A 57481-nucleotide genomic window follows, 5' to 3' on the forward strand; every position below is an offset into this window, starting at 1 on the left:
AACCGCTTTTCCTCGGCGAGCCCGCAAACTATGCCGCCAAACGTTCCGGCGGCGGCAAATCGACCGGCATCTACCTCACCAACACCGCGCGCAAGGCCATCGGCCTTGCTGACGCGAGAAATGTCGACACGACAGCCCTGACGACGTCAGAAATCGAAACGAGCCAGAAAGAAGCCAAGCTCGACGTGACTGCTGACGAAATCGTAAAGGAGTGGAAAGAGGACCTGAAGAATAACCCGATCGCGGCATTCGAGTTCTCGGGTCACACCCCGCCGTATGCGTCGCTGGATATCGAAGCCTTGTCGGCGAAGAATTCACGCCGCCAGGATGCCTGCACCGTTTACGGCGACATCGACGGCTTCACCAAATACGTCGGCTCGAACATCGGCACGGATACCGGCGCCAAGAATGTCTTCCGCGCGCTGCATGTCCTCAGGTCGGAACTGGATGCGGTCCTGCATGAAGACTTCAAGGGCCGCAAGGTACGCTTCATCGGGGACTGCATTCACGGATTGCTTGTCGAGGGAACAGCGCAGACCACGGACATCGAGGAAACCATCAGCAACATGACGCTCTGCGCGGCGGGCATGCGCAGCAGCTTTGATCTAGCGATCAGCCGCCTCAAGGCCAAGGGAACGGACGCAACGAGCCTTGGCCTCGCAATCGGTTTCGAGTTCGGCCCGATGAACGTCACGCGTCTCGGCATGAAGGGCGACCTGATCCGGTGCTCCGTGAGCCGCGGCGTGGTGGCAGCGGAAAAAGAACAGGCAGGCTGTAAGGGCACGGAAACGGCGATTGGCGAAGTCGCCTATTCCAAGGCGTCCAAACCGGTGCAGGATATCTTCGGCTCCGGACGTAAGCGTTCGGGATTGGATTACGACACGGCCGTCGATGAGATGTCGTCAAAGGGCGACAACGCCGCGCGCGCCGCTAAGGCGATGTCTGCCGGTTCGTTGCTGCAGCCGGCCTCGGCGGCAGCCCAGTCCTTGAACTTCCCGGACCGCAAGACAGGCCCTGCAGGCCCCGGCGGGTTCGCATAGTGATGTGGTGGTACCTTTCCGATCTCTCCCGCTTCAAGCAGGAGCGATTGGCGGTGGAGGCTCTGGCCGCCAACAGTGCATGGATGACGCCGCTTGAAACGCGGCTGGACGATGAAAAACGGCTGATCCTTGACGTGGATATCAAGGTCGGAACGCGTACCTTCCCGGTTTTTCTGCGTTACCCTGCAAACTTTCCGCACACGCCGCCCTCGGTGTATCCGCGCGGCGATGAATCGCTGTGGTCCAATCATCAGTTTGGTCCGGGCGGTGAACTCTGTCTCGAACACGGACCGGACACGTGGACGAGCGATACGGCCGGCGCGCGGGTTCTGGAGAGCGCGCACCGGTTGCTATCCAAGGAAAATCCGCCAAGCGGAAAGCCGCAGGCGGTACCCTCGCGGCACGAAGTGTCGGTGGGACAGCGATTCCGGACCACACATTCACGTCTTTTTCTAACCCGCGATCAGAGCGGCTTCCTTGCGGGGGTGCCTGTCCGCACCAAACTGAGCGCAAAAGTGTTGTTAGAATTTCGATCAGAATGCACCGTCTATTTCATCGATAAGGTGGATATGCCGGACGGCGAGCCTTGGCACAGCGCCGAAATACCGCGAACGCTTTCGGGGGAAAGCTTCGATAGATCGGCGAGTATTCTGAGAATTCACGAGCAATCCGCCCTGCCGCCATCTGCCGATATTACGGAATTCAAAGCCGCCGCGATAGCGCTTGGTTTCGAGGGGACCGAACCGACGGTCATCATCCTGAAAGGCACCAGCGTCCACACGTACGTTGTTCTTGATACCGCGGTGCTGGCGGTAACGACAATGCCGCTCGAACCGGAGGCACAGCGCCTAGACGAGGCACATGCGGCGCTGAAATCGAAGAGCGTCGCCATCGTCGGCTGCGGATCGGTCGGGAGTAAAATCGCGACGATGCTCGCGAGATCTGGCGTGTCTGATTTTTATCTGATCGATGACGATCTGCTTTTGCCAGGCAATCTTGTGCGCCATGACCTCGACTGGCGTGACATCGGAATGCACAAGGCCGACGCAGTCGCGCAGAAAATAAAGAACGTCAATCCGGCTGCACAGGTTCTCGTGCGCAGGATCCGCATGGCGGGCCAGGAATCGAGCGGCAGTGCGGATGCTGCCATGTCATCCCTTACAATCCGCGATCTGATCGTCGATGCAACTGCGAACGCCAACGTTTTCAATCTGGCCTCGGCTCTGGCGGTTTCTGCGCGCAAACCGATGGTGTGGGCCTTGGTATATGGCGGCGGGTTCGGCGGACTGGTCGCCCGGTATCGGCCGGAGATCGAGCCGCCACCTCCCATAATGCGGCGGGCGATCGAAAATTGGTTCGCGGAAAAAAACTACAAACCGAAGGTGGTCACGCGTGACTACGCCACCGGCGGCGACGGTCCTCCGCTTATCGCGGACGATGCCGATGTTACGAGTATCGCCGCGCCAGCGGCGCGAATGGTTATCGATACGCTGATCGGCCGCGATCCAAGTCATTTTCCCTTTTCGGCCTATGTTGTCGGATTGGCACAAGAGGCTGGCTTGTTCACGCAGTGACCTGACCGGGCTTTTTTGGACCAAGCTTTGTGAGAAACTGAGCTTGGAAAGGAGCTTTGGTCATGCCGAAGAAGAGGTTTAATGCGGAGCAGATCGTGGTGCTGCTGCGCCAGATTGAAGTATTGATGTCGCAGGGCAAGGCAGCGCCGGTGGCCTGTCGGGAAGCCGGAATTTCGCAGCAGAGTTATTATCGCTGGCGGAAGGAATACGGTGGCCTTGAGCTCGATCAGGCGAAGCGGATGAAGGATCTGGAGCGGGAGAATGTCCGCCTCAAGCGTCTCGTCGCCGATGTGTCGCTTGAGAAGCAGGTGCTCAAGGACGTTGCCTCGGGAAACTTATAAGCCCTGAGCGGCGACGGCAGGCGGTGGAGGGCATTCGAGGGAAGTATGGTCTCTCGGAACGCCAAGCCTGCCGGATCGTCGGCCAGCACCGCGGAACACAGCGATACACCACCATCGTTCGATCTGATGAGGATGCGTTGACGAGAGCGATTATCTCTCTTGCGTCCCAATATGGGCGATATGGCTATCGTCGGATCACGTCGCTGCTGGTCGATGCCGGCTGGCAGGTCGGGTGTGATCGGGTCCAGCGGATCTGGCGCCGTGAGGGGCTAAAAGTACCCAGCAAACAGCGACCGCGCGGCCGGCTGTGGCTCAACGACGGATCCTGCATCCGTTTGCGGCCGCAGCATCGTAACCATGTCTGGAGCTACGACTTCGTCGAGGCGCAGACCCATGATGGCCGTAAGCTCCGGCTCATGACGCTGATCGACGAGTTTACCAGGGAATGCCTGGCGATCAGGGTTGCACGTCGCATCAACAGCTTCGGCGTCATCGACACCATGGCCGATGTGATGCTTGCTAAAGGCGTCCCTGAGCACATCCGGTCGGACAACGGCGCGGAGATGACGGCCAAGATCGTGCGCAGCTGGTTCGGAAAGCTCGGAGCAAAGACGCTCTACATTGCGCCCGGCAGCCCATGGGAAAACGGCTACTGCGAGTCCTTCAACGGCAAACTGCGCGACGAATGCCTGAACGGTGAAATCTTTTACAGCCTAAAGGAGGCTACCGTCGTCATCGAGCAATGGCGCAAGCACTTCAACACGATCCGACCGCACTCATCTCTGAGCTACCGGCCGCCGGCACCGCAAACATCGGCGCCGACACTGCAGCATCTGGATCGGAGCGCAGCGATGCAGTAGTCTCTATCCAGCTGGTCCAAAATATCCGTCAGGTCATTGTGTCGCACGCAGGCGCGATCCGTGCGGGAATCGACGCTTCATCACCGTCGTCATACGGCACGAGGGTCAGACCCTGAAGATCGGAAGGGAGCTTGAGGCCCGCGACGCGCGGATGGACAAGAATGGTGCGGTAGCGCGACAGTTTTCCCATGAAGAGCCCGAGCTCGAACAGCACGTTGTCCCGCAATGTGGGCGCGCGCTGGCCACGGGATTCCGAAATATCGTCCGGCTCGGCGATAGCGACGGCAAAATCCGACTCGCTCACCTGCTTTTCCAGGGCTTCCAGCGGATAGCCACCGGCAAAGAACACGCCGTCATCCCAGACCGTACTGAACACATCCTTTTCAAGTCCGGCACGCAGGCTATGCGCCACCAGCCTCGCCTCGGATGACGAGATGATAAAGAGCTTCGGCGCTTCGTTGGGCGGGTAGATGGTCTTGTTGCGTTGATGGAGCCTGCGGGAAAGTTCTTGCGTAATGGGTAGCCATAGATCGGGAAATGCAGCGCCAATTTTCAGGAACGCCGCGCTCGACAGCTTGAGAACGACCATTTTTTCAAGCGCGGTCACTGTCGCAGAGCGCGGCAGCGAAGGCTCGATTGCTGCCATCTCGCCGACGTGCTCGCCAGCCGTGCGCGTGGCGATCTGGGCGCCATTGATGACAATGGCCACGGCGCCTGACAGCAAAAAGTAGATATCGGTGTCGGAGGCATGCTGGATGATGAGATTCATGCCCGAGTCGAATTCGAGAAGTTCACCGCCGTCTGCAATGGCCTCTGCGAGCTCGGAATCATTTCCCACCAGGGTCTGACGCCGCAGGACCGTGACAAGTCGCTGCCGATTCTCGGGTCCTTCGAACCTCTGCTTCACCGTAATTCCCAAGTTTAATTTTGAAATAGTTCGAACTGATAATGAAAGCAGATTTTCTTTATCGGCCATTCACTTCAATTTGCAAACTTTCAATATTAGTCGTCGACTCGATAATTCAGCCACCGAAGCGCAGTTGAGACGGAAATTTGTCGCCCTTCTGGCCAGCACTCAGTGCGATCGAACCGGTCTCTGGCCCAACTCCTCTGAAAACGGGAATATTTTGTGAGAGGCTCGGAGAATACCGGCCGATTTCAGTCGGGTTGGCAGAAAATCGGTCCCTGCAGAGAATGCCCTAGCGCGAAAAGCCCGCCATTGGCGGCCCTTTCTCTTAACTAACAGAGAAATTCTCTCAATCGCGCACTGGATGGCTGGGGCGGGAGGATTCGAACCTCCGCATGGGGGAATCAAAATCCCCTGCCTTACCACTTGGCGACGCCCCAATAGCGCCGAACGGACTGCGGCAGGATCGGACCTGAGCCGCTTCGCGCCGTTCATTGTCGGAAGGTGGCGGGCGGATTTCCTTTGCGGAAGTCATGAGCCGCACCGATTCACCGTGGCAGCGCAGGTCTTAGAGCATTTTCCGGCAAAGTGGAAACCCCGGTTTTAGGTTACAAAATGCGGCCAAACGCAGCCATTTTCCACCAAATCCCACCGTAGCACCGCTGGTAGCCGCACTCCGGGAGCTCAAGCAGCAAGCCGCCGGGCGCACCCCGGCAGAAACGACATTTCCTTAAAGGGAAGAGCCGCCATGCGCCTGCGAAAATCGGCCTGTGCCGCAGTTGAGAGCCGGCCGTTTTCATGGGAAGACAAGGGGTGTCAGGCGGACCGCACAAGACCTGCCGACGCGAGGAAAACAGACCACCGAACAATGAGTTGCGCGCGCTCCTCCCGCTCCCGGCCAATGGCCATACTGCGGAACGAGCGCCGCCCGAAGGCCCTGCCCGAACAGCGAGATCATGCCATGACCTACCGCGCGCCGATCAACGACATGCTCCTCTCCCTCAATCACGGCGCCGGCCTTTTGGCAGCCGTCGAGGCAGGACATTATAATGGCTACGATCCGGAGTTCTCCGCCGCGGTGATCGAGGAAGCCGGCAAGTTCGCGACCGACGTGCTTGAGCCGCTGAATCAGACCGGCGATCGCGAAGGCATCAAGCTCACCGACAAGGGCGTCGTCACCGCCACCGGCTGGCCCGATGCCTACAAGCGCTGGTGCGACGGCGGCTGGAATGCGGTGTCCGGCTCCGAGGAATTCGGCGGACAGGGTCTTCCACTCGCCGTGCATTCCGCCGTCAACGAAATCTGGAGCGCGTCGAACCTCGCGTTCGGCCTCTGCCCGCTGCTGACCTTGAGCGCGATCGACGCGCTCGATGCCCACGGCAGCGAGGAACTGAAAAAGATCTATCTCGAAAAACTTATCTCAGGCGAATGGCCCGGCACCATGCAGCTCACCGAGCCGCAGGCCGGCACCGACGTCGGCGCGCTGCGCACGCGGGCAGAAAAGCATGCCGACGGCAGCTATCGCCTGTTCGGCACCAAGATCTTCATCACCTACGGCGACCACGACATGAGCGATAACATCGTTCATTTCATTCTGGCGCGCCTGCCCGGCTCGCCTCCCGGCAGCAAGGGCATCACGCTGTTCCTGGCGCCGAAATATCTGGTCAATGCCGACGGCTCGCTCGGAGCGCGCAACGACATCTACGCCAGTGGCATCGAGCACAAGCTCGGCATCCATGCTTCGCCGACCTGCACCATGACCATGGGCGACAAGGGCGGCACCATCGCCTGGCTCGTCGGCAAGGAAAACGGCGGCATGGCCGCAATGTTCACCATGATGAATCAGGCCCGCCTCGGCGTCGGCCTGCAGGGCGTCGGTCTCGCCGACCGCGCCTATCAGCGCGCGCTGGCATATGCGCAGGAACGCAAGCAGGGCAAGGCGCTGGGCAGCAAGGGCGACGGCTCCGATCCGATCATCATGTATCCGGACGTGAAGCGTAACCTGATGCTGATGCGCGGCATGACGGCGGCTGCACGCACCATCTGCTACGCGACGGCCGTGGCTATCGACGTGTCGCATCGCGCCGCCGATCCAAAGGTGAAGGCGAAGGCGGCCGCGCGCGGCGCACTGCTGACGCCGATGGCGAAGGCCTTTTCCACCGACATCGGCAACGAGGTTGCGGCCATCGGCGTGCAGGTGCACGGCGGCATGGGCTTCATGGAAGAAACCGGCGCCGCGCAATACGTGCGCGACGCGCGCATTCTCACCATTTATGAAGGCACCAACGGCGTTCAGGCCAACGACCTCCTGATGCGCAAGCTCGGCATGGCCGGCGGCGAAGCGGTGTGGGATCTGCTCGGAGAATTGTCAGCGATCGTCAAGAAGGTCGAAGCATCCAACGATCCCGCCTTCGGCACCACCGGCGAAAAGTTGCGTGATGCGATTGCGTCGGTGGAGCGCACCAGCAAGTGGCTGCTGGAAAAGATCGCAAGCTCGCCGGCAGAAGCGCTGGCGGGCGCGACTCCTTATCTGCGGATGTTCTCGACCACGCTCGGCGGCTGCATGCTGGCGAACGAAGCGCTGGCGGCTCGCACCGACGAGGCGCTGCAGAACGATGCACAGCGTTACGTCACGCTGGCGCGGTTTTTCGCGGAGAACGTCACCGTGCAGTCCGGCGCGCTGGAACGCACAGTCATGGACAGCGCCAGTGCGGTCACCGGCGCGGACGCTGTTCTGGTAGCGTAGCCGAAGCTACCTGCCTGACGTCAACAACGCTGGTCCGCGCAGCAGCGGGTCTTCTGCCTGCGCGACCATCGCGTTGAGGATATCCGCGGCCGGTTGCTGCGCATGAACGAGATCGACAGCTTCCCCGGCGATGACGGCCGCCACGCGCACATCGCCTGCGTCACGTGCGGCGGCGTAGCTTGCTTTCTGCTGTTCGGCCACGGCGGCGGCGAGTTTACCGCCGCTCACCATACCCATCGGGGCCAGCAGGACGGGCGCGGAAATTCCGAGCTTTTCGGTTAGAACTGTCTGAATAGCCATGTCTCGCCCCCTCGCGCACGGTCTTGATACGACCAGATCGCTTTGCCCCTCATCACTTTCGAAGATCGAAGTGAAACACCTTCGAGATAATCTGCCAGCGCCCGTCGAGATGGACGAAGGTCAGAAAATCCGTGAAGTGCTTCGGCCCGATGGCGCATTCGGCGTGAACGAACGCCGTGACCGGTCCTGCAAATTCGATCGACACAATCCTGTCCGCGCGCGGCGCGTTGCTGCTCGCAGGCGCCGGCCGTTTGTCCACAATCGGGAAATACTGCGCCATGTTCAGGTAGGTCAGCGTGCCTTCCGTCGCACAGGCATAGAGCGCGTCAGGATGAAACACTTGTCCCAGCAGGGACGTATCGCTTCGATAAAGTCCGTCGAAATAATTCGACATCGCGGCCGTCACTTCGGCAAAACGCTGGTCCATCGATCCCCCTGAATTCGACACATCGCTCCAAACCGCACGCGTCACGCCAGCGGCTTCAACCCCGCCTCGATTTCCTTGCGGCGATGTTCGAGGAACGGCGGCAGCGCCAGCTTCTCGCCGAGCATCTCCATCGCCTCGTCGGTGGAGAAACCCGGCCCGTCAGTCGCGATTTCGAACAGGATCCCGTTGGGCTCGCGGAAATACAGACTGCGGAAATAAAAGCGGTCGATCTCGCCGCTGGAATGAACGCCGAACTCGGACAGCCGCGCCGTCCAGGCGTGATACTGCTCTTCATTGGGCGTGCGGAAAGCGACGTGATGCACGCCGCCCGCGCCCTGACGCGACGCCGGCAGATCCCTTTGTTCAAGCACGTGCAATTCTGCCGCAGGCCCGCCCTCGCCCATCGAAAACACCTCGATGCGATGCTCGCCGTCGGGTGAGGCGTAATCGCGTACGCGCTTCATGTTCATGACATCGGTCAGCACGCGCGCGGTGCGCGCGAGATCCGGCACATTCAGCACGATCGGCCCGAGCCCGCGGATCTGGTGCTCCGCCGGGACCGGACTTTTCTCCCAGGGATGCGCCTCGCCGTGACCGCCGTCATCGACCAGCACCAGCCGCTGGCCCTCCGGGTCCTCGAACGGCAGCGTGAGGCGGCCATCGACCTCGGTCACCTTGCCGACATGGGCGCCGAGCTTGATGAGGCGGTCCTGCCAGAATCCCAGCGTCTTTTCGCCGTTGACCCGCAAACCGGTGCGCGACACGCTGCGGGTGCCCCGATGTTCCCGCGCCGCAGGCCAGTCGAAGAAGGTCAGATCCGTGCCCGGGTTGGCTTTGCCGTCCGCATAAAACAGGTGGTAGGCGCTGACATCGTCCTGATTGACGGTCTTTTTGACCAGCCGCATGCCCAGCACGCCGGTATAAAATGCCAGATTGCCCTTGGCATGCGCCGAAATCGCCGTCAGATGATGGATGCCGGTCAGTTGCATGGCTGTGTCCCTTCACGACGTTGGGGCGGAAATCGATTGGCCATTATTCCTGTTCTGGCCAATGATGTAGGATGAACAAACAGGCGGCGCCAGCCATGCTGCAGCGCATTGCCCATTCAGGGAACGACCATGACCGACCACGTAATTGTCACCGACGAGGACAGCGCGCGCATCATCACCATGCGGCGGCCGGACAAAAAGAACGCGCTGACGCAGGGCATGTACACGACGATGGCCGACGCGATCAAATCCGCGCAATCCGATCCGGACATCCGCAGCATCGTGATCTCCGGCGGCTCCGGCGTATTCACCGCTGGCAACGACCTTGAAGATTTCGCCAGGGCCAACACGTCGAACAGTGACGCCGACCGCCCGATGGCGGCGACGCAGTTTCTCAAGGCGCTCGCCTACAACGAGAAGCCGCTGATCGGCGCGGTCGACGGCATCGCCGTCGGCGTCGGCACCACGATGCTGTTTCACTGCGACTACGTTCTCGCCAGCACCACCGCGACATTCTCGACGCCGTTCATTCATCTCGGTCTGGTGCCGGAGGCTGCTTCCAGCCTGCTGGCGCCGCACGTGATGGGACATCAGCGCGCCTTCTCGATGCTGGTGATGGGCCGGACCGTCACGGCGGACGAAGCCCGCGAGGCCGGTTTCGTCAATGTCATTGTCGCGCCCGGACATACCGAAGTCGAGGCGCGCAAGATCGCGCGCGAAATCGGCTCACTGCCGAAGGATGCGGTGGCGCTGACCCGCAAGCTGCTCAAGCCCGCACGGGAAGACGTGCTGCGCAGGATGGACGAGGAATCGCATCATTTCGGCGAACGGCTGAAATCGGATGAGGCGCGCAACGCATTCAGCGCGTTTTTCGCCCGGAAGAAGAAGGCCTGAGCGCTCATTATCGCGTATAATCGACGCTCGAAATCCGGATGGAACGTCATGCCCGGCACCCGGGTCTGGCCTACGGCCAGCCCTGGGTACAGGCCTTGTGCCGGGCATCCACGTCTTTTATCCATGGATGTCCGATGGCTAACCGGGAGCGGAACTGCTTCGATCGAAGCCGCCAGACGCTTTCACAGCGAAAGAACAGCGTTCCATGCCAACACTCTATTATCACACCTCCACTGGCCTGAACCATGTGACCGCCCCCGGCCATCCCGAACGGCCGGATCGCCTGCGCGCCATCGAGGAAGGATTGTCAGCCGAACCCTTCAAGACGCTGGTGCGGGTTGACGCGCCGGTGGCCGATCTCGACGTGGTCGCGCTGTGCCACAGCAACGAATACATCGACGAGTTGCGGCACATTTCCCCGAAAGAAGGAATGATCTATCTCGACGGCGACACCTCAATGTCGCCGGGCACGCTGGAAGCGGCATTGCGCGCCACCGGCGGCGCCGTCGCGGCTGTCGATGCGGTGATGAAGAACAAGCGGACCAATGCTTTTGTCGGGACTCGCCCGCCGGGGCATCACGCCGAAACCTCGCGGCCGATGGGCTTCTGCTTCTTCGACAGCGCCGCGATCGCCGCGCGTTACGCGCAACGCAAGTACGGCATCACGCGCGCATGCGTGGTCGATTTCGATGTTCATCACGGCAACGGCAGCCAGGAAATCTTCTGGTCCGATCCGAGCGTGATGTATGCCTCCACCCATCAGATGCCGCTATTTCCCGGCACCGGCAGCATGCAGGAGCGCGGCGATCAGGACACCGTTGTCAACGCGCCGCTCCGCGCCGGCAACGGCAGCCGCGAATTCCGCGAAGCCTTCGACCTTGCTATTCTCCCACGGCTGGAAGCCTTCGAGCCCGAACTGATCGTGATTTCGGCGGGCTTCGATGCGCACTGGCGCGATCCGCTCGGCAGCCTCGAACTGCGCGAAGAAGACTTCGCATGGGTTACGCGCAAGCTGATGGAGATCGCCGACAGGTCCGCCGAGGGGCGGATCGTCTCCGTGCTGGAAGGCGGTTACGATCTGCAGGGTCTGCGGGATTCGGTCGCCGTTCACGTCGCCGCGCTGATGAACAACTAGCATTGATTTCGTCATTGCGAGGAGCACTTGCGACGAAGCAATCCGGTCTTGCTGTTGCTCTGGATTGCTTCGCTTCGCTCGCAATGACGAGGCGGCCCTCTTCCCCCACCGCCGCAAATCGCGCTAGATTACCGCCACATTGCGCCCGCAAATCCTTTCTAGATTCCGCAGCGCTATCACCGATTCAGGAATCGCAACTCGGAAAACGACCATGGCCGACACTCCCCATGCGGACGTCAAGAAACTCAGCTTCGAGCGCGCAATCGAGGAGTTGGAGACGATCGTGAAGCGCCTCGAGGACGGCAAGGTGCCGCTCGAGGAATCGGTTGCGATCTACGAGCGCGGCGAAAGCCTCAAGCGCCGTTGCGAAGAACTGCTGCGCCAAGCCGAGGCGCGCGTCGACAAGATCACCACCGACGCGTCAGGTCAGGCCGCCGGCACCGAGCCGCTCGACGTTCAGTAAGCTCGCATAGCAACGAGCTGTCGCTCGTTCGCACAATCTCGCTCCGGTCGTCCCCGCCAACGGGTCCGGCGGGGACCCACACTTCCTGTAGTTGGTTTTTATCGACCATATAGAGCATCTGTTTTTGACAGGTGGCACGGCGGTTAAGGGTCCCCGCCTTCGCAGGGACGACATCGCGGATATGGGGAACCATCGGCGGCACAATTTCGAGCCTTAACGGCTATTTGCCGCCCCCCAATGCCCAAAAAGTGAGACTTTTCGCGTCCGCCTAACGGATTGGCATTGTTTTGGAATTGGTATAAGTCACGGGTCCGTTTCGGACCTTTCTGGGCTTTTTGCATGCCAGGCCGGGCGCCCCAAAATCATTGCGGATAAATTGAAGTGTCAAATTCGAGCAAGACTCCTCTCCTCGACGCTGCGCCGACGCCCGACCTGCTGCGCAAGCTCAAGCCCGAGCAACTGCGCCAGTTCGCCGACGAATTGCGAACCGAGACCATCGACGCGGTCTCGGTGACCGGCGGACATTTCGGCGCAGGCCTCGGTGTCGTCGAACTGACCACCGCGCTTCACTACGTCTTCAACACGCCGGCCGACCGCATCATCTGGGACGTCGGCCATCAGGCCTATCCGCACAAGATTCTCACCGGCCGCCGCGATCGCATCCGCACGCTGCGCACCGGCGGCGGCCTCTCCGGCTTCACCAAGCGCGCCGAGAGCGAATACGATCCGTTCGGCGCTGCCCACTCCTCGACGTCCATTTCCGCCGGCCTCGGCATGGCGGTGGCGCGCGATCTCACCGGCGGCAAGAACAACGTGATTGCCGTGATCGGCGACGGATCGATGTCCGCCGGCATGGCCTATGAAGCGATGAACAATGCCGGCGCGATGCATTCGCGCCTGATCGTCATCCTCAACGACAACGACATGTCGATCGCGCCGCCGGTCGGCGCGATGTCGGCTTATCTGGCGCGGCTGCTGTCGAGCCAGACCTATGCGTCGGCGCGTGAGGTGCTGAAGAATCTTGCGCACAAATTGCCGAAGTTCTTCGAAGACCGTGCATTGCGCGCCGAAGAATACGCGCGCGGCATGGTGACCGGCGGCACGCTGTTCGAAGAACTCGGTTTCTTCTATGTCGGCCCGATCGACGGCCACAACCTCGATCATCTTCTTCCGGTGCTACAGAATGTGCGCGATGCCGAAACGGGGCCGATCCTCGTTCACGTCGTGACCCAGAAGGGCAAGGGCTACGGTCCGGCCGAGGCCGCCGCCGACAAGTATCATGCCGTTGCGAAGTTCGATGTCGCCACCGGCACGCAGGCCAAGGCGAAATCCAACGCACCAGCCTACACCAACGTGTTCGGGCAGAGCCTGATCAAGGAAGCGCAGAAAGACGACAAAATCGTCGCCATCACCGCGGCGATGCCGGGCGGCACCGGCGTCGACATGTTCGCCAAGGTTTTCCCCGAGCGCACTTTCGATGTCGGCATCGCCGAGCAGCATGCGGTGACGTTCGCGGCAGGCCTTGCCACCGAGGGCTTCAAGCCGTTCTGCGCGATTTATTCGACATTCCTGCAGCGTGGTTACGATCAGGTCGTGCATGACGTGGCGATCCAGCACCTCCCGGTGCGTTTCGCCATCGACCGCGCCGGCCTCGTCGGTGCCGACGGCCCGACCCATGCCGGTTCGTTCGACAATGCCTATCTCGGCTGCCTCCCCGGCTTTGTCATCATGGCGGCAGCGGACGAAGCCGATCTCGTTCACATGGTCGCAACGCAAGTTGCGATCGATGACGCGCCGAGCGCCCTGCGTTATCCGCGCGGCGAAGGCCGCGGCGTCGATATGCCGGAAGTTGGCGTGCCGCTGCCGATCGGCAAGGGCCGCATCATGCGTCAGGGCTCCAAGGTCGCGCTGCTGTCCTTCGGTGCGCGGCTCGGCGAATGTCTCAAGGCCGCCGATGAACTCGACACGCATGGCCTTTCGACCACCGTCGCCGATGCGCGTTTCATGAAGCCGCTCGATCTCGACATGATCCTCAAGCTGGCGCGCGAGCACGACGTGCTGATTACGATCGAAGAAGGCTCGATCGGTGGCTTCGGCACCCATGTGCTGCAGGCGCTGGCCGATCATGGCGCGCTCGATGGCCGCGTGCGCGTGCGCAATCTCGTGCTGCCGGATACCTACATCGATCACGACTCGCCGGCGGCGATGTATGCGCAGGCGGGGCTTGATGCCAAGGGCATCGTCGCCAAGGTGTTCGAGGCGCTTGGCAAGGACAAGGCATCCGAGACGGTGAAGCTGGCCTGATCTCAAGTAAGCCGTCATCCTGAGGCGCCGCAGCGAAGCGGGGGCTTCGAAGGGCGACGGCGAATCCAGAGTAAATCCATCATCCCTCGCGGCTCGCAAGAGCTCGCACCTCAGGATGACGGCACAAAGGCGGTTGGGATATGACCTCACGCAAGCGCGCGGACCTTCTGCTGGTTGAGCGCGGCTTGTTTGAAAGCCGCGCCCGCGCGCAGGCGGCCATCGAGGCGGGTCTTGTCATCGCCAATGGCAAGCCGGTTCTGAAACCGTCGGAAACCATCGCGACGGACGCCGAGATTGTTGCCGAGCCCGCCCATCCATGGGTGTCGCGCGGCGGCGTCAAGCTTAGCGGCGCGCTGGAGCAATACCCGATCGACCTTGAGGATCACGTCTGCGTCGATGTCGGCGCATCGACCGGCGGCTTCACGGAGGTGCTGCTCGCCAATGGCGCCAGCCTCGTCTACGCCATCGATGTCGGGCGCGGGCAACTGCATCCGAGCCTGCAGGGGAATCCAAAAATTGTTTCAATGGAAGAAACCGATATCCGATCACTTGCCGGCAGACGCCTCGAGATCCGGCCCGATGTCTTGGTGATCGATGTCAGCTTCATTTCGCTGAAGCTTGTCCTGCCTGCGGTATTGCCGATCGCGGCCGCGCCGACGCATCTTCTGGCGCTGATCAAGCCGCAGTTCGAGGCCGAGCGAAAGCACTCCAAGAAGGGCATCATTCGCGACGAAGCGGTGCATCGCGCGGTGTGCGACGATATCGCAACTTTTGCGGAATCGCTGGGCTGCACCGACATCAAGATCTTTCCGTCCTCGATTACGGGCGGCGACGGCAACGCCGAGTTCTTCCTCGGCGCGCGGCGCGGCTAGACATCATGACTGAACGCTTCACCATCGATCATGTCGGTCACTTCGGCGACGGCGTTGCGCTTGCTGACGGCGCAAGCATCTACGTGCCCTATGCGCTCGGCGGCGAAACCGTCGATGTGCTGCCCTCCCCCGGACATCCGGACCGCCGTGCGCTCGCGCATGTCGTTACGCCAAGCCCCCAGCGCATCGATCCGTTCTGCCCGCATTTCGGCACCTGCGGCGGCTGCGCGATCCAGCACTGGCGGCCCGAAGCCTACCGGACATGGAAGCGGCAGCTTGTGATCGACACGCTGCAGCACGCCGGAATCGACTGCGAGGTCGGCGAACTGATCGACGCGCACGGCACCGGACGCCGCCGCATGACGCTGCATGCACGGCAAAGCCAGCAGGGCATCCTGCGCGTCGGATTCGCAGCCGCAGGACGCCACGAGATCATCGCCATCGATCATTGCCCGATCCTCGATCCGGCGATGCACGGTGCAATCGAAGCCGCGAACGAGATCGCGGAACTGCTGAGACCGGTGAGCAAGCCGCTGGATATCCAGGTCACCGCAGCCGATAACGGCCTCGATGTCGATGTGCGCGGGTCCGGTCCGCTCGGCACGGCGCTGCTGACGTCCCTGTCGAAGCTCGCCGAGAAACATAATCTCGCGCGGCTGACACGTCACGGCGAGCTGGTCATCATGCGCAAGCCCCCGGTGGTGCGCGTCGGCAAGGCGCAGGTCACGCTGCCGCCGGGCTCGTTCATGCAGCCGACGGCTTTGGGTGAAACAACGTTGGCCGAACTCGCTTTCGCGCGGGCCAAGGGCGCAAAACATATCGCCGACCTGTTTTGTGGGTTCGGTCCGTTCGCATTTCGCCTCGCGGAAAAATTCAAGGTGTCGGCGTTCGACAGCGATGCGGTCGCGGTGACTGCGTTGCAGAACGCTGTCAAGCTGACGCAGGGCCTCAAGCCGATCAAGGCGGAGGCGCGCGACCTGTTTCGCCGCCCGCTGATGCCGCAGGAATTGCGCGATTATGATGGCGTGGTGTTCGATCCGCCGCGTCAGGGCGCACAGGCGCAGTCGCAGCAATTGGCCGCCAGCAGGATTGCGCTGGTGGTTGCAGTGTCCTGCAATCCGGCGACCTTCGCGCGCGACGCCCGCATTCTGATCGACGGCGGGTTCAAGATCGACAGCATCACGCCGGTCGATCAGTTCCGCCACACGCCGCATGTGGAACTGGTGGCGCGGTTCAGAAGGTGACTTGACGCCGGATATCTCCATAGGTCGTCCCGGCGAAGGCCGGGACCTATCATCCCTGTCAGTGCATTTTGAAAAAAGACCCGCAGCGACATCGCCTCAACGGGAGATTTGTGGTTATGGGTCCCGGCCTTCGCCGGGACGACGCGGTGTCTTTCACTCACTCTCTGCTTTGATCAAGGCGTCTATCTTCCCCAGCGCTCCTGCCAGATCTTCTCGCCGATCAGGCATGAGACGCGCGGCTCGCGGGTCGCGGCCGGCACGACGCGCGGCTCGGGCACCCGATGCGCGACTTCGAGCACCAGTTTGGTCCGGATCGCTTCCTTGAACTTCTCCCTGGTCTTGATCGGCACCACGAACGAACCCGCACCGCCGATCACACAGTCCTCGTAATAGATGTCGAGATTCTCGATATCCATCGTCGCGTAGTTGGTTTCCTTGGACATGATCGGCAGGCCGTTGATGGTGATGCCCTTGGCCAGCGCGGCATCACGCGCCACCGTCACCGGCTCGCCGTTGTTGTTCGGTCCGTCGCCCGAAATGTCGATCACCCGGCGCAGCCCCTGATATTCGTTGGCTTCGAACAGCGGCATGGCGAAATTGATCGCGCCCGAGATCGAGGTGCGCGAGGCGCGGCGTAGCGGCGCTTTGAGGATTTCCTCGGCCAGCGCGCCGGCCGATTCCGGGCCGTCGATCACGCGCCATGGCACGACGATCTTCTGGTCGTTCGCCGCCGCCCATTCGAAATACGTCACCGCGACCTTGCCGGTCGGTCCGGTCTTCAGCGCCTGCAAAAATTCCTTGGAGGTGACCGCAAGCGCATAGCCTTCGCGTTGAAGCGCCAGTTCGTCCATGTCCATGGAATAGGAGACGTCGACCGCGAGGATCAGTTCGACATCGACCTTGGCCTCAGTTGCGGCCGGCACGGGCGAAGGCGTTGTGGCCGGTGCCGCCACGCCGGGGACATCCCCGCCGGCGATCACCCCCGCCACAAGCACTGCTCCGATCGAGACACACCAGCGCATGGCGGACCTCCCGTCGTTCAGGTCGTCATGGTGGCACGGCCGACCCGAACCGGAAAGCTGGAACCCGGAACCGCGCCCTGCTGTACACAGCAACCCCATTCACGGCCTTTTTCGGGGCCGGCTGCCTGATCCGGAGGCATTTACCAACATTTCACGGAATTTATTTACGTTTGCCGAGCGGACGGCCCGTCTGGAAGACAGGCCGCCGACTGGAAATTGCCAACACCGCCACGCCTTCTCAGGCGTCGAAATCATTTCGACGGCCAAGCGCCAGCGTTTGGATTTGTCCCGAGTTTTCTTGAACGGGTCAGAAGGACCTTAAAAGGACCGTTTCATGCTTTCCCGGCTCTCCATTAGAACCAAGCTTATCGCCCTCGTCTCCATCCTGCTCGTTGCTCTCACCGCCATGGGCCTTTTCGCCATCGTGGAAATGCGGTCCATCAATGCTTCCGCGCAGGTCATCAAAAATAGCTGGCTGCCGAGCGTTCGCCTGGTCGGCGAATTGCGCACCCAGTCGGCGCGCTACCGGGCGGTGCTGCGGGACTACCTGACCGAGCCGGACGAGAAATTCATGGCCGACATCCAGCGCAATCTCGATGCCCGCGCCAAGGATTACGACACCGCGAACAAGGCCTATGAGCCGCTGATTTCCTCGCCGCAGGAAGCCGCCCTTTACAAGGAATTGTCGGCGACCTGGAAGACCTTCCGCGAAGCCGCCGACGAAGTCATCGCCCATGCCCGCAAGCGCGAAACCGCGCAGGCCCGGGCCGTCAATGCCCAGCGCGCGACCATCGCCGGCCGCAGCATGGATGCCGTGCTGACCAAGCTCGTCGAGCTGAACGACAACGGCGCCGCGGCTTCCGGTCAGAAGGCCGAGAACGCCTATGACGCGGCGTTCCGCATCGTCCTCGTGGCTCTGGTCGCAATGGTGCTGGCCGGGCTTTGCGCCGCCGTGCTGATCGTGCGCGATGTCGCCCGCGGGATCGGCTCGGTCCTGACCCCGATGCGCGCCCTGGCCACCGGCGATCTCACCACAGAGGTTCCCCATCAGGGCGAGAGCACCGAGATCGGCCAGATCGCCGATACCGTGCAGGTGTTCAAGGACGCCATGATCGCCAAGAAGGCTGCCGACGAAGCCGCCGCCGCCGAAGCCGGCGTCAAGATGCGCCGCGCCGAAATGCTGGACAAGGCCACCGGCAACTTCGAAGGCATGATCGGCGAACTGATCAGTTCGCTCTCGTCGGCCTCCACCGAAATGGAAGCCACCGCCAGCACCCTGACCAACGCCGCCGATAATACCCGACAGCTCTCCAGCGCCGCGGCCGACGCCTCGCATGATGTATCGGAAAGCATCCAGTCCACCGCCACCGCTACCGAGGAAATCACCTCCTCGGTCAAGGAAATCGGCCGCCAGGTGCTCGAATCCAGCCGCGTCGCCCAGGTCGCCGTCCAGCAGGCCGAGAAGACCGACTCCAGCATCGCCGAGCTGTCGCAGGCCGCCAACCGCATCGGCGACGTTGTGAAACTCATCACCGCCATCGCCGATCAGACCAACCTGCTTGCGCTCAACGCCACCATCGAGGCCGCACGCGCAGGCGAAGCTGGCCGCGGCTTCGCGGTGGTCGCCTCCGAGGTCAAGGCGCTGGCGGCCCAGACCGCCAAGGCTACCGACGAGATCACCGCGCAGATTTCCGACATGCAGATCGCCACCGGCGATTCCGTGGTCACGATCAAGGAGATCAGCGCCACCATCAACCTGATGTCGGAAATCTCATCGACGATCGCGGCGGCAGTGGAAGAACAGGGCGCCGCGACGCAGGAAATCGCACGCAACGTGCAACAGGCCGCCGAGCTCAGCATGCGCGTCGCGACCAACATCACCGACGTGGATCGCAGCAACGGCGAGACCGGTGCGGCTTCGGCGCAGGTGCTCTCCGCAGCACAGTCGCTGTCGAAGGAAAGCAATCACCTGCAGATGGAAGTGCGCAACTTCCTCACGACGATCCGCGCCGCCTGACGCGATTCGCCTAGCGAACATTTTCGAAGCCGGCGGCGCGAAAGCATCGCCGGCTTTTTGCTGCTTCAGGAAGACTCATGCGCATTCCGCAGAGTGGATCGGCAAAAACATAACGAACAAACGCAGCTTCTGCGCATCGACGCCGGTAAAATTTTACGAACATTTCACTCAAAATGTCGAAAGTGCGGCCGTTATGTCGTTGCGAAAATGCTTCGGCGTTTGATCGTTACCACTGACTCGCATCGTCAAGTCCTGCCGCCTTCGCAACGGGTTAGAAGAACCCAAAGGATAACCAGCCAATGCTCTCGAAGCTTTCGATCCGTAACAAAATCATCATCGTACTCGCGGTTCTGCTCGTCGCGATGTCCGGCATGGGCCTCTTCGCCATCCGCCAGATGCAGGCCATTAACGCCAACGCCGTCGACATTCAGACCAACTGGATGCCCAGCGTTCGCGTCCTTGGCGAACTGCGCGCCGGCGTCATCACCTACCGCAACGTGATCCGCGAGCACATGCTGTCGGAACTGATTGAAGAGAAGCTGGCGCAGGAAAAGACCCTGGAAACTGTGGTCGAGAACAACCAGAAGGTCCGGCTGGCCTATGAGAAAATGATCACGTCGCCGGAAGAGCGCGCGCTGTATGCCGAGTGGACGCAGGTATGGGATGAATACAGGAAGGGCACGCTGGAAGTCATGGCCCTGTCGCGCAAGGCGGCCGGCAAAATGCCAACCGAGGCGCATGACCTGAACACGATCACGGTCAACCTGATCGGCATCAAGGCCGACAACATTCTGAAGAAGGACATCGACCTCAACAACAAGGGCGCCGACACCGCCGGTCTGGAAGCGACAAACAACTACAACACAGCGTTTATGACGGTGGCGATCATGCTCGGCGCCGCTATCCTGATCGGTGTTCTTGTCGGCTTCTACCTCGTGCGCGACGTGTCGCGCGGCATCGCCTCGATCGTGACGCCGATGAAGGCGCTCGGCGAAGGCGACCTCTCCGCCAACGTGCCGCATCAGGGCGAGAAGACCGAAATCGGGACCATGGCCGACACGTTGCAGGTCTTCAAGGAAGCCCTGATCGCCAAGAAGGCTGCCGACGAGGCAGCCGCAGCCGATGCCGACGCCAAGATCGCGCGCGGCCAGCGGGTCGACAGCATCACCCGCGACTTCGAAAAGCTGATCGGCGAACTGGTTGGTTCGCTGTCCTCGTCCTCGACCGAACTCGAAGCTGCCGCGAACACGCTGACTTCCACCGCCGAAATCACCGGCAAGACCTCCGGTGAAGCCGCTGCCGCATCGCAGGAAGTCTCCAGCAACGTCCAGTCGGTCGCCGTCGCCACCGAGGAAATCACCTCCTCCGTTGGCGAGATCGGCCGTCAGGTCCAGGAATCCAGCCGCATCGCCTCTGAGGCCGTGCGTCAGGCCCAGAAGACCGACACCAGCATCACCGAACTGTCGCAGGCTGCCGCCCGCATCGGCGACGTGGTCAAGCTGATCACAGCAGTGGCCGAGCAGACCAACCTGCTCGCGCTCAACGCCACCATCGAGGCGGCGCGCGCCGGCGAGGCCGGCCGTGGCTTCGCGGTGGTTGCTTCTGAGGTCAAGGCTCTCGCCGCCCAGACCGCCAAGGCCACCGACGAAATCAGCGCCCAGGTCGCAGGCATGCAGACCGCAACGCAGGAATCGGTTTCGACCATCAAGGAGATCGGCAAGACCATCACCCTGATTTCCGAAATCTCGTCGACCATCGCGGCGGCGGTAGAGGAACAGGGCGCGGCGACGCAGGAAATCGCGCGCAACGTCCAGCAGGCCGCGTCGCTGAGCGGCGAGGTCGCCACCAGCATCACCGACGTCAGCCGGGGTGCGGGCGAAACCGGGGCCGCCTCCGGTCAGGTTCTCTCCGCAGCGCAGATGCTGTCCACCGACAGCAACCGCCTCAAGATCGAGGTCGAGAAATTCCTCACCAACGTGCGCGCTGCCTAAGCGCTCACAAAACGAGCACTCGAAATCGGCGGCCATCACGGCCGCCGATTTTTTTTGGGGGACGATGGCTTGCCGAACCGTCGGCGCTAGTTTGGGCTGGACTCTGGCTGCTGCGATCCGCTCAAAGCAGGCATCTCGTCCGCCAGACCGTACACACGCTCGGCGGCAGAAAATCCTGCCACCGAGAACAGGCCGAGGTCGGTCCATCCCGCATCGACATGGCTGGCGAATTCGGTGGATGCCAGCACGGTGCGGTTGAGGCGTCCGGCGATCTTCTCGATGCGGGCGGCCAGATTCACCGCCGGCCCGATGCAGGTGAAATCGAGACGGTCGCCGCCGCCGATATTGCCGTACAGCACCTTGCCGACATGCAGCGCCAGCCCGAAGCGGAAGTCATTGAGGGTTTCGCGTTCATAGGCGTAGGACATCGCCGCCACACTGGCGCGGCATGCGCGGGCAGCTTCCAGCGCACGCCGGCAAACCGTTTCCGTATCGCCTTCCTTGTCGTTGATCGGAAACACCGCAAGCAGGCCGTCGCCCATGAACTTCAGGACTTCCCCGCCATGGTCCAGGATCGCCGGCACCTGACAGTCGAAGTAGGTGTTGAGCACATCGACCACGGCTTCGGACGACAGCCGGTCCGACAGCGGCGTGAAGCCGCGCAAATCCGAAAGCCAGATCGCGGCCTGCATGGACTCGGTATGGCCGCGGCGGATCTGTCCGGCGAGAATGCGTGCTCCCGCCCGCGCCCCGACATAATTGTCGAGCAGGCCGGCCGCCGTCCGGCGCAGCAGCCAGATCTCGATCATGCGCGTCAGGACCGGCATCAGCGAGCGCATGCCGTCGATCTGGGCATCGCTGAAGCCCTCGGCGTGCTTCGTCATCCAGCTCGACGCATGAGTTTCGCCGTCGGACATGTGAAGCGGGAGCGCGATGTAATCAGTCGCGCCGCCGGCGCGCATCTCTGCGAAAAACGGCGAGTTGCCGACCTTCTCGTCGAGCAACCGGCGCCGCACTTCCAGTCCCTGCTCGAACACTGTGGCAAGCGGACTAGAGAGGTAGTCGTCGGACTCCTCGGATCCGTAGGCCATACTGCCCATGGTCACGCCGGAGCCGCGACGCCAGATGAAATTGCGGCCGACCATGTTGGGATGGAGCGTGGTGACGAACACGCCGACGCGTGACAAGGGTATTCCGCAATCGACCATGCGTTCGCATGTCTCGATCATGAATTCATCGACGCGCCTTGCCGACTGCGCTCCGTTGATCAGCCAGTCCGCGACGCTCTGAAGGTTTACAGCCTGCATAGGGCCCGTTTTGCGACGACAGGCGGTGTCCGGTCAAGATCAGTGAGTCCGCGTTCACCACAGATCGCGATAATTCCGGAACTTCTTCAGTGTTGCGTCATAACGGACCGGCTGTAGCCACCGCAGGGCCACCTTCATGACCGGATTCACCATCGGCGAGACATGACGCACATAGAGATCGATCGGGTCAAGCTGATGTCCGAAGTGGAGCTTCGGATCGTAATTGAGGCTGCTGCTGCGGATCCATTTGAATCGGCGCTCGATTGCCCATGTCGTCACGTCCCGGACCATGTAGTGATAGAGGTGCAGATCGAGCGCGACGGCATAATCGAAGCCCAGATATTCGGAGAACAACTGGTCCCCCTGAATCATGTACATGCCAAAGGCGGCCAGCCTGTTGCCCCTGTGCCAGAGCAGAAAGCGGACCTTGTCCTTCATTCGCACGCTTAACTGGCGGAAGTAGTCCTTGGTGAGCTTTTCGAAGTGGAGCTTCGAGCGTTCGTACACTTGCAGATAGAGCGGGTAAATTTCATCGATCAGACCGGTGACGTCATCCGTGACGCTCATACGAATGCGCTCGCCCGCCGTTGCCCTGAGATTCTTGCGGAGGTGCCGGCGTGCGTTGCCGCTCAAGGCCGTCGAGATGTAGGCATCGAAGCTGTCATAGTCGATGTTGAGCTTCGTCATCGGCATGAACGGGGCGCGGGCAAATCCGGCCCTCACAAAGCATTCGAGGGCTTCACGGTAACAGGCCGGAAACTCTTTCAGAACGATGAGATCCGCGCCGAGCGCCCGCGCATGTTTGACGATATCGCGCGACAGCAATTCCGCAGTGGCTGTGGCTGGCAGGTCGTCGGCACAGGCAAGATGTCCTTCACCTGCGGAACACCCCACCATCAAGGTTCGCAGCTTGAGAAAGCGCGGATACACGCGGCGGACGAGCGACACCCAGCGCACATAGACAGGTGTGACGCCTTCGACGATATCCTGATCGATCAGGAAGAACGGCTGGACCGCCCGGATCCGGCCGCCGCCGTCGCGGATCGCAAAGTAGCGGTACTCGAAATTGTCAGGTAGCGCATCCTCGACGATCTCGTAATAGCGATGATCCTTTCGCTCGCCCGCGAACATGGATCGCCACACCGCGCAGGACTCCAGTCCGGCGCGGGTCACGACCTCGACCGAGAACGAAACTTGCGACGAGCCGATCCTGCTCGCAGTAATGGTGTCGCGTCCGGATTCAGACCCGGCCACTGTCAGCGTCAGCTGCAGACATACACTTGTCGCCAGCGCCATCCATAGCGGGTGGGAACCCGCATGGTCTGGTAGCAATCGTCATACGGATAACCGGCGTAGTAATAGTTGTCGTAATAGTACGGCGCGCCGAAGCCGACCGCGAAGAAATTCCGGAAATGGCGGTGATGGTGGAAATGCCCGCCGTGGAATCTCCCGCCGTGCCATCCACCGTGCCAACCGCCAGCGCCGGACATGGCCGCAACCCGGGCGCCGCTAAATCCGCCGCCCATGCGCATTCCACCGCCCTGCACAGCCGCGAAGCTGCCTCCACGGAAACCCCCGCCGGATATCGCCCCGCCTCGGAATCCGCCGCCACCGCCGTGGAAACCGCCGCCGTGGAATCCCCCGCCGCCACCGCCATGGAACCCGCCGCCGCCGTGACCACCTCCGCCGCCGCCGTGACCACCTCCGCCGCCACGCGCGAACGCATCAACAGGAGACAACGCAGCAAGCGCCGCGAGCGTCGCAACACCGATCATGAATTTTCTGAACATGGCTCACTCCTCCCGGATGAGCCCCCGCATTGTCATAACGCCGCTCACCCGGGTTTATTTCCCCGGAGCTTGGCCCGCACGAAGTTGTGTTCGGAAAGAGCCGGACTACGCACCAACCTGCCCGCGGCGGTCACCTGACGCCAGCCGCATACCACGATGGCAGCTCGACCTGAACGGCACTTTCTCCTCAATTTTAGTCTTCGTCCCTACCGGCTGTTCATCAGCGTCTGGCTTAGCTGGCCGGATGACCATTGCCCTTCGCCGCGAGCATCTGATGCTTAGCTGGCCGGATGACCATTGCCCTTCGCCGCGAGCATCTGACCCGCCCGAACACCTCGTTCGGACCGTTTCGCTTTCTCGAAGCCCTGCCGTGGCTGGTGCTCGCCGCCGCCATGCGTGTCCTCGCCTATGGCGGGGGCCCGGTCGCATTGCCCGCGATCATCGTGGCGAACATCTCCGTTTTGCTCGCATTCGTGCTGGTGGCACAGCGGTCGATTGAGCTCGCAGACGGTCAAACCGGCCTCGGCGCGCTGACCTTCCTTGAACAGTTCAAGTTGTCGCGCGGCGTCCTCGGCCGGATCATTTTGCTGATGCTGGCTGCAGCGACCGCCGTTCTCTTCGCCGGATACAAAACATTCGCACCGAACATGATGCTCGGCGTCGACGGCATGGCATTCGACCAGTTCACGGTGATCGGTAAATTTTGGAGCGCCACGGTAGCCGCCCTGGTGCTGCTGATGATCGTCGGCGCGGACGCGAACAACGGCGCCGTCAGCTTCTTCTCCGCGGTGAAAGAACTGGGACGACGTTTTGTCTGGATCGGCGCCACTATTGTTATACTTGGCGCAATCTATATCGGACTAGGCTTCGTCCAGGGACTGGTGCGCCATGCGATCTGGATTTACGGGCAATCGGCGCCGCACGGCCACTTCGTCAAAAACCTTATCTTCTTCGTGTTTATCTTCAGCTTCGCGATGTTGCGGCTGTGGATTACCCTGCTCGTCCTGACGTACGGACTGAAGCAATCCTATCGAGACAATTAGCTGCCGACCTGTCCGCGATGACGCAGCAGGTGATCGGCGATCACGCAGGCCATCATCGCCTCGCCCACCGGCACCGCGCGGATGCCGACACAGGGATCGTGGCGGCCCTTGGTCATGATGTCGGTGTCCGCACCGGACTTGTCGATGGTGCGGCGAGGCGTCAGGATCGACGATGTCGGCTTCACGGCAAAGCGCGCCACCACCGGCTGCCCGGTCGAGATGCCGCCGAGAATGCCGCCGGCATGGTTGGACAGAAACACCGGACCGTTATTGCCCATGCGCATCTCGTCGGCGTTGTCCTCGCCGTGCAGTTCGGCCGCGCCAAAGCCGGCGCCGATCTCGACGCCCTTCACCGCGTTGATGCTCATCAGCGCCAGCGCGAGATCGCTGTCGAGCTTGCCATAGATTGGAGCGCCCAGTCCGGCCGGCACGCCCTCGGCAACAACCTCGATCACCGCGCCGATGGATGAACCACGCTTGCGGATGTCGTCGAGATACTCAGCGAAGAATTCGGCCTTGGCCTTGTCGGGACAGAAAAATGGATTGCGGCCGACCTCATCCCAATCCCATGCCGCGCGATCGACCTTGTGCGGACCCATCTGCACCAGCGCACCGCGCACCTTCACGTCGGGCATGATCTTGCGCGCAACGGCACCAGCCGCGACACGCGCCGCGGTCTCGCGCGCTGATGAGCGCCCTCCGCCGCGATAGTCGCGCAGGCCGTACTTCGCCTCATAGGTGAAGTCGGCGTGCCCCGGACGAAACTTGTCCTTGATCTCGGAATAGTCCTTCGAGCGCTGGTCGGTGTTCTCGATCATCAGCGCGATCGGCGTGCCGGTGGTGACCTGGCCCTTGTCGGTGTCCATCACGCCGGACAGGATTTTGACCTGATCGGCTTCCTGCCGCTGGGTCGTGAACCGCGACTGGCCGGGCCGGCGGCGATCAAGATCCAGTTGAATCTCTTCAACCGTCAGCGGGATCTGCGGCGGGCAGCCGTCGACCACGCAGCCCAGCGCAGGCCCATGGCTTTCGCCGAAGGTCGTGACGCGAAACATGTGGCCGAAGGTGTTGAAGGACATAGGAAAATACCCGATGGGCCGCTGGGGCCCTATTCGCGACAATTGACGTAAAGTCGTAACGCGCGGCCCCGTTAGGGTCAAATGCGAGGCGCTTAAAGTGTCACGTTAAGGAAGCATTAACTATGTTTCGTGACCTGCCCGCCCGCAAAAACATAGACCACGCCCTGCTCGACGGTCAGCTCCGCCGCGCCGACCGGCGTCTCGACATCGAGCGCCACCAGCAGCGCCCGCATCGAGCCGCCATGGGACACCGCCACCGTGTCCTGAATCAGCGAGTCGTACCAGTCACGCATGCGGATGGTGACCGAGGCATAGCTCTCGCCGCCCGGCGGCGGCACGCCCCACTTGTCGATCTGGCGCTCCGCGAAGACCTCGGGATGCGACAACTCCATCTGCGGCAAGGTCGAGCCTTCCCAGTGGCCGTAGCCGATCTCGCGCAGCCGATCGTCGAGTTCATAGTCATGCGGCGGCACGCCGAGCGCGGCGCGCAGCAACTCCATCGTGTTGCGCGCGCGGCCGAGCGGTGACGACACGAACGGCATCTTCGCCGGGATATGGGAGTCGCGCGCGAGGATATCGACCAGCAGCTCGCCGGAGCGGATCGCCTGCTCCTTGCCCAGATCGTTCAGCGGAATGTCCTGCGTGCCCTGAAAGCGGCCCGCGGCATTCCATTCGGTCTGGCCGTGACGGACGAAGTAAACGGTGGGAGATGGCATGGAATGAAAGCCCTGAATTCAAGCCGTCATTGCGAGGAGCGTCAGCGACGAAGCAATCCAGTTTTTTGCAGTCTGGGTTGCTTCGCTTCGCTCGCAATGACGACGGTCTTTTAGTCCTTGCCGCCCAGCGAGATGTCCGGCGCCTCGGGGCGCTTCATGCCGGTGACGTGATAGCCGGAATCGACGTGATGCACCTCGCCGGTGACGCCGCGCGACAGGTCGGACAGCAGATACATCGCGCTGTCGCCAACCTCTTCCTGCGTCACGTTGCGGCGCAGCGGCGCGTTGGCCTCGTTCCACTTCAGGATGTAACGAAAATCGCCGATGCCCGATGCCGCGAGCGTTTTGATCGGTCCCGCCGAGATGGCGTTGACGCGGATGTTCTTCTCGCCGAGGTCGGCTGCGAGATAGCGCACGCTGGCTTCCAGCGCGGCCTTGGCGACGCCCATCACGTTGTAATGCGGCATCCACTTTTCCGCGCCGTAATAGGACAGCGTCAGGATCGAGCCGCCGTCGGTCATCAGGTGTTCGGCGCGCTGGGTGATCGCGGTCAGCGAGTAGCACGAGATCAGCATGGAGTTGGTGAAGTTCTCCTGCGTGGTCTCGAGATAGCGGCCGTCGAGCTGATCCTTGTCCGCGAACGCAATGGCGTGGACGACGAAATCGATCTTGCCCCACTGCTTCTTCACTTCCGCGAACACCGCGTCGATGGTCGCCGGATCGGTGACGTCGCAATGGCCGAGCGTGATCGCGCCGAGTTCCTTCGCCAGCGGCTCAACGCGCTTTTTCAGCGCATCGCCCTGCCAGGTGAACGCGAGTTCCGCGCCCTGATCGCGGCACGATTTCGCGATCCCGTAGGCAATCGAGCGGTTGTTCGCCACACCGAGGATAACGCCGCGCTTGCCGCGCATCAGGCCCATATTTTCAGCCATCAAACCAAGTCCAGATTGTCGCGTGAAGGGACGCCCCTCATGACATAGGCTCCAAGGCCGTTCAAGCCGGACAAGCGGCCCAGCCCTAACCATAACGGGCAAAACCGCCGGAATACTCCCCTGTTTGCGGTGTTTTTCAGAGTAGAACGGCAAATGCGCCGCCGCACCGCACGGGCCCTGGATGAGCAACGATTTCCGCCATAGCGTCGAGACCATGATCCCGGCCCTGCGGCGCTACGCTCGCGCGCTGGCGCGGGATTCGGACATTGCCGATGATCTGGTGCAGGACACGCTGGTGCGGGCGCTGCGCTCGGAGAAGCTGTTCCTGGGCGGTGATCTGCGCGCCTGGCTTTACACGATCCTGACCAACCTGAACCGCAACCGCCGCCGCTCGCTGGCGCGGCAGCCGGCGATGATGGAATTGCACGACACCACCGCCGACGCCTCCGGCACCGAGGCCGAAGGCCGCGACATTTCCCGCGCGCTCGCCACGCTGGCAGAAGACCAGCGCGCGGTTCTGCTGCTGGTGGTGCTGGAAGGTCTGAGTTACCGCGACGTTGCCGACATTCAGGGTGTGCCGATCGGCACGGTGATGTCGCGGCTCGCCCGTGCGCGGGCACACGTAAGGGCCGTCATCGAGGGCGAACGCCCGGCGCTACGGCGAGTGAAGTGAGACACGACAGGGGACGAGCGAAATGGACTTGATGCGCGATGAATGGGGAGACCCGCTTTCTTCTCCCTCTCCCGTCTGGAGAGGGTGGCGCGCTGAACGCCATGCGATCGGCGCGCGGGGTGGAGGTAAACTCTGTACCTTGCGTAACCTCCACCCCACTTATGCGCGAACATGATGCCAGTGCTGCCGCAAGATACTGAAGACGAGAGACACCGCCAATGACCGACGACCACAACATTCCCGTCACCGAGGACGAGCTTCACGCCTACGTGGACAACGAACTCCCCGCGGAGCGGCGCGTGGCGGTCGAGGCGTGGCTCGCGGCTCATCCCGACGACGCGGCGCGGGTGACATCATGGCGCACGATGAGCGACGCGCTGCATGCGAAATACGCTGCGGTTGCGGACGAGCCGGTGCCGCCTCGCCTCTCGGTCGATCAGTTGTCGCGGCCGCCGCGCCGCTGGATGATGGGCGCCATCGCCGCGTTCCTGCTGGCGTTCGCCGTTGGCGGCGGCGTCGGCTGGGTTGCCCGCGGCACGAACACAACGACATCGACATTCGCGCACTTCACCGGCGACGCGCTCGATGCGCACAAGCTTTATGTGGTCGAGGTGCGCCATCCGGTGGAAGTGGCGGGCAGCGAGCGTGCGCATCTTCAGCAGTGGCTGTCGAAGCGCTGCGGTTACGAGGTTCGTGCGCCCGAACTCGATGCGACCGGACTGAAGCTGGTCGGCGGGCGGCTGCTGCCCGGCCCGACCGGTCCTGCCGCGTTCCTGATGTATGAGACCGCGTCAGGCGAACGGTTTACGATCTATGCATCGCGCGCCAAGACCGAAACGACGCAGATGCGCTACGCCAGCAACGGCGGCAACGGCGCGTTGTTCTGGGCCGATCGCGGCGTCGGTTATGTGGTGAGCGGAAGCGCCGACCGCGACCGCCTCACGCAGGTCGCGCAGATGGTCTACGACCAGAACGAGAAGGCCGGACTGTAACCAGCAAGCGACTGTCATAGAAAGCCGTCATTGCGAGGAGCACTTGCGACGAAGCAATCCAGTCTAGCGTATTACTTCTGGATTGCTTCGCGTAGCCTGTCATCGGGCGGCGCTCTGCGCCGACCCGGTGGCTCGCAATGACGCGCTTCTCCTTATTCCTTGCTGGCCAGCACCTTGTCGATGCGGCGAGCGTCGAGATCGACCACCTCGAACCGCCAGCCATCCGCGCTGATGCCCTGGCCCACCGACGGAATCGCGCCGAATTTTTCGAGCAGGTAACCGGCGCATGTCTGGTAGGGGCGCGATGCGGGCAACGCAATGTCGAGCAGGCGCGCGAACTCCAGCGCCGGCATCCATCCCGAGACGAGATACGAGCCGTCGTCGCGCTTGACGAAAGCCGGTTCGGCCGGTCCCTCCTCGGTGTGAAAGCTGCCGACGATGGATTCGAGAATGTCGGCGCTGGTGACGACGCCCTGAAACGTGCCGTACTCGTCGTGCACCAGTCCCATGTGAACCGGAGAGTCGCGAAGAATCGCGACCACGTCGCGCGCGTCGACGGTTTCCGGAATCACCGGCGCTTCCCGGATCAGGTCGCGAATGTCGGGCTCCTTGCCCGAAAGATACGCATCCAGCATATCCTTGGCCTGTACGATGCCGAGCGTTTCCTCGCCGTCGAACACCGGCAGGCGGGAGTGCGAACTTTGCTTGAACGCGAAGCGGATCGCTTCGGGCGGCTCCGACAGGTTGATCATGGCGACCTCATGGCGCGGCGTCATCACCGCACCGACCGGAAGATCGCCGAGCCGCATCACGCCTGCGATCATTTCCTTCTCGCCGGGTTCGAGCACCCCGGCATTCTCCGCTTCCACCACGAGCGTATGAATTTCCTCTTCGCTCACTTTCTCCTCGGCGTCGCCGCGATGGCCGAGCATCCAGAGCAGGGCCTTGCCCGAGCGATCGAGAACCCACACCAGCGGCAGCGACACCTTCGCAAGCACGACCATGGCCGGCGCGACCTTCACGGCCACCGCTTCCGGATCGCGCAGCGCGATCTGCTTCGGCACGAGTTCACCGACGATGAGTGAGGCATATGTGATCAGCGTGACGACGACGCCGACACCAACTGCATCGGCGACGCCTTGCGACCATCCGGCACTCATCAGCCACGCGGACAGGCGCGCGCCGAGCGTCGCACCGGAGAACGCACCCGAGAGCACGCCAACGAGCGTGATGCCGATCTGGACGGTGGAGAGAAATTTTCCGGGATCGGATGCCAAAGCGAGCGCACGCCGCGATCCGCTCACACCCTTTTCAACCAGGCCGGTTAACCGCGCCGGGCGGGAAGACACAATGGCAAGCTCCGACATCGCGAGCAGGCCGTTGATGACAATGAGAACGGCGACAATTCCAAGTTCAAGTAACAAGTTGTTCCTTTGCGGTAAAATACTCTAACCACTGGCGCCGAGTGATAGCATGCCGATAGCTCACATGCAGCATCGCCATCGCCGCAGGCCGTGTGACACGGGGAAATATCCGCATATCAGCGATCAAGCCCGCTGCAGCGCCAGTGTGACACCGCCCAGCGTGAACGCCATCGCCAGCACTTCCTTGATCCCGAGTGGTTCGCCCACCATCACAGCGGCGGACACCACGCCGATGACGGGAACCAGCAACATGCCGGTGGATGCGGTCGCAGGAGGCAGGCGGCGCAAGGTTTCGAACCAGGTGAGGTAACACACACCCATCGGAATGATCGTCATGTAGACGATCAGCGCCCAGCCTGTGAACGACACCGTCTGAAAATCCGGTATCTCGAACAACAGGCCGAAGATGAGCATCGCAAGGCAACCGAGCCCGACCTGCCATGCCACAAGCGCAACCGGCGGCACCGGTATCGGCGCGCGATTGATGACATTGCCGAGTGCAAAAAGGATTGCAGCCGAGAGCGCCAGCGAGGCGCCGGCCAGCTTCTCATAAGTGAAAGTGAATCCTTCCCCGCCGAACAGGATCACGATCCCGATGATTCCGAGACACAGGGAGACAACATTGCGAAGCGTCGGCCGCATTCCCAGCAGCGGCCATGCAAACAGCGTCGCCCAGATCGGCATCGTGTAAGCCAGCAGCGCGCCTTCGCTCACGCTGACCCATTTCATGGCGACGGTGCCAAAGCCCATCCAGGCAATGACATTGGTGAATGTCGCGAACAGCAGACACGGGATGGCTTCGCGCGGCACGCTCAATCGCTCATGACGGCCCAGCGCGACAATTGCCAGAATGAGAGATGCAGTGACGCCCGCCAGTCCGCGCGCGGACAACGGCGGCAATTCGCGCAGCAACAGCTTCATGAAAGGCCAGTTCAGGCCCCACCCTAACGCTGTGATCCCAAGACAAGCGACACCGATCCATCGCGAGTGGCCATGTGAGTTACCCATGGATGCGATGTTACGACCGGTCGACGTGATTCGGCTTTATTCGCCGGTGACGGCTTCCGGCTCGGTTGCCTTGACGATGGCCAGCTTCTTCGGAGCGGCCTTTTTCTTTTTCGGCTCCACCGGTGGCGGATTGGCGGCGTCGTGCGCCTCCTTCGCCAGCCGCAGCGCCTTCAGGCGCTCCATGTTCCTGCGGACGTCGACATATTCCTTGTCGACCTGGGCGAGAGCCTGTGCGCCCTCGATCTTGGCCAGACGCTGCTTTTCGAGGCGGGCCAGTTGTTCGGGAGTTTGCGGCTTGGTCTGCGATTTGCTGGTCATGATCAACATATGGGTATTCCGCCCCCCGATTGCCACCACTTGTAAATATCATTCCACAACGGAACTTTCCCGCAGCCAGCCGGCAGATTTGACAAAGCAACAGTATATGATTATATTCCTATTGTCCTGTTCGTGAGGGGCGCTTCTCGAGGGCGCTTTTGAAGCGGAGCAGGATGCGGCGCCCGCGCGCGTGTCTCGCACACACGCCGTCCGGGAGGCTGGGGTCAGCGTCCGGGCCAACTATGTGGCTCTGCTCATCGAGAGCTGGACGCGGACAGGATGAAGGCCGGCGAAAGCCAGCCGGATCGGGGCGCGTGTCGCGCTTGTCCTGTCCCGGAAGCACGCTCCCCTCGCCCAAAATCGCCGCTGATGGAGCGCCGTGAGGCGACGCGCTTCCCTTCGCACGGGAAGCGAAACAACACATTTGCGCCGCGCGGCGCTCCATGCCCCTCGTTGTTGCGAGGGGGCGCGATTGAAAGCCCACCTCGCGCGTTCATGCGCGGGAGCGATGACGCGCGTCTTTCGCTGGCGCGAATGGGGCAAATCCCACGCGCGCACGCTGTTTGAAAATTGAATTCGGAAGTCGAAGTGACGCACGCTATCGCATCGCACTCAATCGTCGTCCCCGCGCAAGCGGGGACCCATAACCACCGAGTATCGTGATAGCAGCAAGAAGATCGCTCCAGCATCCCCTCAAATCGAGAGCTTAGGAAGTATGGGTCCCCGCTTGCGCGGAGACGACCGGAGAGAGATCACGCGAGCAGCATGTCGAGTGCGAGCAACTGTAGGGAGTGAAGCGACACCCTCACTCGAAATCGCTGCGCGGATTCGCCGGATGCTCGGCGCGCCATTTTTCCATCAGCGCTTCAAGCTCCGCGTCGTTGGCGTCCGGCAGGACGATGCGCGTGGTCGCGAATAGATCGCCCGCACCGTCCGCTCCCGAAACGCCCTTGATCGGCATGCCCTTGCCCTTGAGGCGGAACGTGCGGCCCGATGACGTGTTCTTCGGAATCGACAGCTGCACTGCGCCGTCGAGCGTCGGCACCCGCACCTTGGCGCCGAGCACGGCTTCATACAGCGTGATCGGCAGTTCGAGCCGCAGATCGTTGCCATCAACCTTGAAGTACGGATGCGGCGCGATGTTCACGGTGATCAGCACGTCGCCAGGGCGATGACCGGGCGCGGTTTCGCCCTGTCCCTTGAGACGGATCTGCTGGCCGGCCGTGACGCCCGCCGGAATCTTGACGTTCAGTTCCTTGCCGGTCGGCAGCCGCACACGCCGCGTCGCGCCCTGCACCGCCTCCTCGAGCGCAACGCTCATGGTGACGTTGAGATCGAGATCGGCCGCAAACGGGGCGTCGTACTCGAACGTGCCCGCGCCACCGCGCGGACCGCCGGAACCGCCTCCCATTCCTGCGCCGGCCTGACCGCCGAACATGCTCTTGAGAATGTCTTCAAACGCACCGCCGCTGGCATAACCGCCCGCGCCCGGCCCGCCGGGATTTCCGCCGGTGCGGAACGAGTATTCGAAGCCACCCGCACCCGCGCGGCGTCCGCCGCCGCCTCCGGGGAAGCCGCTTTCAAAACTCTGAAACTTCGGTTTGCCCTCGGCGTCGATCTCGCCGCGATCGAACTGCTTGCGCTTGTCCTCGTCGCCAAGGATTTCATTCGCAGTGTTCAATTCGGCAAAGCGGTCGGCCGCTTTCGGGTCGCCCTTGTTGGCATCGGGATGGTGCTTCTTGGCGAGCTTGCGGAACGCGCTCTTGATCGCCGCAGAACTGGCACCCCGCTGCACCCCCAGGACCTCATAGGGGTCGCGCATTCGTCAGGTCTCCTTGGAATTCAGGTGAGGACCGAGCGGCCCTTTGCCCTGATGTGGGGTTTTCGTGACAATCCTGCAACGGGTTTCACCACTAGCAAGTATAAGTTTCCAGTGGAGTTTTGGATTTGACATTCGCTTCGCAGCGCTCGGCGTCGGCAGTTAGCGAATGTCAAATCCACTCCACTGGCGGTGTCAAAACTGCGATAGCGCGGCGATTCTGGCCGTGCGTTCAATCTACTGGCTGCGCCTTTAGCTTCGCTTCCAGGGCTTCATATGGCGGATTTCCCAGGCGCCCTTGTTCTGCTGACAGGCTTCGCCCTGCAGCCAGCCTTCATTGGTGCCGCGTACATAGCTCGCCAGGAAATCCCGGCAGGTCCGGCCCTCGGAGGTAAAGGTCGAGGCCAGCGGCGTGACCGAGCCGCGCGCGCCGGTCTCGGGGTTTTCCCAGGGCTGGCTGACGTCCTTCTGCCCCCGGGTCAGCACGTCGGAGGCGGCGTTCCGGGCCAGAGCCAGGTCGGTGTCGGTAAGATTGGTGTCATCGTGAGACCGCAGGATCGGGCCGATGGAGCCGGTGACGTCCAAGGCATCATCCTTCTTGGGCTCCTTGCTGAACATCGTGCCCATACTGCAACCGCCAGCGGAGCATCCCACAGCCACCAGCGATGCGGCCGCGATCAGCCGCCCGATCGGCGATAGGCCGCGGCCCTCGCGTACCCTATATAGGGAACGCTCGAGAACAGGCTTGGCACGAAGGGGCGCCAGGATACGCAACCGGATACTCCAGACATGAACAGTCCACACTCCATCAAAACCCCAGCCGAGTTAATTTCCGGTGATTTCACTGCCGCCGACGAGCCCTTTGGGCTTTTTGCGGTGTGGTTTGCCGAGGCGGTGAAGTCCGAGCCGAACGATCCCAACGCCATGGCGCTGGCGACCGTGGACCCGGACGGGCTCCCCGATGTGCGCATGGTGCTGCTGAAGGGTTTCGATACCGCCGGGTTCGTGTTCTACAGCCATACCGACAGCGCCAAGGGCCGCGAGCTCGCCGCCACCCCCAAGGCCGGACTGCTGTTCCATTGGAAATCGTTGCGCAGGCAGGTCCGCATCCGCGGCACCGTGAGCCGGGTCACCGACGCCGAGGCCGATGCCTATTTCGCCACCCGGCCGAAGCAGGCGCAGATCGGCGCCTGGGCCAGCAAGCAGTCGCAGCCGCTGGAAAGCCGGATGGCGTTCGAAAAGGCCATCGCGCTCAACACCGCGAAGTATGCCATCGGTGAGGTCCCCCGCCCCCCCGGCCTGGAGCGGCTGGCGCATCGCGCCGCAGGCGTTCGAGTTCTGGCACGACCGCCCGTTCCGCCTGCACGACCGCATCACATTCACGCGCGCCGCTCCCGATGCCGAATGGAGCAAGACACGGCTCTATCCCTGACCGATATTTTGTAAACGCGAACGCCGAAGGCGAGACCCTTATCCATGCCGACTTCAACACCTACCGATTCCAACGCGCCCAAGCGCACCTTGCTGCTGACCGGTGCCAGCCGCGGCATCGGCCACGCCACCGTGATCCGGTTTTCCAGCGCTGGTTGGCGCGTCATCACCTGCTCGCGACATCCATTTCCCGAACAATGCCCGTGGGGCGCCGGACCGGAAGACCATATCCAGGTCGATCTCGCCGATCACAACGACACCGCACGCGCCATCGATGAAATTCGCGAGCGGCTCGACGGTGGCGCACTGCACGCGCTGGTCAACAACGCCGCGATTTCGCCGAAGGGCAAGAACGGCGCGCGCATGGGCTCCATCGACACCGACGTCGATGCCTGGAGCCATGTGTTTCGCGTGAATTTCTTCGCGCCGATCATGATGGCGCGCGGACTGATCGAGGAATTGAAGGCGGCCAAGGGATCGGTGGTGAACGTCACGTCAATCGCCGGCTCGCGCGTGCATCCATTTGCAGGTGCGGCGTATGCGACTTCGAAAGCAGCGCTCGCATCACTGACGCGCGAGATGGCCGCCGACTTCGGCCGCGTCGGCGTCCGCGTCAATGCGATTGCGCCGGGCGAAATCGATACATCGATCCTGTCGCCGGGGACGGACAAGATCGTGCACGAGCAGATTCCGATGAATCGTCTCGGAACACCGGATGAAGTCGCGAAGATCATCTACGTGTTGTGCACGGAGACAAGCTCCTACGTGAACGGCGCGGAGATCCACATCAACGGCGGCCAGCACGTGTAAGAACACGCAAACGAAAAGAGCGGAGCCAAGGCCCCGCTCTCTCGTTCGATTGACGCAGCAAATCAGACGACAGTGATCTTGACGTCGAGGTTGTTACGCGTCGCGTTGGAATACGGGCAAACCTGATGTGCGGCGGCAACCAGCTTTTCCGCGTCGGCACGGGCAACGCCCGGCAGCGCCACGGCCAGCGCGACGTCGAGGCCGAAGCCGCCTTCCGAGCGCGGGCCGATGCCGACGTCAGCCGTCACCGTCGCATCCGCCGGTACCTTGACGCCGACTGTACCCGAGACTGCCTTCATCGCGCCGATGAAGCAAGCCGAATAGCCGGCCGCGAAAAGCTGTTCGGGATTGTTGCCAGCCCCGCCGCCACCGCCGAGTTCCTTCGGGGTCGAAAGGCTGACCTGAAACGTGCCGTCCGTGGTGGAGGCTTTGCCATCGCGGCCTCCGGTTGCGGTGGCCTGGGTGCGGTAGAGAACTTTCGTGGGCATGGACTTCTCCTTGGGTTTCACTCGAGAGGCGGACCAGCAACCTTACGCTGCCTCCCGCCCGGGAACTGAACAGGACAATTTATATCGTGCGCGATATAGTCGCGCAATATATATTTCACATAATAGCCCTGTAAATGCGTTGCGCGATTCAATCGCGCGCGCCTTAAATAGGAATAGCGGTCCGCTCGCCGGACCAACTTGAGGAGTAGCCATGGCCGCCCGCCTCACGGTGGACGATCTGTTGAAGATCGACAATTTCGTCTGCTTCGCCCTGTACTCGGCGGGGCACGCCTTCACGCGGCTGTACAAGCCCCTGCTCGACCCGCTGGGGCTCACCTATCCGCAGTATCTGGTGATGGCCGTGCTGTGGGAGAAGGACGGCAGAACGGTCGGCGAGATCGGTGAGAAGTTGTTGCTGGAATCGAGCACACTTACACCGATGCTCAAGCGACTGGAGACGGCGGGCATGGTTCGCCGGACAAGGGATCAAGACGACGAACGGGTAGTGCGAATTCAATTGACGCCAAAAGGCGCTGAATTGAAACAGAAGGCGGTCGAGATTCCGCAAGCGATCGGCTGCGCGACCAACATCACGGTCCCCGAAGTGATGAAGCTGACCGCCGATATCAAGGCGCTGCGTGAAAAGCTGCTCGCCGCGCAGGCGGCGTAAGCTTAACCCGCCTTGCGTTGACGCGCTGTCGAGCGGCCAGCTTTTTTTGCAGCACGCGGCGCCGGACGAGACGCGCGCGCCGGTCGCTGAGCAGGCGCCTTGCCCTTCAGGCTCTGCTTCAAAGCATCCATCAAACTAATGACGTTGTCAGCCTTCGCAGGCTTCTCGGCAGACTTGATGGTCTTGCCGGATGCCTTTTGTTTAACCATTGCCTTCAGCGCATTTTCGTATTCGTCCTCGAATTTGGAGGCGTCGAAGTTCGCCGCCTTGCTATCGAGAATATGCGCCGCGAGTTCGACCATGTCCTTCGAGATTTTCGGTGTCTTGATGTCGGCGAAGAAATCTTCCTCGTTACGCACCTCATAGGCATATCGCAGCGTGGTTGCGATCAGGCCCTTGCCGAGCGGCTCGATCGCCACGATGCGTTCGCGATTTGACAACACGACGCGAGCAAGCGCCACGCGATCCTGATCCTTCATCGCATCGCGGATCACCGCAAAGGCATCGATGCCGGCATTACCGTCCGGAACCATGTAATAGGGACTGTCCAGATATCTGCGGTCGATCTCGTCACGCGGGACGAAGTTGTCGATGTCGATGGTGTGGTTGCTCTCGAGCTGAACCGCTTCCAGTTCCTCTTTCTCGATCTGGACGTATTCGCCCTTGCTGACTTCGTAGCCGCGGCCCTTCTGTTCCTTCTCGACCACTTCGCCGGTTTCAGAATCGACCATCTGCTGCTTCAGCCGGTTTCCGGTTTCGGTATTGATCATGTGAAAGCGGGTTCGTTCAACCGTGGTCGAGGCGGGATAGAGCGCCACCGGGCAAGTGACCAGCGACAGCTTCAGCGAACCCTTCCAGTACGCACGCGGCAACATCGGCAACCTCCAACTCAAACGCATACCTGTGACGGAACCTCAACAGAAACCGCAGGTTTTGGTTCCTGAACGACCGCCTGATGGCGCATGATACATCGTTCCGGGTTTATTGCACCGTTGGGAATGCCTCGCCGTGACCCAAAAGAAGCTTAAGGTTTACCGAACAAAACGTGATTTCACCAAGACGGCCGAGCCAAGCGGTCGCACACCCATCGCAACGGCCAAGGCACGCCGGTTTGTGATTCAGAAGCATGATGCGACACGACTGCATTATGACCTGCGGCTGGAGTTCGGCGGCGTGTTCAAGTCCTGGGCCGTGACGCGCGGCCCTTCGCTCGACCCGAAAGACAAACGTCTCGCCGTCGAGGTGGAAGATCATCCGCTCGACTACGGCGATTTCGAAGGCACCATTCCCAAAGGCCAGTATGGTGGCGGCACCGTGCAGCTATGGGACCGCGGCTATTGGCTATCGGACGATCCTGAACGCGGTTTCAAAAAAGGAGACCTCAAATTCGCGCTGGAAGGCGGCAAGCTCCATGGCGAGTGGGTATTGGTGCGAATGAAGCATGACCGCAACGGCGGCAAGCGCACCAACTGGCTGCTGATCAAGCACCGCGACGAATATGCCCGCGAAGGCAAGGCGAACGATATTCTCGACCACGACACGTCTGTCGCTTCCGGCCGTACGATGGCCGAGATCGCTGCCGGCAAGGGCCGGACCCCGACGCCGTTCATGACGGGCAAATCCAAACGCGCGGCTGCAGATGCCGTATGGGATTCGAACAAAGGCCTTGCGGCTGACGAGCGCGGCAAAAAAGGAAACGCCAGAACTTCAGCCACAAGAGAAAAGCCTGCCGCCAGAAACGCAAAACCCAAAGCGCGCGCTGAGAAACTTCCCGATTTCGTCGAGCCGCAGTTGTGCGCATCGGTCGAAAATCCGCCCTCCAGCAGCAACTGGGTGCACGAGATCAAGTTCGACGGCTATCGGGTCCAGATGCGGATCGAAAACGGCGACGTCTCTTTGCGAACCCGCAAGGGTCTCGACTGGACCGAGAAATTTTCCACGATTGCCCAGCAGGCTGCGAAACTTCCTGATGCCATCATCGACGGCGAGGTTGTTGCGCTCGATCACGAAGGCCGCCCGAGTTTCGCCTCGTTGCAGGCGGCGCTGTCTGATGAGAGGACGGACAATCTGATCTTCTTCGCGTTCGACCTCCTCTTTGCGGGCGATGAAGACTTGCGCCGGCTTCCGCTATCCGACCGGAAGAAACGGCTCCAGCTTCTGCTCGACGGCAAGCGAAAGCGCAATGAGGGAACCATCCGCTACGTCGAGCATTTCGAGTCCAACGGCAACGCCATCATGGAATCCGCCCGCGCGCTGTCGCTCGAGGGCATCGTGTCAAAGAAAGTCACCGCACCCTATCGTTCAGGACGCTCGGAGAGCTGGACCAAGGCGAAGGTCCGCGCCGGACATGAGGTCGTGATCGGCGGATGGAAAAGCAACGGCGGCAAATTCCGCTCGCTGATGGTCGGCGTGCCGCGAAGCGGCCACCTCGCCTATGTCGGCGTCGTCGGCACAGGCTACGGACAGGCGACGGTCAAGCGGATCATGCCTGAGCTGAAGGCCCACGCCGCCGCCAGAAACCCGTTCGGAGGCGAGAACGCACCGAAAAAAGACACTGATGTGCACTGGCTGAAACCTGAACTCGTGGCCGAGATCGAGTTCGCCGGCTGGACCGGAGACAACATGGTCCGTCAGGCTGCGTTCAAGGGGTTGCGCAAGGACAAGTCGGCCAGCGAGGTAACCGCAGACAAGCCAGCCAACACTCATGTCGCAACGCTGTCGGCAAAGACGAACGGCAAGACTCCGGCGGCACCCGGCGCAGCTTCGCGTGGCGGCAACACCGTCATGGGCGTCACGATCTCCAATCCGGACAAGGCGATGTGGCCCGACGGCGGCGATGGCGCCCCCGTCACCAAGCTCGACCTCGCCCATTACATGGAGCAAGTCGGCGACTGGCTGATCGCGCATATCAATGGCCGGCCCTGTTCGATCATTCGTGCGCCGGACGGCATCGGCGGCGAAACATTCTTTCAGCGTCACGCCATGGCCGGCATGTCGAAGTTGCTCGATCTCGTGAAGGTCTCCGGTGATAAGAAGCCATATGTGCAGATCGATCGCGTGGAAGGCCTTGTCGCGGTGGCACAGATCGGGGGGCTCGAGCTGCATCCCTGGAACTGCGCGCCGGACGAGCCCGATGTACCTGGGCGGCTGGTGTTCGATCTCGATCCTTCGCCCAACGTCGCGTTTTCTGCAGTCGTCGACGCGGCACGCGAGATGCGTGAGCGACTAACGGATCTCGGGCTGGAAAGTTTTTGCAAGACCACAGGCGGCAAGGGCCTGCATGTCGTCACGCCGCTGAAGGACGCCAAGAAGGACAAGATCGACTGGAAGACAGCGAAGGCATTTGCGCAGGCCGTGTGCCAGCAGATGGCAGCGGACAGTCCCGAACATTACCTGCTCAACATGTCGAAGAAGCAGCGCGAGGGCAAAATCTTCCTCGACTATCTGCGCAACGACCGGACATCGACGGCGGTTGCGCCATTGTCGCCCCGCGCACGCGACGGTGCGCCGGTGTCGATGCCGACGACATGGGCGCAGGTGCGCAGCGACCTCGATCCGATGAAGTATACGTTGCGCACCGTGCCGACGCTGCTCGCGAAGACGAAGGCATGGGCCAATTACGACAGTGCTGCGCGATCAATCAAGGCCGCAATTGCGAAACTTGCGAAGTAGCTGGATGCTGGGTAGTGGGATGAGTCTTAAAGCCACCGCTTCCATTTGAAGAACAGATACGGCCCTATCGCTGCGATAAGCATTGCGGTCAGCGCTAGCGGATAACCCCAGGGATGCTCCAGCTCCGGCATCATCTTGAAGTTCATGCCGTAGATCGATGCGATCAGCGTCGGCGGCATCAGCACCACCGCCATCACCGAGAACAGCTTGATAATGTTGTTCTGCTCAAGATTGACGACGCCGAGCATGGCGTCGAGCACGAAGGTGATCTTGTTCGACAGATACGAGGCGTGATCGGTCAGTGATGACACGTCGCGCTGCAGGGTCTTGAACTGAGCCTTTTGCTCCTTGCTCCACCGCCCGGCGTCGGTCTCAACAGTCACGAAGGAAATCAGCCGGCCGATCGAGACGAGACTCTCACGGACCTTCGAGGTGAGGTCACCCTTCTTCCCGATAGTGAGCAGTATCTGCGAATAGGTGCGCGCGTGCCCGCGGTCAGCCGAAGGTTCGAAAATCTGCGAAGAAACCGCGTCCACATCCGCGCCGGCGCGTTCCAGGATATCTGCGCAGCGATCGATGACACCATCGAGTAATTCCAGAAGAACGCCGTCTCCCGTAATGCTAGGCGAACAGGTCCGCGCAAGTTTCGCCGCGATCAGCGCGAATGGTTTTGGCTCATCGTAACGCACGGTCACGAGACGATGATCGGTCAGGATAAACGTCACCGGCGTGGTGCGCGGATTGCCCGAGTCAGTCGCGCACATAAGGGTCGCGGTCATGTATCGCGCATTGTTTTCGATATAGAGGCGGCTGGAAATCTCGATTTCCTGCATGTCTTCGCGGGTCGGGATTTCGATGCCGACCAGCTTTTCGACCGCCTTGTCTTCGCCGGGCGAAGGCGTCTTGAGGTCAATCCAGATCGCATCGGGCGGGAGCGCGTCAGCCTCGACCTTGTCGAACTTCTTCAGGGAAGATGCAGTGGGGACGAAGACCGACAACATAGACGACTCCCGGAATCTTTTGGCGACTAACGTGTCGTCGATCTTCCCTCAAAGCGCAATCGTTCCGTTTCAGCGGCAAGACATACAACCGTCATGAAGGAAGACGCTGGGTCAAATCGACAGACGGCTTGAGCGATGTAGGGAATGACGAACCGGGTGCGGGTCGACGGGGGACAGCATCAGGAATAAAATCCAGATGCCCCGGCTAATCCAGACGAGGGCGGCGGCGATCCGCTGCATCGACGGCAGGGCAGACTTTTCCGCCGACGGACCGAAAGAGTTTGGCGGATAGATCAAAATGGCAGTGCACGATCCGTGCCTGGTGCGATTCGCCATACGATTTCGGACGCGCTCGGGGTGCGGCGGCTCACGGCCTCTGAAGGGCCAAATCCACAGGCCTGCCACGGTTTTGGGCACGCTCTGGTTTTTCCGCCCCCGCCCTGAGGCTCAAATGCCACAGGTGACGTGCTGCATAGCAAAATTGCTCCCGAAGCGCTGGAAAAACGGCCCGTTTCGGCGCAAATAAGGGGTAACGAAATCGGAAGCATCTTCCGACTAGATTCGGTGTGAAGACACGCCCAGCGCCCATTGGAACTTCGGAATGTCCTCGTTCGGCTCAAAAATTATCGTTCTCCTCGCAGGTCTTTCGCTTGCCGGCTGCATGCAGGCGACCTCGACCACTTACGAGAAGTCTCCGGAAGCCAGCCTGAAGCCTCGGGACAAGGAGCTTCTGGCCAAGGCGAAGTATGAAAAGGTCCCGGTCGCCGAGCCGTTCCGGCGCGCGATCGTGAACTATCATCGCAAGGAAACGCCGGGGTCCATCGTCGTGGATTCCGACAATCACTACCTGTACTACGTCCTAGATGGCGGCAAGGCGATCCGCTACGGCATTACCGTTGGCGAAGAAGCGCTTGCGTTCTCCGGTATTGCCCGCGTCGGCAACATGCAGGAATGGCCGAAGTGGACCCCGACTGCAGACATCCATAAGCGCATCGAAGGCCTGCCGCAGTCAGTGCCCGGCGGTCCTGACAATCCGCTCGGCGCCCGCGCGCTCTATCTCTATCAAGGCAACCGCGACACCCTGTTCCGCATTCACGGCACCAACCAGCCGGAATATATCGGCGCATCGATCTCGTCGGGCTGCATCCGCCTGACCAACGAGGATATTATCGATCTCTACAGCCGCGCCAAGCAGGGCTCGGTCGTGGTGGTGCTTGATCCGAAGCAGGGTGACTCGCCCTACAACTCCAAGATGGCCCAGCAGGGTGCGGGCGACGGATCGCGACCGTTCTGATCGCTTAGCATTTGTCTGAAAAGCGCCGGCTGGTCCGGCGCTTTTTTATTGCCGACTGGACTGGCGAGACAGCTTGCGGCGCGGCTTGGCGGGCGCCGCAGGCTTGTCGCCCTCGCCGCTTGAAGCCGCCGGAGATACATACTCTGAAGACTCGTCGGACTTGGCTTTCTCCTCGGCGGCGAGGCGCGGAGGAGCCTCCTCTGGCCGCACAGCCGGCATCAATGGCGCAACCGCCGGCAGCGGATCGTACACACCCCACTGGCAGAGCTTGTAGTTGTTGCGCCGCTGGGCGAGATCGAGATGGATGTGATCTTCGTGATACCAGTCCGAGCCTGGCCCAAGGACGGTGGTAAATCGCGCGCAGACCGAGGCCAGCACCTTTTCACGGATGTCGCGTGACGCGGTGCGATCGGTCAATGACAGCGTATTGCCATTGGCGAATTTCATGCCGCGCAAGTCCAGCGCATTGGCGAGCCCGTGTTCGGAAAGCTTCGCATTTTTGACCCGATTGCGGCCACGGCATTCGAATGAATCGAAGTTATCCAGTTCGCTGATCGTGGTGCCCAGCGCAGACGCCAGTGGCACCATATCGGCCCGGACCCAGTCTGCGACCGCGGCAGCCATCGTACAGCGCATGATCGCGGCAGGCTTCAGCGTCACCCGCTGGGTCGGTGAGAGCACGATCGCCTCCAGCCGGACGAGATCCTCGCCACCGCATCCTCCGGGACCCTTGATGGACGGGATCGAGGGGGCAATGGCGATGCTCTCAGTCAGCGCCTGCCTGCAGGCCGAAAGTTCGGGCGGTTTGGCCTCTCCGGGCTGCGGCAAGCGTGCTGGCTGATCGGCTGTACCGCCCTCGTCCTGCTGCGCCTTGTCATTTGCCGGGGCTTCAGCCGGGCGTGGTCGCGGCAGCGGCACATTTGCTTCCACCGAAGCGGCGCAGGTAAGGATCCCCGCAAACGCCAAGATAGCGAGCACCGGCAGCCAGCCGTTGGCATACCAGTCAGAAGGCCATTTGCGGGCCGCGTGGTCCGCGCTAAAGTTCATTCCAATCCCTTCGGGGAGCCGATCACACCAACAAAAAGACCGTCTTCAGGAGGAAATACCGAATGCTTGGATTGATGCAAAATTGGCCCTTGTTGTGTCATCGGATTATCGATCACGCAGCGGCAATTCACGGCAAGCAGGAAGTCGTGACGCGATCGGTCGAAGGGCCTATTCATCGCACCAATTACGCCGAAATTCGTGCCCGCGCGCTGAAAGTCGGCCAGCAGCTCGACAAGCATGGCATCAAGATCGGCGATCGCGTCGCTACCATCGCATGGAACACCTGGCGTCATCTCGAAGCATGGTACGGCATCATGGGCATCGGCGCCATTTGCCATACCGTCAATCCGCGGCTGTTCCCGGACCAGATCGTCTGGATCGTCAATCATGCGCAAGACCGCATCATGATGACCGACCTCACGTTTGTTCCGCTGCTGGAAAAGATCGCGGACAAAATGCCGTCTGTCGAACGCTTCATCGTGTTCACCGACAAGGCTCACATGCCGCAGACCACGCTGAAGAACGCGATCTCCTATGAAGAGTGGATCGCCGAGGTCGATGGCAACTTCCAGTGGAAGGAATTCGACGAGAATACCGCGGCCGCAATGTGCTACACTTCGGGCACTACCGGCGATCCGAAGGGCGTGCTCTATTCGCACCGATCGAACGTTCTCCATGCGCTGATGGCCAACAACACCGACGCGCTCGGCACCCGCGCCAGCGACACCATGTTGCCGGTGGTGCCGCTGTTCCACGCCAACAGCTGGGGCATCGCATTCTCGGCACCGACGATGGGTACCAAACTGGTGATGCCCGGCGCGAAGCTCGACGGCGCGTCGGTCTATGAACTGCTTTCCACCGAAAAGGTGACCTACACCGCCGGCGTGCCGACGGTGTGGCTGATGCTCCTGCAATACATGGCTGCCGAGAAGAAGACACTGCCCGATCTGAAAGTCCTGATCTGCGGCGGCTCGGCAATGCCGCGCTCCATGATCAAGGCCTTCGTCGATCAGGGCGTCGAGGTTCGCCACGCATGGGGCATGACGGAGATGAGCCCGATCGGCACCGTGGGCGCGCTCAAGCCGCCGTTCGCGACGCTGACCGGCGACCCCCGGCTCGATATCCTGCAAACGCAGGGTTATCCGCCGTTCGGCGTGCAGATGAAGATCACCGACGACAACGGCAAGGAACTGCCGTGGGACGGCAAGACCTTCGGGCGCCTCAAGGTGAGCGGACCGTCGATCTCGAAAGCCTACTATCGTGTCGAGACCAACATCCTCGACGACAAGGGCTTCTTCGACACCGGCGACGTCGCCACCATCGACGCCGATGCCTACATGCGGATCACAGACCGCTCCAAGGACGTAATCAAGTCGGGCGGAGAATGGATATCGTCGATCGATCTCGAAAACCTTGCGGTCGGCCATCCGAAGGTGCTGGAAGCCGCAGTCATCGGCGTCCACCATCCGAAATGGGACGAACGGCCGCTGCTGATCGTGCAGCTGAAACCTGAGCAGAAGGCAAGCCGTGACGAGATCCTGCAGTACATGGACGGGAAGATCGCAAAGTGGTGGATGCCGGACGATGTCCAGTTCGTGGACGCCATTCCGCACACCGCGACCGGGAAGATCTTGAAGACGGCACTCCGGGATCAGTTCAAGAACTACCAGTTCCCAACCGCAGCGGCCTGAGGTTGCTGGTCCGATTAGACATTATGCCCGGCCTCGCGCCGGGCATTTTCGTGCCTGGTTTCCAAACCAGCTTCCCTCCGGCCCTGAAAATGCGCTAGGTCACCGGCGCGCCCCTTTCAGCACCGGCGCAGGGAATGGATTCGAGGCATGGCCCGCCGGATTGCCGCCGCTTACCAGATGGAGCCGATCTCCGCTCTCGCCTCGTGGTCGCGGCGCCTTGCGGTGTTTTCGCTGCTCGCATCAATTGTTGCGGTCGTCATCGTCCGGTTCGGATTTCTCGACTTCAAGCCGGCGCTGACGACGTTCTTCGGCGCGCTCGCCTGTGCTGGCCTCTCAATCCTGGTTGGCCTCGCGGCCTTTGCGGCCATCTGGCAAAATGGCTCGCGCGGCATGAGTCGCATCCTGCTGGCCTTCCTGATCGACGCCACTATCCTTGCTTACCCGGCTTACCTCGCCTTCCAGTTCCGCACACTGCCGGCCATTCACGACATCACCACCGATCCGATCAACCCGCCGCGATTTGAGGCGCTGGCGCGGCTACGCGCGGGCGATGGCGCGAATCCTGCCGTCTATGCGGGTCTGTATTCCGCCGAACAGCAGCGCATCGCCTATCCCGATGTCGAGCCGATCAACATCGACGTGCCCGTTCTGAAAGCTTACGAGATGGCGCTGCGTCTGGTGAACCGGCACAAGTGGCTGGTGATCGACGAACGCCCGCCGCAGCCTCCACAGCGTATCGGCCGTATCGAGGCCGTGGCACGAACACCGATTATGGGCTTCCGCGAGGACGTCGCGATCCGCATCATGCCGGACGGCGACGGAGCGCGTGTCGACCTCCGCTCATCGTCCCGCTATTTCGAACATGACCTCGGCACCAACGCGGCGCGCATCATCAAGTTCGCGGAAGAGTTGAATGACGCAGTGGATACCGCGCAGCCGGTGAAAATGCTGATTACGCCGGCCAAGCCTCAGGCCAAGGGCGCAACCAAGCGATAACTGCCGTCGATGGTCGGATCGCCATCGGTCGCGACCACGTCGCGCGCAACCAGATCTTCAAGATGCGCCAATACCGAATAGCCGGCAGCGCCGACCAGTCGCGGATCGATGCCGATGTAGCTCGCGCGCACGATGGTCGGAATGTCGGCCTCACCCTTCGCCAGCCGGTGCAAAATCGACGCTTCGCGCGCCTGGCGGTGACGAATGAGAAACTTCACGAACCGCACGGCATCCGGAATTTCCGGGCCGTGACCGGAGAAATAGAGTTGCTCGTCGCGAAGCGCCAGCCTCTCGAGCGAGGCCATGTAGTCGACCATCGATCCGTCCGGTGGCGCCACGATCGAGGTCGACCAGCCCATCACGTGATCGCCGACGAACGTCAGCTTCCGTTCAGGCCAAGCGAAGGCGATGTGATTGGCGGTGTGTCCCGGGGTCGCGACAACTTCCAGCCGCCAGCCATCCCCCTCTACGACATCGCCATCCTTGAGGATGCGATCCGGACGGAAGTTCCAGTCGCCGCCGGACTCGGTGGCGCGGGTTTCAGTCGCATAGGCCGGTCGGGACGCGCGGTGCTGGCCTTCGGCGTAAACTGTCGCGCCAGTCGCGGCCTTGAGGCGGGCAACGCCGGGGGAATGATCGTTGTGGGTGTGAGTCACGAGGATATGCGTGACGGTCTCGCCACGCACCGCATCGAGCAGCGCCTGCGTATGAGCCTCATCGACCGGACCAGGATCAATGATCGCGACGTTACCCTTTCCGACGATGTAGCTTACCGTTCCGGTAAACGTGAACGGGCTGGGATTGTCGCACAACACCCGCCGGACGCCGGCGACCACTTCGTCCACGATACCGGGCGCGAGCTGAAAATCCCGGTTGAACGGAATATCGTCATTGACGCTCAAAGCTGAAACCTCACCTGATCGGGCGCGCTTACGAAAACGCCTGGATGCCGGTGATGGCGCGGCCGAGGATGAGGGCGTGCACGTCGTGGGTGCCCTCATAGGTGTTCACGGTCTCGAGATTCTGCGCGTGACGCATCACGTGATACTCGCTGGAGATGCCGTTGCCGCCGTGCATGTCGCGGGCGAGACGCGCGATGTCGAGCGCTTTGCCGCAGTTGTTGCGCTTCATGATCGAGATCATCTCCGGCGCCATCTTGCCTTCATCCATCAGGCGGCCGACGCGCAGCGAGCCCTGCAGACCCAGCGCGATCTCGGTCTCCATGTCAGCCAGCTTCTTCTGCACAAGCTGCGTCGCGGCCAATGGACGGCCAAACTGCTTGCGCTCGAGCGTGTACTGCCGCGCGCGGGCGAAGCAGTCTTCCGCCGCACCCATGGCCCCCCACGAAATGCCGTAGCGGGCGCGGTTGAGGCAACCGAAAGGTCCGGCAAGACCCGACACGTTCGGGAGCAGTGCGCTTTCCGGAACCACGACGCCGTCCATCACGACTTCGCCGGTGATCGAGGCGCGCAAACTTAGCTTGCCGCCGATCTTCGGCGCGGAGAGGCCCTTCATACCCTTCTCGAGGATGAAGCCGCGGACCTTGTTGTCATGCGCGGCGGATTTCGCCCACACCACGAACACGTCGGCGATCGGCGCGTTGGAAATCCACATCTTTGAGCCGGTCAGACGATAGCCGTCGGCGACCTTCTCGGCGCGCGTCTTCATGCCGTCCGGATCCGAACCGGCATCGGGCTCGGTGAGGCCGAAGCAGCCGACCCACTCGCCGGTAGCCAGCTTTGGCAGGTACTTCTTGCGCTGGGTCTCGTCGCCATAGGCGTAAATCGGATACATCACCAGCGACGACTGCACGCTGTTCATCGAGCGGTAGCCGGAATCGATCCGCTCGATCTCGCGCGCCACAAGGCCATAGGCAACGTAGCTCGCGTTGGCGCAGCCATACTCTTCCGGAAGCGTGACGCCGATCAGGCCGAGTTCGCCCATCTCGTTGAAGATTTCGCGATCCGTCTTTTCTTCGAGATAGGCCTGCGTCACCCGCGGCAGCAGCTTGTCCTGAGCATAGGCCCGCGCCGTGTCGCGGATCATCCGCTCGTCCTCGGTCAACTGATCGTCAAGCAGGAACGGATCGTCCCAATGGAATGTCGCCTTGGCGGGCTTGTCCTTGGTCTGCGGACGGGCACTCATGACAGTATCCTTTCAGCTACATCATCTGCTGCTCTGAAATCACGATAAATCGTCGGCGTCAGGTTGCAAGCGCAAAACCAGTTCCCGAATTCGCCAGACCGACGCGACGACTAACCTTCAAACGGTTCATTGGCGACGATTTCGATTCCAAATCCCGAGAGGCCTTTGTAATCGTGCGCGGACGATGTGAGGTGACGGATCGACGTCACGCCGAGATCACGCAGAATTTGCGCGCCGACGCCGACTTCACGCCATTGCCGGTGGCGATCCGCTTCCGCCGAATGATCGTCAGCGATCGGGGCCACAGGCACGCCCGCTGCGCCGTCGCGCAGATACACCAGCACACCGCTGCCGTTCGTCTTAAAGTGCTCCAGCGCAGCAAGGATCCGGCCCGACCCGAAGAAGATGTCCTTGATGATATTCGGCTTGTGAAAACGCGCCAGCACGTTCTGGCCGTTACCGACCCCCTTGTAGACGAACGCGACGTGATAGACTGGATCGAACGGCGAGCGATAGGCATAGCCGTCCAGTTGCCCGATCGGGCTATCGACCGTGAAGGTCGATACCCGCTCGATCAGTTTCTCGCGCGCCTGCCGGTACGAAATCATGTCAGCGATGGTGACATGCTTGAGGTTGTGCTGTGCCGCGAACTTCACGACCTGTTCGCCCTTCATCACCGTGCCGTCGTCGTTCATGAGTTCGCTGATGACGCCGACCGGCGGCAGATCGCACAGCTTGCAGAGATCGACCGCGGCCTCGGTATGACCCGAACGCAGAAGAACACCACCATCTCGTGCGATCAGCGGAAAGATGTGACCGGGGCGCGCAAAATCGCTGGCGCCGGCGTTGGGATTGGCCAGCGCGCGGCAACAGACAGTGCGCTCCTCAGCCGAAATGCCGGTGGTCATTCCGGGCTTGTAGTCGATCGACACCGTGAAGGCGGTGGTGTGATTGGAGTCGTTATGGGCGACCATCGGGTCGAGCCGCAGACGCCGCGCGTTGTCCGCTGTGATCGGGGCGCAAACGATGCCTGAGGTGTGGCGGATGATGAACGCCATCTTCTCCGCTGTACACAAGGTCGCGGCGACGATCAGATCGCCCTCGCCTTCGCGGTCATCGTCGTCGGTGACCACGACGATTTCACCCGCTGCAAACGCCTTCAGAACTTCGGGGATAGGATGGGCCATAACGTGCTCGTGCTCTCAAAAAGGGTGCAGATCGTATGGCGCAGGGCGCGGGCGCGCGCAACTGTCCCGTCCACATGGCCGTCATCCGCGGACGTTTAACGCTGAGAATTGAAAGATATGCTCTTCCCAAATCGGAGCAAGGGTCCGGATTTGTACGCGAGACGCCGGATTTCGCAGTTTTAAACGACACAGCTTCCGCGTGGCGAAACGTGCCCCCCGGCCCGGATCATTGACGTCAAGGCAGGACTTCCCTGCGCTCGGCCAAAAGGCCGTCCATCTCGGCGCGCTTCTCCTCCAGCAGACCCTGGTCCGCAGCATCGATCACCTTGTAAAGTTCCTCGGCGTCCGTGATGCGGGTCACCGTCACATAATCCGCGCCGGCAGCGTAAATATCCCTCACATCGGCCAGCAGGTCTGCCGTCGAAATAATCTTCGCATCCGGGTTCATCGAACGGACGTGGCGGACCAATTTTTCGTTGTTGGCGCCTTTCAGCAGCGAATCCGGCACGCTGAGAATGATGATCTCCGCGTTGCCGACGCCGGCATGCAGCAGAGTGTCTATATTGCTGATGTCACCATAGATGACGTGAATACCACGCGCGGTCAGCGTGCGGAATACGTTCGGATTGAAGTCGACCACGCTGATCTGATCGAGCAGAGACTTGTTCTGCCGTTCTATCTCGCTCACCAGCGCGCTCGCTGCGCGGAAGAAACCAAGAATGACGATCCTCCGGGCGGCGCCATGCCCCCCCTCATGGTCATCGGCAGTTTGCGTCTGGTCAAGATCGCGAAACCCAGTCCGCTTCATCGCACCGATGGCCCACCGGGTAATCGGGTCGCTGCGCATGATCACAAAGGTCGACAGAACCGCGAGGATCACGAAAGCAAATGACGCCGCGTTGGATGTCTCCTGCGTGATGTGCCCAGCGACGATGCCGGTCTGAATCACGACCAGCGAGAATTCGCTGATCTGCGAAAGGTTGAGCGCGGGCAACAGGCTGGCGCGAAGCCCCTGCTTCATAAGGTAGAGCGGCAGGAACGTCGTGACCATCCGGCTGACCACCGTAAATGCCGCGATCACGAGCGCCAGTCCGATCGTCGACGAATTCGGTATCGGGATCGTCATGCCGAGCGCCACGAAAAACAGCGTGATGAAAAAATCTCGCAGCGTGGTGACCTTCGCCGTTACGTCCAGCGCGTAAGGGAATGTCGAGAGCGATACACCGGCCACCAGCGATCCCATCTCCCGCGACAGATGAAGACGTTCGGCGATTTCGCCGATCAGGAAGCACCATGCCAGCGCCCCGAGCATGACGAGTTCAGGACTGCGTGCGATCTGGTGAAATATCCTAGGCAATACAAAGCGGCTGAGAATCATCGCCGTCGCAACCAGCGCGGCGACCCGGCCGATCGACATCAGGACGATACTGATCTGCAGATTGCCGAGACTCGGCTGGACCGCAAGAAACAGGATCGCGAAGATGTCCTGAAGCACCAATACGCCCAGCGTGATGCGCCCCGGCAGCGTGTCGAGTTCACGCTTTTCGTAGAGAACCTTGACGATGATAACCGTGCTTGAGAGAGCACAGGCAACCGTCAGATAAAGTGCGTCGAACTTGCCGGCCCCCAGCGACAGGCCGATGGCAATAAAGAATGCGAGACCAAGCAGGCAGGCGCCAATCAATTGCCCGCCGGCGGCAAACAGGATCACACGGCCGGCCCTGATGATCTTTTTCAGGTCGATTTCCAGCCCGATCATGAACAGCATGAAAATCAGGCCAAGCTCGGAAATCGTGCTGATCGATTCCTGCGACTTGACCCATCCCATGCCGAACGGGCCGATGACGAAGCCACCGACCAGATAGGCGAGGATCAGAGGTTGCCGGAAAAAATGCGCGGCCAGGCCAAGCACCCAGGCAAACAGGATCGAAAAGGTAATATCGCGAATAAGTTCGTGCATGCCCTCGGCCGGCCCGGCAACGTCAAAAATGCCTGAATCAAGTCCTTATATAAGGACCAAAGACCGCCGCGAAAGCAATATCTATGGCGCAATTTGCGCCGCCGGATGACGGCGGTTTGCGGCGGCTTTCGCCTCAAGCCCTGAATTTGAACATGGATGACGGCTGAGAGTGCAGAGGTGCCGCATCATTGTGCGACAAGTCAGCGCGGAATGCTACCCGATGGTGACCATGAAGTGACAATCGCTAAAAACACGCCGACCCGTATCGCTCCTTGGCTTGAATAACGAGTCCTCCTGTATACGTTCCCGCCGGGGACTTCGAGCATCAGGTTGGTCATGAATTCGAAATTGAATCTCTTTTTCGCGCTGTTTCTTTTGGTCGGCGGCTGGAGCAGCGCTGCAGCGGCAGACGAAGGGTCCCCTCTTGGCCTTTGGGCTACGGAGAAAGGCGACGCCCGAATTCAGGTTACCCAATGCGGACGAGCGCTCTGCGGCAAGGTTGCCTGGCTACGCGAAGCGATCGACCCCGCAACCGGCAAGCCGCAGACCGATGACAAGAACCCGGATCCTGCACTGGCGTCACGCCCCATGATTGGTGTTCAGCTTTTCCTTGGCATAGTTCCAAGCGGCCCCGGCACCTGGACCGGCCACATCTATAATGGCGATGACGGCAAGGTTTATGATGGCAAGGTTTTGCTGACAGGACCAAGGACACTGCGCGTCGAAGGATGCGTCGGCGCGATTTGCGGCGGTGAAAACTGGACCCGGCTTGGCGGCCGCTGAGGCCATCGTCGCTTACACGAACGGCTGTGGTCGAGGCGCAGTAAAACGGCTAAATATCTATATTGCATGGAAATATGGTCGGATTTGCGGCCTTCGATTCTCCGCTATGGCGTCAATCGCTGTTCAGCGCAGCCGAGTTCGTTGAAGCGAGAAAACGCTGCAACGATTGCCGCTGCTGTTCCAGGGAGCTCTGCCTGTCCCTTAGTTCTGCAGGTGCGGTCCAGCCCGGCTCGATCCCGGTCATGTCCGGCAATTCATGTGCAATGCCCTTGTGGCAATCAATGCAGGTTCGCTCTCCCGAGACCAAAAAACGGGTATGGATCTCCGCTGCCCGTCGCGTCTGCTTGGTGAAATCCATGGCGATCGCCGAATGGCAATTCCGGCATTCAAGCGAATCGTTGGCCTTAAGCCGCGCCCATTCGTGCTTTGCGAGCTCGAGGCGCATGTCGAGAAACTTCTGCCGGGTCGAGATCGTGCCGAAAATTTTGCCCCAGACCTCCTTTGAAGCCTGCATCTTGCGTGCGATTTTATCGGTCCAATCGTGGGGCACGTGACAATCGGGGCATGTCGCGCGCACTCCGGATCTGTTCGCGAAATGGATGGTCCGCTGAAGTTCCTGATACACGTTGTCGTGCATTTCGTGACAGGACGTGCAGAACTTTTCCGTATTGGTGATTTCAAGCGCCGTGTTGAACGCGCCCCAGAACATCACCCCGCACAGGAAGCCGCCAAGCGTCAGGAAGCCCAGGCTGAAATAGGTGCTCGGCCGGCTCGCGATCCCCCAGAACCACCGCAGCAGAGCTTTCAATCTCGCCATCTCGCTCTCACTGCTTTGGTTCGTGGACCAGAAGCATGTCCTGGAACGTATTCGGCACCAGCGGGGCGGCATCGGTTTGCTGGACGTGGCAGGCGGTGCAGAAATATCGCCGCGGGGTCACATCGGCGAGGACCTGACCATCGCGATCCATGAAATGGGTCACGCTGATCATCGGCGCACCGGATCCTTCGGTGTACTGGCGCCGATGGCAATCGAGGCAACGGTTGGTCCTCAGCGTGAGCTGATAGTTGTCAATCGAGTGCGGGATCACCGGCGGTTGCTCGGGATAATTGCGCATCACACGCCTGTCGTCGGTGATCGGACGCGCAAACGGCGGGATCGGAGACTCACTCATCGGAGCCCCGTTACCGGTGACCCGCGGGACGACCTTCGGCGCGGTCTGCGCGTAGATTGCGCCCGTCAGCAAAACGATGGACGCGCTCAGGACTGCCCCCAACAGGGAACGAACCATCACGCCTAGACCGGGGTAATCTTGACCGCGCATTTCTTGAAATCCGTCTGTTTTGAAATCGGATCCGTCGCGTCGAGTGTGGACTTGTTGATGAGCTGGCTTGCATCGAACCAGGGCACAAAAACAACGCCGCGCGGCATGCGATTGCGCCCGCGCGTATCGACGCGCGTTCTGATTTCGCCGCGACGGGATGCCAGCTTGACCTCAGCCCCCTGATTGATGCCGCGTTCCCGCGCATCCTCGGCATGCATAAAGCAGAGTGCGCCCGGAAACGCCTTGTACAATTCCGGCACGCGCATGGTCATAGAGCCTGAGTGCCAGTGCTCCAGTACGCGGCCAGTCACCAGCCAGATATCGAACTCCTTGTCCGGAGACTCTGCCGGCGGCTCGTAAGGCACCGCGATAATTTTCGCCCGGCCGTCAGGCTGCCCATAGAACTCGATGCCCTTTCCGGGCTTTACATAAGGATCGAGGCCTTCGCGGTAGCGCCAGCGAGTTTCCTTGCCGTCGACCACAGGCCACCGCAAACCACGCACCTCGTGATACGTGTCAAACGGCGCGAGGTCATGGCCGTGCCCCCGCCCGAATGATGCATATTCCTCGAACATGCCCTTCTGGACGTAGAATCCGAATGCCTTCGACTCATGGTTCTCATACTCGGCCGGAATTTCAGTCACGGCAAAACGATCGACATTGCCGTTGCGGAACAGCACCTCGAACAGCGTCTTGCCTCGATAGTTCGGATTAGCCTGCAGGATATCCTGCGGCCAAACTTCGTCGGTCACAAACCGCTTAGAGAACTCCATCATTTGCCAAAGGTCCGAGCGCGCTTCACCGGGAGCCTTCACCAACTGGCGCCAGAAATGCGTTCGGCGCTCGGCATTGCCGTAGGCGCCTTCCTTCTCCACCCACATCGCAGCCGGCAAAATGAGGTCAGCCGCCATTGCGGTGACGGTAGGATAGGCATCAGACACCACGATGAAGTTATCGGGATTGCGATAGCCGGGATAAGTCTCCTGCGAGCTGTTCGGCGCAGCCTGCAGGTTGTTGTTGACCTGGATCCAGTAGAAATTGAGTTTGCCGTCGCGCAACATCCGATCCTGCTCGACCGCATGATACCCCGGCTTTTCGGGGACCAGACCATGCGGCACGCGCCATAGTTCCTCGGCGCGCTTGCGGTGTTCGGGGTTGGTCACCGTCATGTCCGCCGGCAGACGGTGCGCGAAGGTACCGACCTCCCGCGCGGTGCCACACGCTGACGGCTGCCCGGTCAGCGAGAACGGCGAATTGCCGGGCTCGGAGATTTTTCCAGTCAGCAGATGGATGTTGTAGACGAGTTGGTTGGCCCATACGCCGCGCACATGCTGGTTGAAGCCCATCGTCCACAGCGACATGACCTTGCGCGATGGGTCGGCATACAACTCGGCCAGTTCCTGAAGGAAGCCACGCTCCACGCCGGTGAGCGCCGAAACTCTCTCCAGCGTGTAGTCTTTCACGAATTTCGCATAGGCGTCGAAATCGATCGGCTCTGTCGCGCCGGGATTAGCCGCCCCCTTGGCTTTTTGCTCGGCCGGATTGTCCGGCCGTAGCCCGTAGCCGATATCGGTCGCGCCCTTCACGAATGACGTGTGATTGTTCACGAAATCCTTGTTGACCCGGCCGGTGGTGATGATGTGGTTGGCGATGTAGTTGAGGATGGCCAGATCGGTGCCCGGCTTGAAGACGATCGGAATGTCGGCGAGGTCGGAACTGCGATGGGTGAAGGTGGAGAGCACCGCGACCTTGACGTGTGGGTGGCTCAGGCGGCGATCAGTCAGGCGTGTCCAGAGGATCGGATGCATCTCGGCCATGTTCGATCCCCACAGCACGAACGCATCTGCGGCCTCGAAATCGTCGTAGCATCCCATCGGCTCGTCCGCTCCGAACGTGCGCATAAACGCATAAGCCGCCGAAGCCATGCAGTGGCGCGCGTTGGGATCGAGATTGTTGGAGCGGAAGCCCGCGCGCATCAGCTTGGTTGCCGCATACCCTTCCCAAACAGTCCACTGACCTGAACCGAACATACCAACCGCGGTCGGACCTTTCGCCTTGAGGACAGCCTTCATGCGGCTTGCCATCACATCGAAGGCCTCATCCCAGCCCACTGGCTCAAACTCACCATTCTTGTCGTAGATGCCGTTCTTCTTGCGCATCAGCGGCGTCGTCAGACGGTCGCCGCCATACATGATCTTCGACAGAAAATAGCCTTTAATACAATTCAGGCCGCGGTTTACTTCCGCCAGGGTATCGCCATGTGTCGCAACAACCTTGCCGCCTTTCACCCCGACCATGACACCGCATCCGGTGCCACAAAAACGGCACGGCGCCTTGGACCATTTGATCTCAAGCGATCCGATACCTTGCGCGATCGGTTGCGCTGCGGCGGGGACGGTGATGTTGGCCGCAGCGGCGGCAATCGCAGCGGCTTGGGCCTTGAGCATCTCGCGTCGAGAGAGAGTCATCGTTCCTCACCATGCCCGGCAGAATCCTCGATCTGCTCGAAAACCATGTTGGCGGACAGCACGCCTTCCCATCCTGATATCTCGGCGAGCCGCGCGCCAAGCGCACCACTATCCGGCCCCTCAAGGACGATGACGATCTTCGACGCATTGCGGTGATGGACTTCGACTTCGGGCAACTCCGATAACAGCTGCACGACATTTTCAAGATGCTTCGGCAGGACGGAAACCACTGCGCTCGAGATGTGAATGACGGGAGCCTGAAGATGCCCTGACAGAAGCGTTCGTCGCG

General features: G+C 61.4%; 50 protein-coding genes, 1 tRNA gene and 1 pseudogene (2 of these 52 only partly in view). 23 read left to right on the forward strand and 29 right to left on the reverse strand.

Annotated features, from left to right (window positions below; all coding sequences use genetic code 11):
- The 3 genes from BN32_RS21270 to BN32_RS21285 all read left to right on the forward strand — a co-directional run.
- Nucleotides 1–1040 carry the 3' portion of an adenylate/guanylate cyclase domain-containing protein gene (locus BN32_RS21270; RefSeq protein ID WP_019195989.1) on the forward strand. The gene continues 517 nt to the left of window position 1, outside the view, so 1040 of the gene's 1557 nt are visible here — the last part of the coding sequence; the start codon falls outside the window, past its left edge; the stop codon is at nucleotides 1038–1040.
- Between the two features lie 2 nt (nucleotides 1041–1042).
- Nucleotides 1043–2614: a ThiF family adenylyltransferase gene (locus tag BN32_RS21275; protein WP_040427166.1), complete on the forward strand. Its 1572-nt coding sequence runs from the start codon at nucleotides 1043–1045 to the stop codon at nucleotides 2612–2614.
- A gap of 62 nt (nucleotides 2615–2676) precedes the next feature.
- Nucleotides 2677–3815 (forward strand): IS3 family transposase gene (locus tag BN32_RS21285; protein ID WP_156946953.1). Its coding sequence is split into 2 segments (ribosomal slippage): nucleotides 2677–2941 and nucleotides 2941–3815, totalling 1140 coding nucleotides; the frame shifts between segments, so codons are not numbered across the junction.
- A 28-nt stretch (nucleotides 3816–3843) separates the two neighbouring features.
- Here BN32_RS21285 and BN32_RS21290 read toward each other — a convergent pair.
- Together BN32_RS21290 and BN32_RS21295 are read right to left on the reverse strand one after the other, a co-directional pair.
- Nucleotides 3844–4791, reverse strand: coding sequence for a TIR domain-containing protein (locus BN32_RS21290; RefSeq protein ID WP_082773558.1), 948 nt, complete (start codon nucleotides 4789–4791; stop codon nucleotides 3844–3846).
- 296 nt (nucleotides 4792–5087) lie between these two features.
- Nucleotides 5088–5162, reverse strand: a tRNA-Gln gene (locus tag BN32_RS21295).
- Between the two features lie 521 nt (nucleotides 5163–5683).
- Here BN32_RS21295 and BN32_RS21300 point away from each other — a divergent pair.
- Nucleotides 5684–7468, forward strand: coding sequence for an acyl-CoA dehydrogenase family protein (locus BN32_RS21300; protein WP_040427408.1), 1785 nt, complete (start codon nucleotides 5684–5686; stop codon nucleotides 7466–7468).
- 6 nt (nucleotides 7469–7474) lie between these two features.
- Here the strand turns inward: BN32_RS21300 and BN32_RS21305 are convergent, their stop codons facing one another.
- From BN32_RS21305 to BN32_RS21315, 3 genes are read right to left on the reverse strand one after another with little or no spacing between them, the layout of a single operon-like run.
- Nucleotides 7475–7768 (reverse strand): hypothetical protein, encoded by a 294-nt coding sequence (locus BN32_RS21305; protein ID WP_152343855.1) that lies wholly within the window; start codon nucleotides 7766–7768, stop codon nucleotides 7475–7477.
- Between the two features lie 52 nt (nucleotides 7769–7820).
- A complete protein-coding gene (locus BN32_RS21310; RefSeq protein WP_019195984.1) occupies nucleotides 7821–8195 on the reverse strand; it encodes a nuclear transport factor 2 family protein in 375 nt (124 codons plus the stop codon).
- 41 nt (nucleotides 8196–8236) lie between these two features.
- Complete coding sequence (locus tag BN32_RS21315; protein ID WP_019195983.1) at nucleotides 8237–9184, reverse strand: ring-cleaving dioxygenase; 948 nt, start codon at nucleotides 9182–9184, stop codon at nucleotides 8237–8239.
- A 129-nt stretch (nucleotides 9185–9313) separates the two neighbouring features.
- On the opposite strand from BN32_RS21315, the gene BN32_RS21320 reads away from it, so the two are divergent.
- The 6 genes from BN32_RS21320 (at nucleotide 9314) to BN32_RS21345 (ending at nucleotide 16096) form a co-directional block, all read left to right on the forward strand.
- Nucleotides 9314–10078 carry a crotonase/enoyl-CoA hydratase family protein gene (locus BN32_RS21320; protein ID WP_019195982.1) on the forward strand — a complete coding sequence of 255 codons (765 nt, stop codon included), beginning with the start codon at nucleotides 9314–9316 and terminating at the stop codon, nucleotides 10076–10078.
- Nucleotides 10079–10283: 205 nt separating this feature from the next.
- Nucleotides 10284–11213, forward strand: a complete 930-nt coding sequence (locus BN32_RS21325; protein WP_019195981.1) for a histone deacetylase family protein — start codon at nucleotides 10284–10286, stop codon at nucleotides 11211–11213.
- Nucleotides 11214–11424: 211 nt separating this feature from the next.
- Nucleotides 11425–11676 (forward strand): exodeoxyribonuclease VII small subunit, encoded by a 252-nt coding sequence (locus tag BN32_RS21330; RefSeq protein ID WP_019195980.1) that lies wholly within the window; start codon nucleotides 11425–11427, stop codon nucleotides 11674–11676.
- 381 nt (nucleotides 11677–12057) lie between these two features.
- Nucleotides 12058–13980: a 1-deoxy-D-xylulose-5-phosphate synthase gene (gene dxs, locus BN32_RS21335; protein WP_040427168.1), complete on the forward strand. Its 1923-nt coding sequence runs from the start codon at nucleotides 12058–12060 to the stop codon at nucleotides 13978–13980.
- Nucleotides 13981–14120: 140 nt separating this feature from the next.
- Nucleotides 14121–14852 (forward strand): TlyA family RNA methyltransferase, encoded by a 732-nt coding sequence (locus tag BN32_RS21340; protein ID WP_019195978.1) that lies wholly within the window; start codon nucleotides 14121–14123, stop codon nucleotides 14850–14852.
- Between the two features lie 5 nt (nucleotides 14853–14857).
- The gene (locus BN32_RS21345; RefSeq protein ID WP_019195977.1) at nucleotides 14858–16096 is read left to right on the forward strand and encodes a class I SAM-dependent RNA methyltransferase; all 1239 of its coding nucleotides are present in this window, start codon (nucleotides 14858–14860) and stop codon (nucleotides 16094–16096) included.
- Between the two features lie 182 nt (nucleotides 16097–16278).
- Here BN32_RS21345 and BN32_RS21350 read toward each other — a convergent pair whose 3' ends face one another.
- Nucleotides 16279–17118: a DUF1194 domain-containing protein gene (locus tag BN32_RS21350; RefSeq protein WP_019195976.1), complete on the reverse strand. Its 840-nt coding sequence runs from the start codon at nucleotides 17116–17118 to the stop codon at nucleotides 16279–16281.
- A 334-nt stretch (nucleotides 17119–17452) separates the two neighbouring features.
- Between BN32_RS21350 and BN32_RS21355 the strand changes: the two genes are divergently transcribed.
- Both BN32_RS21355 and BN32_RS21360 read left to right on the forward strand, forming a co-directional pair.
- The gene (locus tag BN32_RS21355) at nucleotides 17453–19135 is read left to right on the forward strand and encodes a methyl-accepting chemotaxis protein (RefSeq protein ID WP_019195975.1); all 1683 of its coding nucleotides are present in this window, start codon (nucleotides 17453–17455) and stop codon (nucleotides 19133–19135) included.
- Between the two features lie 299 nt (nucleotides 19136–19434).
- Nucleotides 19435–21126, forward strand: a complete 1692-nt coding sequence (locus BN32_RS21360) for a methyl-accepting chemotaxis protein (protein ID WP_019195974.1) — start codon at nucleotides 19435–19437, stop codon at nucleotides 21124–21126.
- An 86-nt stretch (nucleotides 21127–21212) separates the two neighbouring features.
- Here the strand turns inward: BN32_RS21360 and BN32_RS21365 are convergent, their stop codons facing one another.
- Genes BN32_RS21365 through BN32_RS27160 form a run of 3 tightly spaced genes read right to left on the reverse strand, consistent with a single transcriptional unit; the run spans nucleotide 21213 to nucleotide 24223 of the window.
- Complete coding sequence (locus tag BN32_RS21365; RefSeq protein WP_019195973.1) at nucleotides 21213–22433, reverse strand: adenylate/guanylate cyclase domain-containing protein; 1221 nt, start codon at nucleotides 22431–22433, stop codon at nucleotides 21213–21215.
- 54 nt (nucleotides 22434–22487) lie between these two features.
- Nucleotides 22488–23729, reverse strand: a complete 1242-nt coding sequence (locus tag BN32_RS21370; RefSeq protein WP_019195972.1) for a GNAT family N-acetyltransferase — start codon at nucleotides 23727–23729, stop codon at nucleotides 22488–22490.
- On the reverse strand, nucleotides 23696–24223 hold the full coding sequence (locus BN32_RS27160) for a hypothetical protein (protein WP_019195971.1): 528 nt from the start codon (nucleotides 24221–24223) through the stop codon (nucleotides 23696–23698). The genes BN32_RS21370 and BN32_RS27160 overlap by 34 nt, the downstream gene beginning before the upstream one ends.
- 290 nt (nucleotides 24224–24513) lie before the next feature.
- Between BN32_RS27160 and BN32_RS21380 the strand changes: the two genes are divergently transcribed.
- Entirely contained in the window at nucleotides 24514–25266 is a 753-nt protein-coding gene (locus BN32_RS21380; RefSeq protein WP_019195970.1) for a hypothetical protein, read from the forward strand.
- On the opposite strand, the gene aroC is transcribed toward BN32_RS21380, so the two are convergent.
- From aroC to fabI, 3 genes are all read right to left on the reverse strand, one after another.
- Complete coding sequence (aroC, locus tag BN32_RS21385; RefSeq protein WP_019195969.1) at nucleotides 25263–26345, reverse strand: chorismate synthase; 1083 nt, start codon at nucleotides 26343–26345, stop codon at nucleotides 25263–25265. The two genes, BN32_RS21380 and aroC, sit on opposite strands and share 4 nt — an antisense overlap.
- Before the next feature lie 116 nt (nucleotides 26346–26461).
- On the reverse strand, nucleotides 26462–27061 hold the full coding sequence (locus tag BN32_RS21390; protein WP_019195968.1) for a histidine phosphatase family protein: 600 nt from the start codon (nucleotides 27059–27061) through the stop codon (nucleotides 26462–26464).
- Between the two features lie 110 nt (nucleotides 27062–27171).
- A complete protein-coding gene (gene fabI / locus BN32_RS21395) occupies nucleotides 27172–27993 on the reverse strand; it encodes an enoyl-ACP reductase FabI (protein ID WP_019195967.1) in 822 nt (273 codons plus the stop codon).
- A 181-nt stretch (nucleotides 27994–28174) separates the two neighbouring features.
- Between fabI and BN32_RS21400 the strand changes: the two genes are divergently transcribed.
- Together BN32_RS21400 and BN32_RS21405 are read left to right on the forward strand one after the other, a co-directional pair.
- Complete coding sequence (locus BN32_RS21400; RefSeq protein WP_019195966.1) at nucleotides 28175–28666, forward strand: sigma-70 family RNA polymerase sigma factor; 492 nt, start codon at nucleotides 28175–28177, stop codon at nucleotides 28664–28666.
- Between the two features lie 218 nt (nucleotides 28667–28884).
- Nucleotides 28885–29658, forward strand: coding sequence for an anti-sigma factor family protein (locus tag BN32_RS21405; RefSeq protein ID WP_019195965.1), 774 nt, complete (start codon nucleotides 28885–28887; stop codon nucleotides 29656–29658).
- A gap of 152 nt (nucleotides 29659–29810) precedes the next feature.
- On the opposite strand, the gene BN32_RS21410 is transcribed toward BN32_RS21405, so the two are convergent.
- The 5 genes from BN32_RS21410 to BN32_RS21430 form a co-directional block, all read right to left on the reverse strand.
- On the reverse strand, nucleotides 29811–31082 hold the full coding sequence (locus BN32_RS21410) for a hemolysin family protein (protein ID WP_019195964.1): 1272 nt from the start codon (nucleotides 31080–31082) through the stop codon (nucleotides 29811–29813).
- Between the two features lie 123 nt (nucleotides 31083–31205).
- Complete coding sequence (locus tag BN32_RS21415; RefSeq protein WP_040427171.1) at nucleotides 31206–32090, reverse strand: DMT family transporter; 885 nt, start codon at nucleotides 32088–32090, stop codon at nucleotides 31206–31208.
- A 36-nt stretch (nucleotides 32091–32126) separates the two neighbouring features.
- Nucleotides 32127–32417, reverse strand: a complete 291-nt coding sequence (locus tag BN32_RS21420; protein WP_019195962.1) for a hypothetical protein — start codon at nucleotides 32415–32417, stop codon at nucleotides 32127–32129.
- A gap of 796 nt (nucleotides 32418–33213) precedes the next feature.
- Nucleotides 33214–34230: a DnaJ C-terminal domain-containing protein gene (locus tag BN32_RS21425; protein ID WP_019195961.1), complete on the reverse strand. Its 1017-nt coding sequence runs from the start codon at nucleotides 34228–34230 to the stop codon at nucleotides 33214–33216.
- Nucleotides 34231–34479: 249 nt separating this feature from the next.
- Nucleotides 34480–35001: an RT0821/Lpp0805 family surface protein gene (locus BN32_RS21430; RefSeq protein ID WP_082757413.1), complete on the reverse strand. Its 522-nt coding sequence runs from the start codon at nucleotides 34999–35001 to the stop codon at nucleotides 34480–34482.
- A 15-nt stretch (nucleotides 35002–35016) separates the two neighbouring features.
- Here BN32_RS21430 and pdxH point away from each other — a divergent pair.
- Both pdxH and BN32_RS21440 read left to right on the forward strand, forming a co-directional pair.
- Nucleotides 35017–35659, forward strand: a pseudogene (gene pdxH, locus BN32_RS21435) (pyridoxamine 5'-phosphate oxidase).
- Between the two features lie 44 nt (nucleotides 35660–35703).
- Entirely contained in the window at nucleotides 35704–36468 is a 765-nt protein-coding gene (locus BN32_RS21440; RefSeq protein WP_019195959.1) for an SDR family NAD(P)-dependent oxidoreductase, read from the forward strand.
- Nucleotides 36469–36530: 62 nt separating this feature from the next.
- On the opposite strand, the gene BN32_RS21445 is transcribed toward BN32_RS21440, so the two are convergent.
- Nucleotides 36531–36956 (reverse strand): organic hydroperoxide resistance protein, encoded by a 426-nt coding sequence (locus BN32_RS21445; RefSeq protein WP_019195958.1) that lies wholly within the window; start codon nucleotides 36954–36956, stop codon nucleotides 36531–36533.
- A 211-nt stretch (nucleotides 36957–37167) separates the two neighbouring features.
- On the opposite strand from BN32_RS21445, the gene BN32_RS21450 reads away from it, so the two are divergent.
- Nucleotides 37168–37626, forward strand: coding sequence for a MarR family winged helix-turn-helix transcriptional regulator (locus tag BN32_RS21450; protein WP_019195957.1), 459 nt, complete (start codon nucleotides 37168–37170; stop codon nucleotides 37624–37626).
- A 2-nt stretch (nucleotides 37627–37628) separates the two neighbouring features.
- Here BN32_RS21450 and ku read toward each other — a convergent pair whose 3' ends face one another.
- Nucleotides 37629–38501, reverse strand: coding sequence for a non-homologous end joining protein Ku (gene ku, locus BN32_RS21455; protein WP_019195956.1), 873 nt, complete (start codon nucleotides 38499–38501; stop codon nucleotides 37629–37631).
- A gap of 133 nt (nucleotides 38502–38634) precedes the next feature.
- Here ku and ligD point away from each other — a divergent pair, with 133 nt between their 5' ends.
- Nucleotides 38635–41298, forward strand: a complete 2664-nt coding sequence (gene ligD / locus BN32_RS21460) for a DNA ligase D (protein ID WP_040427174.1) — start codon at nucleotides 38635–38637, stop codon at nucleotides 41296–41298.
- 26 nt (nucleotides 41299–41324) lie between these two features.
- Here ligD and BN32_RS21465 read toward each other — a convergent pair whose 3' ends face one another.
- Nucleotides 41325–42299 carry a magnesium transporter CorA family protein gene (locus BN32_RS21465; protein WP_019195955.1) on the reverse strand — a complete coding sequence of 325 codons (975 nt, stop codon included), beginning with the start codon at nucleotides 42297–42299 and terminating at the stop codon, nucleotides 41325–41327.
- A gap of 601 nt (nucleotides 42300–42900) precedes the next feature.
- Here BN32_RS21465 and BN32_RS21475 point away from each other — a divergent pair.
- Nucleotides 42901–43593: a L,D-transpeptidase gene (locus tag BN32_RS21475; protein ID WP_019195953.1), complete on the forward strand. Its 693-nt coding sequence runs from the start codon at nucleotides 42901–42903 to the stop codon at nucleotides 43591–43593.
- Between the two features lie 45 nt (nucleotides 43594–43638).
- Here the strand turns inward: BN32_RS21475 and BN32_RS21480 are convergent, their stop codons facing one another.
- Complete coding sequence (locus tag BN32_RS21480) at nucleotides 43639–44640, reverse strand: extensin family protein (protein WP_019195952.1); 1002 nt, start codon at nucleotides 44638–44640, stop codon at nucleotides 43639–43641.
- A 62-nt stretch (nucleotides 44641–44702) separates the two neighbouring features.
- On the opposite strand from BN32_RS21480, the gene BN32_RS21485 reads away from it, so the two are divergent.
- Both BN32_RS21485 and BN32_RS21490 read left to right on the forward strand, forming a co-directional pair.
- On the forward strand, nucleotides 44703–46331 hold the full coding sequence (locus tag BN32_RS21485) for a fatty-acid--CoA ligase (RefSeq protein WP_019195951.1): 1629 nt from the start codon (nucleotides 44703–44705) through the stop codon (nucleotides 46329–46331).
- A 147-nt stretch (nucleotides 46332–46478) separates the two neighbouring features.
- The gene (locus BN32_RS21490) at nucleotides 46479–47327 is read left to right on the forward strand and encodes a DUF1499 domain-containing protein (RefSeq protein ID WP_019195950.1); all 849 of its coding nucleotides are present in this window, start codon (nucleotides 46479–46481) and stop codon (nucleotides 47325–47327) included.
- Here the strand turns inward: BN32_RS21490 and BN32_RS21495 are convergent.
- The 4 genes from BN32_RS21495 to BN32_RS21510 all read right to left on the reverse strand — a co-directional run bounded on the left by BN32_RS21495 (nucleotide 47300) and on the right by BN32_RS21510 (nucleotide 52619).
- Nucleotides 47300–48229: an MBL fold metallo-hydrolase gene (locus BN32_RS21495; RefSeq protein WP_019195949.1), complete on the reverse strand. Its 930-nt coding sequence runs from the start codon at nucleotides 48227–48229 to the stop codon at nucleotides 47300–47302. The genes BN32_RS21490 and BN32_RS21495 overlap by 28 nt on opposite strands.
- Nucleotides 48230–48257: 28 nt before the next feature.
- Entirely contained in the window at nucleotides 48258–49472 is a 1215-nt protein-coding gene (locus tag BN32_RS21500; RefSeq protein ID WP_019195948.1) for an acyl-CoA dehydrogenase, read from the reverse strand.
- Between the two features lie 110 nt (nucleotides 49473–49582).
- Nucleotides 49583–50659: a 3,4-dihydroxy-2-butanone-4-phosphate synthase gene (gene ribB, locus BN32_RS21505; RefSeq protein ID WP_019195947.1), complete on the reverse strand. Its 1077-nt coding sequence runs from the start codon at nucleotides 50657–50659 to the stop codon at nucleotides 49583–49585.
- A 235-nt stretch (nucleotides 50660–50894) separates the two neighbouring features.
- Nucleotides 50895–52619: a cation:proton antiporter gene (locus BN32_RS21510; protein ID WP_019195946.1), complete on the reverse strand. Its 1725-nt coding sequence runs from the start codon at nucleotides 52617–52619 to the stop codon at nucleotides 50895–50897.
- Nucleotides 52620–52955: 336 nt separating this feature from the next.
- Here BN32_RS21510 and BN32_RS21515 point away from each other — a divergent pair, with 336 nt between their 5' ends.
- Nucleotides 52956–53402, forward strand: a complete 447-nt coding sequence (locus tag BN32_RS21515) for a DUF2147 domain-containing protein (RefSeq protein ID WP_019195945.1) — start codon at nucleotides 52956–52958, stop codon at nucleotides 53400–53402.
- A 112-nt stretch (nucleotides 53403–53514) separates the two neighbouring features.
- Here BN32_RS21515 and BN32_RS21520 read toward each other — a convergent pair whose 3' ends face one another.
- The 4 genes in view from BN32_RS21520 to BN32_RS21535 are tightly spaced (at most 7 nt apart) and all read right to left on the reverse strand, a layout consistent with a single transcriptional unit that may run on beyond the window.
- Entirely contained in the window at nucleotides 53515–54219 is a 705-nt protein-coding gene (locus tag BN32_RS21520; protein ID WP_019195944.1) for a cytochrome c3 family protein, read from the reverse strand.
- A 7-nt stretch (nucleotides 54220–54226) separates the two neighbouring features.
- Complete coding sequence (locus BN32_RS21525; RefSeq protein WP_040427176.1) at nucleotides 54227–54724, reverse strand: nitrate reductase cytochrome c-type subunit; 498 nt, start codon at nucleotides 54722–54724, stop codon at nucleotides 54227–54229.
- On the reverse strand, nucleotides 54697–57192 hold the full coding sequence (gene napA, locus BN32_RS21530) for a periplasmic nitrate reductase subunit alpha (protein ID WP_040427178.1): 2496 nt from the start codon (nucleotides 57190–57192) through the stop codon (nucleotides 54697–54699). Before napA ends, BN32_RS21525 begins: the two co-directional genes overlap by 28 nt.
- A protein-coding gene (locus BN32_RS21535) for a chaperone NapD (protein WP_051488559.1) crosses the window boundary here: on the reverse strand, nucleotides 57189–57481 show its 3' portion. 19 nt of this gene lie beyond the right edge of the window; the window shows 293 of its 312 coding nt (coding positions 20–312); its start codon lies beyond the right edge, outside the window — the gene reads right to left on this strand; its stop codon occupies nucleotides 57189–57191. The genes napA and BN32_RS21535 overlap by 4 nt, the downstream gene beginning before the upstream one ends.

This window comes from Afipia birgiae 34632 (genome assembly GCF_000308295.2).
GTDB lineage: Bacteria > Pseudomonadota > Alphaproteobacteria > Rhizobiales > Xanthobacteraceae > Afipia > Afipia birgiae.

Bases quoted from the DNA above. Each gene is read 5' to 3' on its own strand.
- BN32_RS21390 (WP_019195968.1), bottom strand. From the start codon at position 27,061: ATGCCATCTCCCACCGTTTACTTCGTCCGTCACGGCCAGACCGAATGG.
- BN32_RS21480 (WP_019195952.1), bottom strand. From the start codon at position 44,640: ATGAACTTTAGCGCGGACCACGCGGCCCGCAAATGGCCTTCTGACTGG.
- fabI (WP_019195967.1), bottom strand. From the start codon at position 27,993: ATGGCTGAAAATATGGGCCTGATGCGCGGCAAGCGCGGCGTTATCCTC.
- BN32_RS21310 (WP_019195984.1), bottom strand. From the start codon at position 8,195: ATGGACCAGCGTTTTGCCGAAGTGACGGCCGCGATGTCGAATTATTTC.
- ku (WP_019195956.1), bottom strand. From the start codon at position 38,501: ATGTTGCCGCGTGCGTACTGGAAGGGTTCGCTGAAGCTGTCGCTGGTC.
- BN32_RS21445 (WP_019195958.1), bottom strand. From the start codon at position 36,956: ATGCCCACGAAAGTTCTCTACCGCACCCAGGCCACCGCAACCGGAGGC.
- BN32_RS21355 (WP_019195975.1), top strand. From the start codon at position 17,453: ATGCTTTCCCGGCTCTCCATTAGAACCAAGCTTATCGCCCTCGTCTCC.
- BN32_RS21305 (WP_152343855.1), bottom strand. From the start codon at position 7,768: ATGGCTATTCAGACAGTTCTAACCGAAAAGCTCGGAATTTCCGCGCCC.
- BN32_RS21500 (WP_019195948.1), bottom strand. From the start codon at position 49,472: ATGAGTGCCCGTCCGCAGACCAAGGACAAGCCCGCCAAGGCGACATTC.
- BN32_RS21380 (WP_019195970.1), top strand. From the start codon at position 24,514: ATGACCATTGCCCTTCGCCGCGAGCATCTGACCCGCCCGAACACCTCG.
- BN32_RS21365 (WP_019195973.1), bottom strand. From the start codon at position 22,433: ATGCAGGCTGTAAACCTTCAGAGCGTCGCGGACTGGCTGATCAACGGA.
- BN32_RS21275 (WP_040427166.1), top strand. From the start codon at position 1,043: ATGTGGTGGTACCTTTCCGATCTCTCCCGCTTCAAGCAGGAGCGATTG.
- BN32_RS21425 (WP_019195961.1), bottom strand. From the start codon at position 34,230: ATGCGCGACCCCTATGAGGTCCTGGGGGTGCAGCGGGGTGCCAGTTCT.
- BN32_RS21290 (WP_082773558.1), bottom strand. From the start codon at position 4,791: ATGGCCGATAAAGAAAATCTGCTTTCATTATCAGTTCGAACTATTTCA.
- BN32_RS21490 (WP_019195950.1), top strand. From the start codon at position 46,479: ATGGCCCGCCGGATTGCCGCCGCTTACCAGATGGAGCCGATCTCCGCT.
- BN32_RS21370 (WP_019195972.1), bottom strand. From the start codon at position 23,729: ATGGCGCTGGCGACAAGTGTATGTCTGCAGCTGACGCTGACAGTGGCC.
- BN32_RS21525 (WP_040427176.1), bottom strand. From the start codon at position 54,724: ATGCGCGGTCAAGATTACCCCGGTCTAGGCGTGATGGTTCGTTCCCTG.
- BN32_RS21300 (WP_040427408.1), top strand. From the start codon at position 5,684: ATGACCTACCGCGCGCCGATCAACGACATGCTCCTCTCCCTCAATCAC.
- napA (WP_040427178.1), bottom strand. From the start codon at position 57,192: ATGACTCTCTCTCGACGCGAGATGCTCAAGGCCCAAGCCGCTGCGATT.
- BN32_RS21510 (WP_019195946.1), bottom strand. From the start codon at position 52,619: ATGCACGAACTTATTCGCGATATTACCTTTTCGATCCTGTTTGCCTGG.
- BN32_RS21450 (WP_019195957.1), top strand. From the start codon at position 37,168: ATGGCCGCCCGCCTCACGGTGGACGATCTGTTGAAGATCGACAATTTC.
- BN32_RS21320 (WP_019195982.1), top strand. From the start codon at position 9,314: ATGACCGACCACGTAATTGTCACCGACGAGGACAGCGCGCGCATCATC.
- BN32_RS21415 (WP_040427171.1), bottom strand. From the start codon at position 32,090: ATGGGTAACTCACATGGCCACTCGCGATGGATCGGTGTCGCTTGTCTT.
- BN32_RS21330 (WP_019195980.1), top strand. From the start codon at position 11,425: ATGGCCGACACTCCCCATGCGGACGTCAAGAAACTCAGCTTCGAGCGC.
- ribB (WP_019195947.1), bottom strand. From the start codon at position 50,659: ATGGCCCATCCTATCCCCGAAGTTCTGAAGGCGTTTGCAGCGGGTGAA.
- BN32_RS21440 (WP_019195959.1), top strand. From the start codon at position 35,704: ATGCCGACTTCAACACCTACCGATTCCAACGCGCCCAAGCGCACCTTG.
- BN32_RS21400 (WP_019195966.1), top strand. From the start codon at position 28,175: ATGAGCAACGATTTCCGCCATAGCGTCGAGACCATGATCCCGGCCCTG.
- BN32_RS21360 (WP_019195974.1), top strand. From the start codon at position 19,435: ATGCTCTCGAAGCTTTCGATCCGTAACAAAATCATCATCGTACTCGCG.
- BN32_RS21420 (WP_019195962.1), bottom strand. From the start codon at position 32,417: ATGTTGATCATGACCAGCAAATCGCAGACCAAGCCGCAAACTCCCGAA.
- BN32_RS21340 (WP_019195978.1), top strand. From the start codon at position 14,121: ATGACCTCACGCAAGCGCGCGGACCTTCTGCTGGTTGAGCGCGGCTTG.
- aroC (WP_019195969.1), bottom strand. From the start codon at position 26,345: ATGTCCTTCAACACCTTCGGCCACATGTTTCGCGTCACGACCTTCGGC.
- BN32_RS21350 (WP_019195976.1), bottom strand. From the start codon at position 17,118: ATGCGCTGGTGTGTCTCGATCGGAGCAGTGCTTGTGGCGGGGGTGATC.
- BN32_RS21315 (WP_019195983.1), bottom strand. From the start codon at position 9,184: ATGCAACTGACCGGCATCCATCATCTGACGGCGATTTCGGCGCATGCC.
- BN32_RS21325 (WP_019195981.1), top strand. From the start codon at position 10,284: ATGCCAACACTCTATTATCACACCTCCACTGGCCTGAACCATGTGACC.
- BN32_RS27160 (WP_019195971.1), bottom strand. From the start codon at position 24,223: ATGTTCAGAAAATTCATGATCGGTGTTGCGACGCTCGCGGCGCTTGCT.
- BN32_RS21465 (WP_019195955.1), bottom strand. From the start codon at position 42,299: ATGTTGTCGGTCTTCGTCCCCACTGCATCTTCCCTGAAGAAGTTCGAC.
- BN32_RS21485 (WP_019195951.1), top strand. From the start codon at position 44,703: ATGCTTGGATTGATGCAAAATTGGCCCTTGTTGTGTCATCGGATTATC.
- BN32_RS21520 (WP_019195944.1), bottom strand. From the start codon at position 54,219: ATGGCGAGATTGAAAGCTCTGCTGCGGTGGTTCTGGGGGATCGCGAGC.
- BN32_RS21475 (WP_019195953.1), top strand. From the start codon at position 42,901: ATGTCCTCGTTCGGCTCAAAAATTATCGTTCTCCTCGCAGGTCTTTCG.
- BN32_RS21405 (WP_019195965.1), top strand. From the start codon at position 28,885: ATGACCGACGACCACAACATTCCCGTCACCGAGGACGAGCTTCACGCC.
- BN32_RS21345 (WP_019195977.1), top strand. From the start codon at position 14,858: ATGACTGAACGCTTCACCATCGATCATGTCGGTCACTTCGGCGACGGC.
- BN32_RS21515 (WP_019195945.1), top strand. From the start codon at position 52,956: ATGAATTCGAAATTGAATCTCTTTTTCGCGCTGTTTCTTTTGGTCGGC.